48 protein-coding genes, 1 rRNA gene and 1 pseudogene are annotated in these 53689 nt (G+C 45.9%); 12 read left to right on the top strand and 38 right to left on the bottom strand.

Going from position 1 to position 53689, the window contains the following annotated elements:
- The 8 genes from ATB78_RS25725 to dusA form a co-directional block, all read right to left on the bottom strand.
- Positions 1–465 (bottom strand): 16S ribosomal RNA (locus tag ATB78_RS25725); the annotation flags it as partial.
- 592 nt (positions 466–1057) lie between these two features.
- Complete coding sequence (locus ATB78_RS25730) at positions 1058–1837, bottom strand: phosphoadenylyl-sulfate reductase (protein ID WP_039988243.1); 780 nt, start codon at positions 1835–1837, stop codon at positions 1058–1060.
- Positions 1830–3566, bottom strand: a complete 1737-nt coding sequence (gene cysI / locus ATB78_RS25735) for an assimilatory sulfite reductase (NADPH) hemoprotein subunit (protein ID WP_045418913.1) — start codon at positions 3564–3566, stop codon at positions 1830–1832. The genes ATB78_RS25730 and cysI overlap by 8 nt, the downstream gene beginning before the upstream one ends.
- Positions 3566–5440 carry an assimilatory sulfite reductase (NADPH) flavoprotein subunit gene (locus ATB78_RS25740; protein WP_155647868.1) on the bottom strand — a complete coding sequence of 625 codons (1875 nt, stop codon included), beginning with the start codon at positions 5438–5440 and terminating at the stop codon, positions 3566–3568. Before ATB78_RS25740 ends, cysI begins: the two co-directional genes overlap by 1 nt.
- 116 nt (positions 5441–5556) lie before the next feature.
- Positions 5557–5787, bottom strand: a complete 231-nt coding sequence (locus tag ATB78_RS25745; RefSeq protein ID WP_005438465.1) for a hypothetical protein — start codon at positions 5785–5787, stop codon at positions 5557–5559.
- 150 nt (positions 5788–5937) lie between these two features.
- Positions 5938–6603 carry a TIGR04219 family outer membrane beta-barrel protein gene (locus ATB78_RS25750; protein WP_045482528.1) on the bottom strand — a complete coding sequence of 222 codons (666 nt, stop codon included), beginning with the start codon at positions 6601–6603 and terminating at the stop codon, positions 5938–5940.
- Between the two features lie 100 nt (positions 6604–6703).
- A complete protein-coding gene (gene pspG / locus ATB78_RS25755; RefSeq protein ID WP_061010971.1) occupies positions 6704–6919 on the bottom strand; it encodes an envelope stress response protein PspG in 216 nt (71 codons plus the stop codon).
- A gap of 163 nt (positions 6920–7082) precedes the next feature.
- Positions 7083–8063 carry a tRNA dihydrouridine(20/20a) synthase DusA gene (gene dusA / locus ATB78_RS25760; protein WP_032802564.1) on the bottom strand — a complete coding sequence of 327 codons (981 nt, stop codon included), beginning with the start codon at positions 8061–8063 and terminating at the stop codon, positions 7083–7085.
- Positions 8064–8349: 286 nt separating this feature from the next.
- Here dusA and zur point away from each other — a divergent pair, with 286 nt between their 5' ends.
- A complete protein-coding gene (zur, locus tag ATB78_RS25765; protein ID WP_005438461.1) occupies positions 8350–8814 on the top strand; it encodes a zinc uptake transcriptional repressor Zur in 465 nt (154 codons plus the stop codon).
- 9 nt (positions 8815–8823) lie between these two features.
- The gene (locus ATB78_RS25770; protein ID WP_005381269.1) at positions 8824–9285 is read left to right on the top strand and encodes a chemotaxis protein CheX; all 462 of its coding nucleotides are present in this window, start codon (positions 8824–8826) and stop codon (positions 9283–9285) included.
- Positions 9286–9385: 100 nt separating this feature from the next.
- Here the strand turns inward: ATB78_RS25770 and pgi are convergent, their stop codons facing one another.
- The gene (gene pgi / locus ATB78_RS25775; protein ID WP_061010972.1) at positions 9386–11038 is read right to left on the bottom strand and encodes a glucose-6-phosphate isomerase; all 1653 of its coding nucleotides are present in this window, start codon (positions 11036–11038) and stop codon (positions 9386–9388) included.
- A gap of 306 nt (positions 11039–11344) precedes the next feature.
- Between pgi and ATB78_RS25780 the strand changes: the two genes are divergently transcribed.
- Positions 11345–11764 carry a secondary thiamine-phosphate synthase enzyme YjbQ gene (locus tag ATB78_RS25780; protein WP_061010973.1) on the top strand — a complete coding sequence of 140 codons (420 nt, stop codon included), beginning with the start codon at positions 11345–11347 and terminating at the stop codon, positions 11762–11764.
- Positions 11765–11817: 53 nt separating this feature from the next.
- On the opposite strand, the gene ATB78_RS25785 is transcribed toward ATB78_RS25780, so the two are convergent.
- From ATB78_RS25785 to ATB78_RS25795, 3 genes are read right to left on the bottom strand one after another with little or no spacing between them, the layout of a single operon-like run.
- Positions 11818–13014, bottom strand: coding sequence for a BamA/TamA family outer membrane protein (locus ATB78_RS25785; RefSeq protein ID WP_009705528.1), 1197 nt, complete (start codon positions 13012–13014; stop codon positions 11818–11820).
- Between the two features lie 3 nt (positions 13015–13017).
- Positions 13018–14094, bottom strand: coding sequence for an alanine racemase (gene alr, locus ATB78_RS25790; protein ID WP_086027735.1), 1077 nt, complete (start codon positions 14092–14094; stop codon positions 13018–13020).
- A gap of 13 nt (positions 14095–14107) precedes the next feature.
- Positions 14108–15508 carry a replicative DNA helicase gene (locus tag ATB78_RS25795; RefSeq protein WP_020196769.1) on the bottom strand — a complete coding sequence of 467 codons (1401 nt, stop codon included), beginning with the start codon at positions 15506–15508 and terminating at the stop codon, positions 14108–14110.
- A 320-nt stretch (positions 15509–15828) separates the two neighbouring features.
- On the opposite strand from ATB78_RS25795, the gene ATB78_RS25800 reads away from it, so the two are divergent.
- A complete protein-coding gene (locus ATB78_RS25800; RefSeq protein ID WP_005438452.1) occupies positions 15829–16593 on the top strand; it encodes a DUF481 domain-containing protein in 765 nt (254 codons plus the stop codon).
- Between the two features lie 78 nt (positions 16594–16671).
- Here ATB78_RS25800 and rplI read toward each other — a convergent pair whose 3' ends face one another.
- The 14 genes from rplI to pilM all read right to left on the bottom strand — a co-directional run bounded on the left by rplI (position 16672) and on the right by pilM (position 27852).
- Positions 16672–17124: a 50S ribosomal protein L9 gene (gene rplI, locus ATB78_RS25805; protein ID WP_005438451.1), complete on the bottom strand. Its 453-nt coding sequence runs from the start codon at positions 17122–17124 to the stop codon at positions 16672–16674.
- A 33-nt stretch (positions 17125–17157) separates the two neighbouring features.
- Positions 17158–17385, bottom strand: coding sequence for a 30S ribosomal protein S18 (rpsR, locus tag ATB78_RS25810; RefSeq protein WP_000090472.1), 228 nt, complete (start codon positions 17383–17385; stop codon positions 17158–17160).
- Between the two features lie 16 nt (positions 17386–17401).
- Positions 17402–17704 (bottom strand): primosomal replication protein N, encoded by a 303-nt coding sequence (gene priB, locus ATB78_RS25815; RefSeq protein WP_061010974.1) that lies wholly within the window; start codon positions 17702–17704, stop codon positions 17402–17404.
- Positions 17705–17712: 8 nt separating this feature from the next.
- Positions 17713–18102, bottom strand: a complete 390-nt coding sequence (rpsF, locus tag ATB78_RS25820; RefSeq protein WP_005438446.1) for a 30S ribosomal protein S6 — start codon at positions 18100–18102, stop codon at positions 17713–17715.
- Positions 18103–18331: 229 nt separating this feature from the next.
- Positions 18332–19003 (bottom strand): ribulose-phosphate 3-epimerase, encoded by a 672-nt coding sequence (gene rpe, locus ATB78_RS25825; RefSeq protein ID WP_005438444.1) that lies wholly within the window; start codon positions 19001–19003, stop codon positions 18332–18334.
- A gap of 100 nt (positions 19004–19103) precedes the next feature.
- Entirely contained in the window at positions 19104–19943 is an 840-nt protein-coding gene (locus ATB78_RS25830) for a Dam family site-specific DNA-(adenine-N6)-methyltransferase (protein WP_009705524.1), read from the bottom strand.
- Positions 19944–20012: 69 nt separating this feature from the next.
- Positions 20013–21506 carry an AAA family ATPase gene (locus ATB78_RS25835; protein WP_061010975.1) on the bottom strand — a complete coding sequence of 498 codons (1494 nt, stop codon included), beginning with the start codon at positions 21504–21506 and terminating at the stop codon, positions 20013–20015.
- Between the two features lie 53 nt (positions 21507–21559).
- Positions 21560–22660: a 3-dehydroquinate synthase gene (gene aroB / locus ATB78_RS25840; protein ID WP_005438436.1), complete on the bottom strand. Its 1101-nt coding sequence runs from the start codon at positions 22658–22660 to the stop codon at positions 21560–21562.
- Positions 22661–22691: 31 nt separating this feature from the next.
- Positions 22692–23210, bottom strand: a complete 519-nt coding sequence (gene aroK / locus ATB78_RS25845; RefSeq protein ID WP_005438434.1) for a shikimate kinase AroK — start codon at positions 23208–23210, stop codon at positions 22692–22694.
- 189 nt (positions 23211–23399) lie between these two features.
- Complete coding sequence (locus ATB78_RS25850) at positions 23400–25148, bottom strand: type IV pilus secretin PilQ family protein (RefSeq protein WP_061010976.1); 1749 nt, start codon at positions 25146–25148, stop codon at positions 23400–23402.
- A gap of 34 nt (positions 25149–25182) precedes the next feature.
- Entirely contained in the window at positions 25183–25698 is a 516-nt protein-coding gene (locus ATB78_RS25855) for a pilus assembly protein PilP (RefSeq protein ID WP_061010977.1), read from the bottom strand.
- Complete coding sequence (pilO, locus tag ATB78_RS25860; RefSeq protein ID WP_009705519.1) at positions 25688–26281, bottom strand: type 4a pilus biogenesis protein PilO; 594 nt, start codon at positions 26279–26281, stop codon at positions 25688–25690. Before pilO ends, ATB78_RS25855 begins: the two co-directional genes overlap by 11 nt.
- The gene (locus ATB78_RS25865) at positions 26274–26852 is read right to left on the bottom strand and encodes a PilN domain-containing protein (RefSeq protein WP_005438427.1); all 579 of its coding nucleotides are present in this window, start codon (positions 26850–26852) and stop codon (positions 26274–26276) included. The genes pilO and ATB78_RS25865 overlap by 8 nt, the downstream gene beginning before the upstream one ends.
- The gene (gene pilM / locus ATB78_RS25870) at positions 26836–27852 is read right to left on the bottom strand and encodes a type IV pilus assembly protein PilM (protein WP_033005807.1); all 1017 of its coding nucleotides are present in this window, start codon (positions 27850–27852) and stop codon (positions 26836–26838) included. The genes ATB78_RS25865 and pilM overlap by 17 nt, the downstream gene beginning before the upstream one ends.
- Before the next feature lie 178 nt (positions 27853–28030).
- Between pilM and ATB78_RS25875 the strand changes: the two genes are divergently transcribed.
- Positions 28031–30601 carry a PBP1A family penicillin-binding protein gene (locus ATB78_RS25875; RefSeq protein WP_061010978.1) on the top strand — a complete coding sequence of 857 codons (2571 nt, stop codon included), beginning with the start codon at positions 28031–28033 and terminating at the stop codon, positions 30599–30601.
- Between the two features lie 66 nt (positions 30602–30667).
- Here the strand turns inward: ATB78_RS25875 and oxyR are convergent, their stop codons facing one another.
- Positions 30668–31576 (bottom strand): DNA-binding transcriptional regulator OxyR, encoded by a 909-nt coding sequence (gene oxyR / locus ATB78_RS25880; RefSeq protein WP_033005806.1) that lies wholly within the window; start codon positions 31574–31576, stop codon positions 30668–30670.
- A gap of 175 nt (positions 31577–31751) precedes the next feature.
- On the opposite strand from oxyR, the gene ATB78_RS25885 reads away from it, so the two are divergent.
- The 3 genes from ATB78_RS25885 (at position 31752) to ATB78_RS25895 (ending at position 34846) form a co-directional block, all read left to right on the top strand.
- A complete protein-coding gene (locus ATB78_RS25885; protein ID WP_005438421.1) occupies positions 31752–32480 on the top strand; it encodes a redoxin family protein in 729 nt (242 codons plus the stop codon).
- A 227-nt stretch (positions 32481–32707) separates the two neighbouring features.
- Complete coding sequence (locus tag ATB78_RS25890) at positions 32708–34180, top strand: dihydrolipoyl dehydrogenase (RefSeq protein WP_061010979.1); 1473 nt, start codon at positions 32708–32710, stop codon at positions 34178–34180.
- Between the two features lie 384 nt (positions 34181–34564).
- A complete protein-coding gene (locus tag ATB78_RS25895) occupies positions 34565–34846 on the top strand; it encodes a DUF3624 domain-containing protein (protein ID WP_027726698.1) in 282 nt (93 codons plus the stop codon).
- A gap of 154 nt (positions 34847–35000) precedes the next feature.
- Here ATB78_RS25895 and argH read toward each other — a convergent pair whose 3' ends face one another.
- The 4 genes from argH to argC all read right to left on the bottom strand — a co-directional run bounded on the left by argH (position 35001) and on the right by argC (position 40248).
- Positions 35001–36875, bottom strand: a complete 1875-nt coding sequence (gene argH / locus ATB78_RS25900) for an argininosuccinate lyase (protein ID WP_005438408.1) — start codon at positions 36873–36875, stop codon at positions 35001–35003.
- Positions 36876–37125: 250 nt separating this feature from the next.
- Entirely contained in the window at positions 37126–38340 is a 1215-nt protein-coding gene (locus tag ATB78_RS25905) for an argininosuccinate synthase (RefSeq protein ID WP_009705512.1), read from the bottom strand.
- A gap of 90 nt (positions 38341–38430) precedes the next feature.
- Positions 38431–39222, bottom strand: a complete 792-nt coding sequence (argB, locus tag ATB78_RS25910) for an acetylglutamate kinase (RefSeq protein WP_009697558.1) — start codon at positions 39220–39222, stop codon at positions 38431–38433.
- Between the two features lie 21 nt (positions 39223–39243).
- Positions 39244–40248, bottom strand: a complete 1005-nt coding sequence (gene argC, locus ATB78_RS25915) for an N-acetyl-gamma-glutamyl-phosphate reductase (protein ID WP_061010980.1) — start codon at positions 40246–40248, stop codon at positions 39244–39246.
- Positions 40249–40392: 144 nt separating this feature from the next.
- Here argC and argE point away from each other — a divergent pair, with 144 nt between their 5' ends.
- The 3 genes from argE (at position 40393) to ATB78_RS25930 (ending at position 45421) form a co-directional block, all read left to right on the top strand.
- Positions 40393–41529 carry an acetylornithine deacetylase gene (gene argE / locus ATB78_RS25920; RefSeq protein WP_039842516.1) on the top strand — a complete coding sequence of 379 codons (1137 nt, stop codon included), beginning with the start codon at positions 40393–40395 and terminating at the stop codon, positions 41527–41529.
- A gap of 279 nt (positions 41530–41808) precedes the next feature.
- A complete protein-coding gene (gene ppc, locus ATB78_RS25925; protein WP_009705509.1) occupies positions 41809–44442 on the top strand; it encodes a phosphoenolpyruvate carboxylase in 2634 nt (877 codons plus the stop codon).
- Between the two features lie 439 nt (positions 44443–44881).
- Positions 44882–45421: a PadR family transcriptional regulator gene (locus tag ATB78_RS25930; protein ID WP_009705507.1), complete on the top strand. Its 540-nt coding sequence runs from the start codon at positions 44882–44884 to the stop codon at positions 45419–45421.
- 70 nt (positions 45422–45491) lie between these two features.
- On the opposite strand, the gene metF is transcribed toward ATB78_RS25930, so the two are convergent.
- The 3 genes from metF to ATB78_RS25945 form a co-directional block, all read right to left on the bottom strand.
- The gene (gene metF, locus ATB78_RS25935; RefSeq protein ID WP_061010981.1) at positions 45492–46394 is read right to left on the bottom strand and encodes a methylenetetrahydrofolate reductase; all 903 of its coding nucleotides are present in this window, start codon (positions 46392–46394) and stop codon (positions 45492–45494) included.
- Between the two features lie 271 nt (positions 46395–46665).
- Positions 46666–49074 (bottom strand): bifunctional aspartate kinase/homoserine dehydrogenase II, encoded by a 2409-nt coding sequence (locus tag ATB78_RS25940; protein ID WP_061010982.1) that lies wholly within the window; start codon positions 49072–49074, stop codon positions 46666–46668.
- Positions 49075–49091: 17 nt separating this feature from the next.
- A complete protein-coding gene (locus ATB78_RS25945; protein WP_061010983.1) occupies positions 49092–50252 on the bottom strand; it encodes an O-succinylhomoserine (thiol)-lyase in 1161 nt (386 codons plus the stop codon).
- 229 nt (positions 50253–50481) lie between these two features.
- Here ATB78_RS25945 and metJ point away from each other — a divergent pair, with 229 nt between their 5' ends.
- Positions 50482–50802, top strand: a complete 321-nt coding sequence (gene metJ / locus ATB78_RS25950) for a met regulon transcriptional regulator MetJ (RefSeq protein WP_005432736.1) — start codon at positions 50482–50484, stop codon at positions 50800–50802.
- 111 nt (positions 50803–50913) lie between these two features.
- Here the strand turns inward: metJ and ATB78_RS25955 are convergent, their stop codons facing one another.
- The 4 genes and pseudogenes from ATB78_RS25955 to ATB78_RS25970 all read right to left on the bottom strand — a co-directional run.
- Positions 50914–52191 (bottom strand): malic enzyme-like NAD(P)-binding protein, encoded by a 1278-nt coding sequence (locus ATB78_RS25955; protein ID WP_005451474.1) that lies wholly within the window; start codon positions 52189–52191, stop codon positions 50914–50916.
- A 207-nt stretch (positions 52192–52398) separates the two neighbouring features.
- Positions 52399–52875, bottom strand: a complete 477-nt coding sequence (bfr, locus tag ATB78_RS25960) for a bacterioferritin (protein WP_005438394.1) — start codon at positions 52873–52875, stop codon at positions 52399–52401.
- Positions 52876–52949: 74 nt separating this feature from the next.
- Complete coding sequence (locus ATB78_RS25965; protein ID WP_005451472.1) at positions 52950–53138, bottom strand: bacterioferritin-associated ferredoxin; 189 nt, start codon at positions 53136–53138, stop codon at positions 52950–52952.
- Positions 53139–53474: 336 nt separating this feature from the next.
- Positions 53475–53689 (bottom strand): annotated as a pseudogene (locus ATB78_RS25970) (elongation factor Tu); the annotation flags it as partial.

Genomic DNA, 53689 nt, shown 5'->3' on the forward strand with positions numbered 1-53689 from the left:
ACCTTCCTCACGACTGAAAGTGCTTTACAACCCGAAGGCCTTCTTCACACACGCGGCATGGCTGCATCAGGCTTGCGCCCATTGTGCAATATTCCCCACTGCTGCCTCCCGTAGGAGTCTGGACCGTGTCTCAGTTCCAGTGTGGCTGATCATCCTCTCAGACCAGCTAGGGATCGTCGCCTTGGTGAGCCATTACCTCACCAACTAGCTAATCCCACCTAGGCATATCCTGACGCGAGAGGCCCGAAGGTCCCCCTCTTTGGCCCGTAGGCATTATGCGGTATTAGCCATCGTTTCCAATGGTTATCCCCCACATCAGGGCAATTTCCTAGGCATTACTCACCCGTCCGCCGCTCGACGCCGTTATCGTTCCCCGAAGGTTCAGATAACTCGTTTCCGCTCGACTTGCATGTGTTAGGCCTGCCGCCAGCGTTCAATCTGAGCCATGATCAAACTCTTCAATTTAAGATTTTGTTCGGCTCAATGAATACTGAACATTACATAAGTAATGTTTGAATTGACTGTGCTGAATCTTTCGACTCAATGGTCACTTCGTTTCATTGAAACCTAATTTGATACCGCTTTCCGTTAAGAAAGAAACATCTAATTGGATTATCATCAACGAGTGCCCACACAGATTGATAGGTTCTTATTTTTAAAGAGCTACTCTTCTTTGTGATTCACATCACTTCGGAAGAGGCGGCCATTCTAGCGAGATAATTTTCTGTGTCAAACACTTTTTCAAATTATTTCGTTTTTCTTTCTGACCTTGTCGACTTCGCTTTGAAGCCTTGTGAGCTCTGCCCTGTCGACAAGGAGGCATTATAGAGATCGCGCTCACATTGGCAAGCGTTATTTTGCAAAAATTGCAAAAATAATGGTTAAGCGACGACTTTTCGATCAAAGCCTTATTTATCCAACTTTACCCATAGATAGCAAACAACTTATCCACAGAGTTATCCTTTTCACCCTCGTTTTTAGCCTCCATAAACAAAGAAAGCTGCTTTGCAGCAGCTTTCTTTATCAGACCTGAACACGGCTTTTACGAGCTTAACAACTAAATGCCAGAACCATCTTGTTCACTATCGTCATCTTCATGTAATCCACATTCACGTTTTAAGCCGAAGAAGCGCGTTTCTTCTTCTGACATTCCCGGTTCCCACTTTCTCGTTGTGTGCGTATCGCCTACTGAGAGGTAACCTTGCTCCCACAACGGGTGATAACTCAAGCCATGTTCTTCTAAATAGTAGTGGACATCTTTATTCGTCCAGTCGATCACTGGTAGGAATTTAAATACGCCATTTTGGATCGATAAGATTGGTAGACCAGCACGAGACTGACTTTGCTCTCGACGCAGCCCTGAGAACCAAGTTCCAACGTTTTGCTCTCGCAGAGCTCGTCGCATTGGTTCAACCTTATTTATCTTGTTGTATTTTTCAATTCCCTCGACGCCTTGTTCCCAAAGTTTTCCGTAACGCGCTTCTTGCCAATGGGCACTTTCTTTTGCTCGGTACACTTTAAGGTTGAGGTTCAGTTGCGCTTTCAGCTGGTCGATAAATTGATAAGTCTCTGCAAATAGATAACCGGTGTCCGTTAGGATGATAGGGATATCCGGTTTTTGTTGTGTCACAAGATGGAGCATCACTGCAGCTTGGATACCGAAACTGGATGAGACAGCGAACTCCCCTTCCAAATTATCCAATGCCCACTTTACTCTCTCTTGTGCCGAAAGCTGTTCGAGCTCGACATTGATTTGAGCAAGACGGAGGATTTGCTCCGTCTTAGTTAATGTCAGTAACTCTGCTAGCTCCGGTTTGGACGCTACAGAATCAAGCATGGAAGTCCCTCTTTGATACGAACACTTCTTGGATAATGCCAGCTCGAATCGTGAAGTCGCCAAATGCTTCGCCTTCTTCACGTTCAGCAGCCCAACGAGCCACCAGCTGATCAATTTCTTCTAAGATTTGTTTATCCGTAATGTTCTCTTTATACATCTTCGGTACTCGAGTACCGCCGCGGTTACCACCTAGGTGTAAGTTGTATCGACCTGGTGCTTTACCAACTAAGCCGATTTCTGCCAGCATTGCTCGACCACAACCATTTGGACACCCTGTTACTCGTAGGATGATATTGTCTTCTTCAGGGATACCATGCTTTTCTAGAATACCTTCTACATCGGTTACGAACTGAGGAAGGAAGCGCTCTGCTTCTGCCATTGCTAATGGACATGTTGGGAACGCCACACACGCCATCGAGTTCTTACGTTGTTCACTTACGCCGTCATCCATCAAACCATGTTCACGAGCAATCTTCTCGATCTTCGCTTTTTGGCTTTTTGGTACACCAGCAACAATCAGGTTTTGGTTTGCTGTCATACGGAAATCGCCTTTATGGATTTTGGCAATTTCAGCAACACCCGTCTTAAGTGGCTTACCTGGGAAATCTAATAGACGGCCGTTTTCGATGAAGAGTGCTAGGTGATGCTTACCATCGATACCTTCAACCCAACCGATACGGTCACCACGTTCCGTGAATTCGTAAGGGCGGCTTTGCTCAAATTTAACACCGGCACGTTTTTCTACTTCCGCTTTAAACACATCACTACCGACACGATCTAATGTGTATTTGGTTTTTGCATTCTTACGGTTAGAACGGTTACCCCAATCACGTTGAGTTGTTACTACAGCAGCAGCAACATCAAGTGTTTTCTCTAGTGGGATAAAGCCAAAGTCATCCGCTCTACGTGGATAAGTTGACGTATCGCCATGCGTCATCGCTAGACCACCACCAACAAGCACGTTAAAACCAACCAGCTTGCCGTTATCTGCAATCGCTACGAAGTTAAGATCGTTAGCGTGTACGTCTACGTCATTTTGCGGTGGAATAACCACTGTGGTTTTAAACTTACGTGGTAGATAGTTCTTACCTAGAATTGGTTCGTCTTCTTCCGTGCTTTCTACTTTTTCACCGTCCAACCAAATCTCTGCATAAGCACGTGTCTTCGGTAGTAGATGCTCACTGATCTTCTTCGCCCATTCGTAAGCTTCTTGGTGTAGCTCCGACTCCACTGGGTTAGTGGTACACAACACGTTACGGTTAACATCACCCGCGGTTGCAATCGAATCAATACCAATGCTGTTTAGCGTTTGGTGCATCAACTTGATATTTGGTTTTAGCACGCCATGGAACTGGAACGTTTGACGAGTAGTAAGACGAATACTTCCATATAAAGAGTGTTCAGTTGCAAACTTGTCGATCGCTAGCCATTGCTTTGGTGTAATGATGCCACCCGGCATACGCGCACGAAGCATGACGTTGTGCAGCGGCTCCAACTTTTGTTTAGCACGCTCGTTACGGATATCGCGGTCATCTTGCTGGTACATTCCGTGAAAACGAATCAATTGGAAGTTGTCTGCAGTAAAGCCACCAGTAATACGGTCTTGCAGATCTTGTTCAATCGTTCCACGCAGTAAATTACTTTCTCTTTTAAGGCGCTCATTATCCGAGAGTGGACCAAGCACCTCACCTAATACTTCTTGGCTGTTTGATTGTTGATTCGCGCTCATTAGTACACATCCCTTTGGTAACGTTTCGCTTTACGTAGATCGTTGATAAATGCTTCGGCTTCTTCACGAGATAGCTTGCCTTGTTGCTCGGCTACAAATACCAGCGCATCGTGAACATCTTTTGCCATACGAGTGGCATCACCACATACATAGATGTAGGCACCATCTTGAATCCATTGCCACACTTGTTCAGCGTTTTCTAGGATGCGATGTTGAACATAAACCTTCTCTGCTTGGTCGCGACTAAACGCAACATCAAGGCGAGTCAGCAAACCTGACTTGAGGTACTTCTGCCATTCAACTTGGTAAAGGAAATCTTGAGTAAAGGTACGGTCACCAAAGAACAACCAGTTCTTACCTTCCGCGTCGCGGTTATCACGCTCTTGAATAAAGCTACGGAAAGGCGCAATACCGGTACCAGGACCAACCATGATGATTGGTGTGTTGTCATCTTGTGGCAGTTTGAAGTTATTGTTGTGCTCAACAAACACCTTCACTTCACCGCCTTCTTCTAGACGTTGAGAGAGGAAACTTGATGCTCCGCCATAGCGCTTTTCATCACCTTTGTCGTATTCAACCAAGCCTACGGTTAGATGAACTTCTTCATCGACTTCCGTTTGACTCGAAGCGATAGAATATAGACGAGGTGTCAATCGACGAAGCAAACCAACCAATTCTTCTGCACTTAGCTTGGTCTTCTTCTCTGCAAGTACATCCACAACTTGCGTATTTGCAGCGTACTCACGAAGCTTGTCTTTATCTTCCACTAGCTTTTGTAGTTTCTTACTACCAGATAACTCTGCGAATTTAGTGACAAACTGAGGGTTTGATGCGGTGATTTCGTACTTGCTAACCAATGCACTGTGAATAGAGAGGCTTTCGCCATCCACTTCAACACTTTCTACACCAGAGAGACCAGCCTTAGCTAAGATAGCGTTGGCTAATTCTGAACTATTGTCGAACCAAACACCTAGCGCATCACCTGGCTGATAGGTCAAACCCGACTCTTCGAGATCAATCTCTACATGGCGAACGTCTTTACCTGAATCACGGCCCGTGATTTTCTGGCTAGTCAGTAATGTTGCGGTATATGGGTTTTGCTTGTTATAAGCAGAATGTCCTGGAGCGGCTTGACCAACAGGTAGTTGAACGACTTCTGCTTCATTACCTGAAGAAAGGGCTTCTTTTACTTGTTCAAGCGCTTGCTTACGCCATTCTGCAGCCGGCGCTTCATAATCCACATCACAATCAATGCGATCGATGAAGGCAGTTGCGCCTAACTTAGACAAATAAGTATCGAAGTCTTTGCCCGTTTGGCAGAAGAACTCATAACTAGAATCGCCCAGTGCAATCACGGCGTATTGTAGATTTGGTAACTTGGGTGCTTTTTTAGATTGAAGGAACTCATGCAATTCAATGGCATTATCTGGCGCTTCGCCCTCACCATTGGTCGACGCCACGATGATCACGTGAGTCTCTTTTGCTAAGTTCTTGCCTTTGTAATCGCTAGCATCAAACAGTTCTACAGCAATGCCTTCTGCTTTGGCTTCTTGCTCTAGTGCTTCAGCAACGCCTTTCGCATTACCGGTTTGAGAAGCAAAAATGATACTTAGCTTGCCTGCTGGTTTTGCAGCAACAGAAGCAGCCGCCTGTGCGATTGGCGTTGCAGCCGCTGCACTTGGTTGGTTTTGAGCTAAACCCCAGAAGTAACCGCTGACCCATGCAAGTTGCTGTGAAGACAACTCTGAGACAGTTTGCTGGAGTGAGTTAAATTGCTGGTCATTAAGCGGGCTTGCGATTGGTGAATTACCACCTTGCCCATTATTATCTTCCGACACTTTCTTGTGAGAATATTCATTCTGTTGAAAAGACATTGTCACGACATCCCTATTCATTGCGTGACGATAGATTAACCACTCTCTCTAATAACAAGAAAGAATAGAAGAGAATGTTTTATAACTTTTTGGAAGTAAGCAAGCCGAGCTAAGACTCACCGATCTTCAATACGCACCTGCTGAAAGCCGACGGCCATTGCCGATTTGGATGCCGTATCAAGATCATCATAATGGCACTCTTCACCATGACTGTCAGTTAGACAGACAAACCCACCGCGTGCATGGCGAAACTCAACAACCCACCCACCTTCTTGAATTGAAGGTTCGATGATGGCTTCTACTAGCTGGTTGTCACGAAATAGATGTCGTAATTCATTTATTGTCATCGCAATCCCTGCTCCAACTTTTATACATTGCTCCAAGATAAGCATGGTCGAAGTCTGATACTTGGGCGAGAAATTCGATTTAATATAATTAAGTGATATAAAAAAACGCCGCTTATAAAGCGACGTTTTAAGAGATTCAGAGAAATGTGTTTAGAAGGAGTACTGAGCGCCAACGAAGAAACCGTCCGCAAAAATGAACTCTTTACCTAGGCTCGATAGAAACTCTTCTGACTCCAAGTCGATCACTCGGTAACCACCACGGAATGTCAATTCAGACCCTTGGAAAGGAATACGGTACTGAACACCAGCCATTAGGTCAGTACTCTTAATGCCCTTGTTATCACCAAAGTTCATCTCACCAATCACATCAAAGTTTGTATTTGGCACGGTGATTTCTGCATAGCCATACCAAGCCCAAATCAGCTCATCAAAATCTTCTGTACGAGCATTGGTACCTGCGTCTACGTATTTTGTGTCACTCAAATTACTAAAGGTCAGACCCGCATCAAAGTGCATTAAGTCGTGTTCAAGAATTTGGTAGTAAAGAGTGAGGTCTAGTTTGTCGAAACCCATGTAATCGGCATCAACGCTTGAGTAACGAAGACGCGCGTTTGGTACGTATTTTACGTCATGTTCAATCGCTGCGTAGAAAGTACCCGTTGTATCGCTATCTCTTCTTACTTCATTCACTTTGGTATCCGCAACCCAAACTTCTGCACCAACCGTGGTTGTGAAAGAAGACTCTTGTTCTGCAAAACAAGGGTAAGATGCTGCCAACGATAGTGTCGCTAAAGCGATGGTCGCTTTATATGTCATGTAATTTTTACTCCGAGATAGCTGATTTCAACATTAAGGGGCATGTGAGAAATACTAACATACTCTCACAGCCCACCATCAACTAAATCTCTACAATCCGTTACTTATAACGAGGCTGAGCGACGAAGTTTTTAAAAAACCATATGCCTAATGCAATCACTATTAGCCAAGGCAGTAGTTTTAGTACAGCTCCAACCATGCCTAATAAGAACATCACCACCAATGCAATGCCAGTCGCAGCAAATACAGTCATCATCGTAATACCAGTCACGAGCAAAGTTGCCGCAAATACTAAAATAAAGATCAGCTCCAACATAATCACTTCTCCTTTGTTTTAGTTTTACTAGAGCAGGTTCTGTACCAACTTATTAAAACAATAATAAAACCATGATCTATAAGTAAAAATAAAGCCAGAGACATTTCTGCACTCTGGCTTTTCTATTTGTAAGTTGGTAATTTTCACCAACCACTGGTGAAATTTACACGTTCAATTCTTTTGGAATCTTCGCCAGTGCGTCTTGCAGCACTTCTAGACCAGAACCCGGTTTGTGCGCGTTTTCACTGATGTGACGACGCCATTGACGAGCACCCGGCATATTTTGGAACAGACCCAGCATATGACGCGAGATATGACCAAGGTAAGCACCTTTTGCCAATTGCGCTTCAATGTACGGGTACATCTCTTCAACAATTTCGCTGCGCTTTTTGACTGGAGCATTTGAACCAAACAACTCTTGGTCAACAGATGCTAGCAAGTAAGGGCTTTGGTAAGCTTCACGACCGATCATCACGCCATCTAGATGCTGCAGATGCTCTTTCGCTTCTTCCAGTGATTTCACACCACCGTTAATCGCAATCGTTAAGTGTGAGAAATCTTTCTTCAATTGGTAAGCTCGTGGGTAATCCAATGGTGGGATCTCACGGTTCTCTTTCGGGCTTAAACCACTTAACCATGCTTTACGAGCGTGGATAGTGAACTGCTCACAGCCGCCTTTCTCAGAGACGATAGATACGAAATCCGTTAGGAACTCGTAAGAATCTTGGTCATCAATACCGATACGAGTTTTTACCGTAACAGGAATATCAACCACGTCTTTCATCGCCGCAACACAGTCCGCAACCAACTGAGGCTCTGCCATTAGGCATGCACCAAAGCGACCGTTTTGAACGCGATCCGATGGACAACCTACGTTTAGGTTGATTTCATCATAGCCACGCTCTTGAGCGAGTTTGGCACACGTAGCCAAATCCGCTGCGTTTGAACCGCCAAGCTGAAGGGCTAACGGATGCTCTTCTTCGTTATAAGCAAGGAAATCCCCTTTTCCATGAATGATCGCGCCTGTGGTCACCATTTCGGTGTACAGCAGGGTTTCTTTGGTCATTAAGCGATGGAAGTAGCGACAATGACGATCTGTCCAATCCAACATTGGTGCTACAGAGAGCCTGCAAGAATGAGTCATGATATAAACACCCGTTTTTACGTTGCCAAGGTAGAGCGCGAAGGTGCGCTCAAAAAAATTAAGTCGGGTATTGTATACCCACTGTGCAGTGGATGCGAGCCTTGTGAATTCAATCGCTGATAAGCGCATTTCGGCATTGGTGTCTCGTTCTGTGATATCTGTTGCGCGCTCTAAGGGGCACCGGCTTGCTTTAATTCATGATTTTCGGTCTGATAGTGGGTAAAATGGAGTCTTTCTAAACGAATTTCGTATAGAAATGGTTTATCATAAAGCACGTCCGATAGTTATGGTGAAAGATTTGGACCCAACAATCCTTGAACAAATTGAACAAATCTGCGCTGAGCGCGGAGTAAGATTGACGCCGCAACGCCGACGCGTTTTTGAGCTTATTTGTTCTAATCGCCGCGCCTCAAGTGCGTATGAGCTATTGGAGCAATTGAAAGAGAGTGAGCCTCAGGCTAAACCACCGACGGTATACCGAGCATTAGATTTTCTTCTAGAACAAGGCTTTATTCATCGAGTGGAATCAAACAACAGCTTTATTACTTGCTGCTCGTTCAACACTCAACAGCACTTTTTCCAACTGCTAATTTGCGATAAATGTGGCGATGTCGTTGAACTTGAAGACGAGACGCTGATATCCTTATTAGCCAATAACGCCGAGAAACATGGATTCAAACTGACGAATCAAGTTATCGAAACCCATGGCGAGTGCCAGGCATGTTCCTCGGAGACGAAAGAAGAAAGATAGAAGAACGTTATGCGCGCTGAATTTGTAAACCCGTTTTTAGCTTCGTTAATGAATGTGCTAAAAACCATGGCTTCGCTTGAACTGAAGCCACAAAAACCGCGAATCAAGAAAGATGAGATCGCACGAGGTGACGTTTCTGGCCTTATCGGTATGGTTGGTCCACAAACTCGTGGTTCAATGTCGATTACCTTTGATGAAGCGTTAGCACTAGAAATCATGCAGAACATGCTTGGTGAACGTCCAAATGGACTGAACGAAGAAGTGACAGACATGGTTGGTGAGATCACGAACATGGTGACAGGCGGTGCGAAGCGCATTCTAGCGGAAAGTGGATTTGATTTTGATATGGCAACACCGGTTGTGGTATCAGGTCGAGGCCACACCATTCGCCACAAGTGTGAAGGCTCAATCATCATCATGCCTTTCTCTTCACAGTGGGGAAATGCCTTCATCGAGATTTGCTTCGAATAATAGAGAAGAAATAGGTTGGTCAATGCCAACCTATTTTGTTTCTGCCTCAGGCAATAAAAAAGGTCAGCGGTTGCTGACCTTTTCTTTTTCTATTCAAACATTAAGCTTTGAATGCTTTAAATGCATTGATTAGACCATTTGTCGAACTGTCGTGAGAACTGATTTCTGACTCATCTGCTAGCTCAGGTAGGATTTGGTTTGCTAGTTGTTTACCTAGCTCAACCCCCCACTGGTCGAAGCTGAAGATGTTCCAGATAACGCCTTGAACGAAGATTTTGTGCTCGTACATTGCGATCAAGTTACCTAGCGTGCGAGGTGTGATTTGCTTAACTAGGATAGAGTTCGTTGGGCGGTTACCTTCAAATACTTTGAACGGTACTAGAGACGCCATTTCTTCTTCGCTCTTACCTGCTTTCGCAAATTCTGCCTTCACAGTTTCTGCTGACTTACCAAATGCCAATGCTTCTGTTTGTGCAAAGAAGTTAGACATCAGTTTTTGGTGGTGGTCGCTTGCTGGGTTGTGGCTGATTGCAGGTGCAATGAAGTCACATGGGATCAGCTTAGTGCCTTGGTGAATCAGCTGGTAGAACGCGTGCTGACCGTTAGTGCCTGGTTCACCCCAGATGATAGGACCAGTTTGGTAAGTCACTGCGTTACCTTCACGGTCAACGTACTTACCGTTAGATTCCATGTTACCTTGCTGGAAGTACGCCGCGAAACGGTGCATGTACTGGTCGTAAGGTAGGATTGCTTCAGACTCAGCGCCGTGGAAGTTGTTGTACCAAATACCGATCAGAGCAAGAATCACAGGGATGTTGCTTTCTAGATCTGTCGATACGAAGTGGTTATCCATCTCGTGAGCACCGTCTAGAAGCTCGATGAAGTTGTCGTAACCTACAGACAATGCAATTGAAAGACCGATTGCTGACCATAGTGAGTAACGACCACCAACCCAGTCCCAGAACTCAAACATGTTGTCTGTGTCGATACCAAACTCAGATACTGCAGGAGCGTTAGTAGAAAGCGCTGCGAAGTGCTTAGCAACGTGTGCTTGATCGCCAGCAGTTTCTAGGAACCAATCACGAGCAGAGTGCGCGTTTGTCATGGTTTCTTGAGTCGTGAACGTCTTAGACGCGATCAAGAATAGTGTTGTCTCTGGATCTACTTTCTTCAGCGTCTCAACGATGTGAGTACCATCAACGTTAGAAACGAAGTGCAGGTTTAGGTGGTTTTTGTATGGTGCTAGAGCTTCAGTCACCATGTAAGGACCAAGGTCAGAACCGCCGATACCGATGTTTACGATGTCTGTGATTGCTTTACCTGTGTAACCTTTCCACTCACCGCCAATTACGCGATCAGTGAATGATTTGATTTTCTCAAGAACTGCGTTTACCGCAGGCATTACGTCTTCGCCGCCAACGATTACTGGCTTGTTAGAACGGTTACGCAGTGCAGTGTGAAGAACAGCGCGATCTTCTGTTTTGTTGATCGCTTCACCACTGAACATCGCTTCAATTGCTGACTTAAGCTCAGTCTCGTTAGCAAGAGCGAAAAGGTGCTTCAGAGTGTCCTCGTTGATTAGGTTCTTTGAGTAATCGACTAGGATGTCTGAGCCGAAGCGTGCTGAGTATTTGTCGAAACGCGCAGCGTCTTGAGCAAATAGCTCTTTCAGATCCATATCTTGTGCAGATTCGAAATGCGCAGTTAGCGCTTTCCAAGCTTGTGTTTGCGTTGGATTGATATTTTTCAACATGGTCTTTATCCCGATGTTACAGTAGGTTCCATTCCTTACAGTCTAGCGAAAACTGCGGAATCCCCGATTTAGCAAATAGAATATAAATAAGATGTTAGGGCGAATTGCCACAAAACAAGTCTTTGTAATTTTTTTTCAGCCATCAATTATGACGGAGTGCCTTTACACTCACATTGAGTTAGGTCACGTTCCCTGTTTCGAATTTAAACAATTCATTTATGATGCTGAGAATCATATCATTTCGTAATGACAGGCTCTAATTGGATTAGGATAGACGCCAAATCAAATTTTTCCAAAGGAACGCATATGTGGGCACAAAAAACACTGCAATTAAAAGCGCGTAAACGCGGTTTCCATCTGGTCACTGATGAAATTGAACAACAATTACCACAAATCCAATCGCTTTCAGTAGGTTTGTTACATTTGTTTATTCAACATACGTCCGCTAGCCTGACCTTAAATGAAAACGCAGACCCAACAGTACGTATGGACATGGAAGCCCACTTTAATAAGTTTGTGCCTGAACGAGCGCCTTACTACCAGCACACTTATGAAGGCGATGATGATATGCCAGCCCATATTAAAGCGTCTTTACTTGGCAGTAGTGTGACGATTCCTATCCAAAACGGTCAGTTAGCTTTAGGTACATGGCAGGGTATTTACTTAGGTGAGCACCGAGATTACGGTGGAAGTCGACGCATCATCGCCATCATCAACGGCGAATAAATCAGATAAAACAAAGGCTAACTCACAAGGTTAGCCTTTGTTTTTATATCGATTTAGAACGGTTGGTTGATCATGACTCGGAAGGTGCCTTCATCTGCGCCTTTGGCCATTTCAGCACGAACCACAATCCCCTCGACTTGGAAGCGCACTGCGCCACCAACGTTCCACTTCATGTCTTCATGCAACGTTTTTAGATCGTAGTCATCCGCCACTCGCCCGACTTCAACAAACGCGACCCATTGCCACCACGGCAGATCGTAGTAGTTGATGAGAGGGATATCATCGAGCGGCTGCCAGTCTGGTAGTACCCGATATTCTGCAGAATAGTGAATCGCACTGCGGCCGTGGTAGCGACCCGCGGTATAACCACGTAGACGATACAAACCACCTAAGCGAACTTGCTCTTGCTCTGGTGGACGAGCGCACATTAAACCATCGCATTTGTTCCATGTCGGTGTATCCGCCGTGTAGAAATCAAACGCGAGCACTTGCTGATCGAACCAATCACCAAGTGGCCCCAACGAGTAATACTGACTGTTTTGGAATTCCCACTTCAGCCACAAGTCTTCCGACTGTAAGCTTTCAGCTCCTGTGGTTAGGTCAAACGAGGTATGGGAGCCTCGCGTGGTATTACGCACACTGTCGCGGTTGTCCCAATCAAATGTCAGGCTAAACCCGGTCGCCTCTTCTTTCTTGTCGTTGTAGATATCCAACTCACGAGAAGAATAGAACGGGGTAAAGATAATTGAGCTGACACCAGAATCGACTGGAGAAGCAAAACTCACATCTCTCACGGGTTGGAACGCACCAAGCAGTCCGTGTTCACGAACATTACCCCAGGGAAGCAGGTACTTGAACTCCAGTTTGTAGTTCTCTTCGTCGCCATTGGTTACGGTTTTATCTTCCGTTGAAGAGTTATTCGAACCTTGGTCACCTAAGTAATAAGGGTTGTCGTTAAAGCGCGCTTGATACATCTGCGTGCTAAACAAAAGGTTTGGCGACAAAGCGTAGTTAAAAGCAGAAAGGAAACCGACGTAACTGTCTTTTTCAGAATACAACCCCATACCAAACAGAGCAGCTTGGGGTTGGCCAACACCTTTAGCAACGCCCGCTAAGCCTATGGTGCTGCCCATGGTCTCCGTACTGAAATAGAAAGGAACAAACGCTGAATCTTTCTCTTTGGCAATCAACTGCGGAGATAAAAAAAGGCTGGCAGAAAATGCCAGCACAGAGAATAGTCTTGTCTTCATGAGTTACTTCGAATATTCCATTTCGACACGAGAAGTTAATTTGGTCACCAGTTCATAAGCAATGGTGCCTATGTGGCTAGCTACCTCTTCTACTGGTAAATCTTTACCCCATAGAATGGCTTCATCGCTTACTTTATCCGTTGCATCAGGACCTAAATCAACCGTCAGCATATCCATAGAAACGCGACCCGCGATTGGTACTTTGCGCCCATTAACAAACACTGGCGTGCCGTTTGGCGCTGTACGTGGATAGCCATCGCCGTAACCAACAGCAATTACGCCCACTTTAGTGTCGCGTTCACTTGTCCACATGCCGCCATAGCCAACACTTTCGCCCTTCTTCACTTCACGAACGGCGATCAAGTGTGACTTCAGTGTCATCACTGGTTTGTAACCCATGTCTTGCGCAGTTTTATCATCAAATGGTGATACGCCATACATGATGATGCCTGGACGAACCCAGTCTAACTGGCTTTGCGGCCAAGCAAGCAGACCTGCTGATGCCGCTAGAGAGCGCTCACCCTGACAGCCAGCCGTTAGCGACATAAACAAATCGATTTGCTCTGTGGTGATGCTGTTATCCAGCTCATCAGCGCAACCAAAGTGGCTCATGTAACGCAGCGGTTTCGCCACATTCGGGCACTCTTTCAGACGTGTGATGAACTCATCGTACTGCTCTGGACGCACGCCAAGTCGATGCATACCGCTGTCGATTTTAAGCCAAACCACAACTGGCGTTTCGAGATCGGCTTGTTCTAATGCCGCGAGTTGCTCTTCACAATGGACAACGGTTTGAATGTTATTGGTCACCAATACTGGCAAATCGCCTGGTGAGTAAAAACCTTCTAGTAAAAGAATCGGCTTTACCACGCCACAAGCGCGTAGCTGAAGTGCTTCTTCAATGCGGGCAACGCCAAAGGCATCAGCATGCGTAGCGTGTTTAGCCACATGACGAAGACCATGACCGTAGCCATTTGCCTTCACCACCGCCATCACTTTGCTTTCTGGCGCCTGTTCTTTTACGCGTTGTAAATTGTGCTGCAGTGCTGACAAGTCAATACATGCCATCGCAGCTTTCATGTAGCTCATTGCATTACTCATCATCGATATCAAATGCAGGACCCGCGTAGTTATCGAAACGCGAGTGTTGGCCTTGGAAGGTTAAGCGAACCGAACCGATAGGGCCGTTACGTTGCTTACCAAGAATAATTTCTGCCGTGCCTTTGTATGGGCTATCAGGGTTGTAAACCTCGTCACGGTAAATAAACATGATCAAGTCGGCATCCTGCTCGATAGAGCCCGATTCACGCAAGTCCGAGTTAACTGGGCGCTTATCGGCACGTTGCTCTAGGGAACGGTTTAGCTGCGATAGTGCTACCACAGGAACGTTCAATTCTTTCGCCAGAGCTTTCAGAGAGCGCGAAATTTCCGCAATCTCCAAAGTACGGTTATCAGAGAGAGCAGGAACACGCATTAGCTGAAGGTAGTCGACCATGATCATCGACAGACCACCGTGTTCACGCGCTACACGACGAGCACGGGAACGTACTTCGGTTGGCGTTAGGCCTGAACTATCATCGATGTACATGTTTTTCTTCTGCATTAGGATACCCATGGTAGAAGAAATACGAGCCCAATCTTCATCATCAAGCTGACCAGTACGGATCTTGGTTTGGTCAACGCGAGATAGGGACGCAAGCATACGCATCATCAACTGTTCGGCAGGCATCTCTAGCGAGAAGATAAGTACCGGTTTGTCTTGGTCCATCGCCGCGTTTTCACACAAGTTCATCGCAAAAGTGGTTTTACCCATCGATGGACGTGCCGCAACGATAACCAAATCAGAACCTTGTAGACCCGCCGTTTTTTTGTTGAGGTCGTTGAAGCCAGTGTTCACACCTGTCACACCATCTTGAGGTGTTTTGTATAGCATCTCGATACGCTCTAGCGTTTTTTCGAGAATGTTATCGACGTTTTGTGGGCCTTCGTTTTCGCTAGTACGAGATTCTGCAATGGCGAAAACTTTACTCTCCGCCATATCAATTAAGTCTTCTGAGCTTCGACCTTGTGGATCATAACCAGCGTCCGCAATTTCATTTGCAACACCGATCAGGCCGCGCACGATTGCACGCTCCGCTACGATGTCCGCGTAAGCGTTGATGTTCGCTGCACTTGGTGTGTTTTTCGCAAGATCCGCAAGGTACGCAAAGCCACCCACGTCTTCCAATTGTTCGTGACGCTCTAGGTGCTCAGACAAGGTGATCAAGTCGAGAGGCTTACCCTGTTCAAGAATGGTTTTAACGCCTTCGAAAATGAGACGATGAGGACGGCTATAGAAATCACTGCTCACAACACGCTCAGCGACCGTGTCCCAACGTTCATTGTCCAGTAAGAGACCACCAATTACTGATTGCTCGGCTTCTAGCGAGTGAGGTGGCACTTTGATTGCGTCGACCTGACTGTCTGAAGGTTTGCGATTTCTGTTTTCCGCCATGACTTTGCTCGATAACTACTAATGACCCGAGATTATAACCTTAAACTTAGCCAAGATGCTTCCCTGAAGCGACAATTACTTGTTAAGAATTCAACAAGTGAATGGCTAAGAATTCGCTTTTTATGGTGCGAAATTACTCGATTGCGGTAGAATCTCCCCAATTCATGCTGAAACAGACAGTTAATTAAGTTTGATGCGCAAATGAGAACGCCCACCACGCTTCTCCGGCTTAGGTCTAATAAAAATTAACCTATCATTGACCGAATAAAACATCTGTATCAGTATCATGCCCCTCCTTTTTAATTACGTTCGAGGTATTTGTGTCCCGATACTGGTTACTTGGCTTTAGCTTACTTTGCACGGGAGCATCGTACGCTGAAGAATCAGTACAGCCAGAGCAAGAAATTGAAGTGCCCGACCCTCTACAAACTGAGGTCGAGTTCGGCTATCAAGCTCACACAGGTAACACGGACTCTCGTTCCCTGAATGCTCGTCTGAGTGCTGAATACACTTCTGGTCGTCACCGTTCTTACGGCGAATGGAAGTACTACAACCTATATAAAGATGGGGAAGAAGATAAACGCTCTTCTACCTATACTGCGCAAAGCGACTACAAGTTAGGTCCAAAGACTTACTTGTACGGAAGCTTTAAAGGGGTTGATTCACGCTACAGTGCTTACTTTAAAGATTACACATTTTCTGGCGGTTTGGGTTACCAGTTCGCTTATACAGAAAAGTTTACTTTGGAAGCGGAGATCGGCCCTGGTTTTCGTTACCAAGAACCAAACTTAGATGAGATTGATGACGACGACATTGTCTTTCCAGACATCGTTCAGGAAGGGATCTTGCGTAGTAACATCAATACTACTTGGCAAGCTTTAGATAACTTAAGTCTCTCTGCCGATATCACTTTAGTAGCAGGTAAAAGCAACACTCGTGTTGATAGTGATCTGAGTGTGACCAACGACATTACCGAAGACATTGCTCTTAAATTAGCGCACTCTCGCCAATATCACGATAAAGTGCCAGAGGGCTTGAGCAAGGCGGATAGTGTGTTTTCCGTCAACCTTTTGTTTGCCTTCTAACTCCCGCTTTTCAGATTATTCAGACATAAAAAAAGCACCTCCTAAGAGGTGCTTTTTACTATTTCGCTTGGTACTGAATTACTCTGCAGCAACAACTTGTACGTTCACAGTAGCGAAAACTTCTGAGTGAAGTTGAACGCTGATCTCGAACTCACCAGTGTTACGTAGAGCACCTTCAGGAAGGCGAACTTCGCTCTTAGCAACTTCAACGCCTGCAGCTGTGATAGCGTCAGCGATGTCACGAGTACCGATAGAACCGAATAGTTTACCTTCGTCACCAGCTTTAGAAGCGATAACAACGGCTTCTAGAGCGTTAACTTTCTCAGCACGTGCTTCAGCAGCTGTTAGTTGCTCAGCAACTTTAGCTTCTAGTTCAGCGCGACGAGCTTCGAACATTTCAACGTTGCCTTTAGTTGCCATAACTGCTTTACCTTGAGGGATAAGGAAGTTACGAGCGTAGCCAGACTTAACGTTTACTGTATCGCCAAGACCACCTAGGTTACCGATTTTATCAAGTAGAATAACTTGCATTGTTTAATCCTCTTTCTTAATAAAACGAACCGATTACTGATGCTTGTCAGTGTACGGTAGTAGAGCTAGGTAGCGAGAACGCTTGATAGCGCGAGCTAGTTGACGCTGGTACTTAGCGCTTGTACCAGTGATACGGCTAGGTACGATTTTACCAGCTTCAGTGATGTAGTTTTTAAGAGTTGCTACGTCTTTGTAATCAATCTCTTGTACGCCTTCTGCAGTGAAACGGCAGAATTTACGACGACGGAAGAAACGAGCCATGGGCTATCTCCTGATCTTAAATTTGAGTAATGTTGTCGGCGTGTAACACTAATTTCCCAACGCCATTTCGGCCGGTCTGATAAGCGACAAAACCGCCTATCTTAATGTTACTGCCTTGTACTAAATTCTGAGTTAATGCTTGTGACCCAAGCCCACTAACTACTACCGGCATTCGACAATAAACTTGTCGTGGTAGATTAGCTTCGATAACAGTAGAGCGATGCTCTAGCCAAAATCGACAGTGTTCAATGCCACCAGGGCTTTTACTACGAATGGGCGGCTTGGCAATGGTGCCACTCAGCTCCATTCGATTGGTCATAAGAAATATTACTCAGCAGCTGCTTCTGGCTTAGCTTCAGCACGCTCTTCGCGACGAGGAGCACGCTCTGCACGCTCTTCTTTCTGCTTAAGCATGATAGATTGCTCAGTGATAGCCGCTTTAGTACGCATGATCATGTTACGTAGAACTGCATCGTTGAAACGGAAAGCAGTTTCTAGTTCGTCGATCACTTCTTGGCCAGCTTCAACGTTCATTAGAACGTAGTGAGCTTTGTGAAGCTTGTTGATTGGGTAAGCCAGTTGACGACGGCCCCAGTCTTCTAGACGGTGGATTTTACCGCCAGCTTCAGTGATTGAACCAGTGTAACGCTCGATCATGCCAGCAACTTGCTCGCTTTGATCAGGGTGCACCATGAATACGATTTCGTAATGACGCATTGGTTGCTCCTTACGGATTATTAGCTTCCACGATTGGCTCGGTCGTCCAGAGGAAGCAAGGAACTAAAGAAAAATGACCGAGAATTAAGGAAGACGGATAGTACAGAAAGGAAGCAAAATAGGCAAGTGATTATTTACGTCGCGCTGGCGATATTTTCTTCGCTCTGGCCCTACCTACGACAAAGGCTGCCAACAAGGTGGCAGCCTTTTAAGATTAGGGCTTCAATACTTATTTTGCTTTTGCTAGCTCGTCACGCATTTGGTCGATCACTTGCTTGTAATCTGGGTGACCGAAAATCGCTGAACCCGCTACAAACATGTCTGCACCTGCTTCTGCGATTTCACGAATATTATCCACTTTCACACCACCATCAATTTCTAGGCGAATGTCACGGCCAGACTCGTCGATCATCTTGCGTACCGCACGCAGTTTATCTAGCGTGTGAGGGATAAATGATTGACCACCAAAGCCAGGGTTAACTGACATTAGAAGAATTAGGTCAACTTTGTCCATGATGAATTCAAGATGCGACAACGGCGTTGCTGGGTTAAGTACCACACCCGCTTTACAGCCGTGCTCTTTAATCAACTGTAGTGTGCGGTCAACGTGCTCTGATGCTTCCACATGGAAGGTAATCATCGATGCACCTGCTTTCGCGAAGTCAGGGATGATGCGATCTACAGGTTTCACCATTAGGTGAACATCGATTGGAGCGGTAATGCCGTAGTCACGAAGCGCTTTACAGATTGGCGCACCAAAAGTCAGGTTTGGTACGTAGTGGTTATCCATCACATCGAAATGCACCACATCCGCGCCCGCTGCGAGTACTTTTTCTACGTCTTCACCTAGACGAGCAAAATCAGCCGATAAAATGGATGGAGCAATAAGAAAATCTTTCATACCTGACCTCAATAGTGGCGAGCAAACAACAAACAATGTTGCGCGCAATTCTACCGAAGCCAGTCAGGATATCCACTATTTAGACACAATAGTGTGAGAATTATGAGTCTGACTTATCCGTGTCAGAAGCACGGAAGAGAGCAAGCAGTTCATCGACTTTATTGCGTCCGCTACCATTGCGACTGATGGTTCGCTTCACTTTGACCACATTCAATTCCGCACCGTGATATAGACGACGCGTCAATGTGGTGTCGTGATTTGAAATCAGAACGGGAATGCCGCGCTCGGTCGCCGCTTTCTCCGCGATGTCAGCCAGTGCAGCTTGGTCATCAAGCGTGAAGCCGTTACCTGCGTAAGAAGTAAAGTTAGCCGTATTCGACAATGGTGCGTACGGAGGATCACAGTAGACCACGCTTCCCTTGCGCGCTCGACGGAAAGTCTCTGGGTAGCCTTCACATACGAAGGTCGCCTTCTTCGCTTTCTCAGCAAAGAATTCCAATTCAGCTTCTGGGAAGTAAGGCTTTTTATATGAACCAAACGGTACGTTGAAACCGCCCTTCTTGTTATAACGACACAAGCCATTAAAACCGAAACGGTTCATATATAAGAACGCCAATGAACGGTACATCACGTCGTCAGTTTTATTAAACTCAGCGCGAATGCTCAAATAAGCTTCTTTGCGGTTATTCTCTGCCACAAACCAACGCTTCGCTTCGGAGATGTAATCCTCAGGGCGCTCTTTGAGTAGGTTGTAGAGATTAATCAGGTCGGGGTTGATATCCGCCAGCAAGTAGTGGTCATAGTCGGTATTAAGAAATACCGAGCCAGCACCAACAAAAGGTTCAACTAGCTTTCGAGCCGGTGGCAAATGACGTTGGATGTCTTCAACCAGACCGTATTTTCCTCCTGCCCACTTAAGAAAGGCTCGTTGCTTTTTCATCTACTGCTCTATCTATCGACCAAAAATTAAGGCTGCGGAATGTAACATATTTTTCAACGAAGCTCAGGATTATTTCACGCGATCAATTTCACGATGTACCTGACCCAAGGATTTTGCCCACGGACTCACCGATTTAAGCGCATCTGGCAGGCTCTCTACCGCGTCTCGAGCGAGCTGGATAGTCGGGTAATCTTGGTAAGTGATGATGTACCATTCTGTTCCGCTGCGCACGGTCGGGTAAATTCTCACTTTTCCATTTAGGTCGTACTCGTCAAGGAAGGTTTGCACATCTTCCATTGCCGTCATCGCTCCTAATTGCAAAGTATAAGCGCGTGGTGATAACGCTTTTAACTCTTCACGAGCAAAAGAGAACTTCACGATAGGCTTCGTTGAATTTGCTTGTGTTGCCTTAGGTTGTTCGCCCGTTTGCACGACGTTAATCAATGAGGAGTTAGAACTGCTCTGCGCTTGAGGCACTGATTCTTCCACAACTTGTTTGATTTCATCGGTATTGGCTTCTTCAGGTTTGCCTTCAAGTAAAGCATCCACCACATCCGACTCAATCACAACGCGCTGCTGTTTATCTTCTGTGCCAACACTTGCAACTTCCTCTGTCACGGCCGGCGGCAATGAATCTGAATCGTCCGTTGCACCAGCAAGCTCTGTCGTATCAGACGCGTCACTGATTGTGGAATCTGCGCCGCTGGTTTGAACTTCGGGCTCGGTTAGGGTTGGGATGGCAGTTTGCTCAATCGTACCTGTAATTTGCTGTGCTTTGTCGTCTGGGCTTGGCTGATTGTACATCCACCAATAACCACCAGCGGCCAACAATAACAGCACCAAAACAACCAATGCGATATTAAGGGGTGAGCCTACAATTGAGCGGATAATGATCCTTTTTTCCACTTTCATCTCTCCTAACGCCATGATGTCTCCCGGAATCGGGTCGACTTTCTTAAATGCATCTCGAACGCGTTTTTCAGATTCATCGTCAACATATCGAATCACCAAAGATTCAAAGAAACGACGCGCTTCGACTTCTGACAACATCTCAATATCAAGTTCAACCGGTTTGAGCTCTTGCCCGTAACTAATACGCGACAATACCGATTCCAAACGCCCACTTTGAGTGAACAACAAGATGTTGATTTTCCATTTTGGATTCGCTTGTGCAGCTAGCACTAGCATCCATAATTCTGAAACTAGGGTTTCACTCAGCAAATGAGCGTCATCAACCACAATGGCAATGTCACACACTTCATCACCCAAGATACGTTCTAAGCTATCAAGCAATGTATCTTGTTGATTGAATAAGGCATCGGAAACTATCTGGCTCAAGATGAGCATACGACGTTGCACATCATCTTGATTGGAATGACAAAGTAACAAACATTGGTTTTTGTTACTGGCACCGAGCTCAAGGTATCGCTGTGCCATCCAAGATTTTCCATATCCGGATTGGCCATTTACGGCGATCAAATTAGAACCAAAGTTGGTTAATAAGCTTAATCTGTCTAGTAACTCGGTTTGTGAATCCAATTCAAGAACGTGAGCAAAACTCATCTAAATAACCTTAATACACTACAAGAATGACGCCCTAAGGCGCCATTACAAGGTTAAATGTCACGACCAAAGTCGATAGCTTGTTTGATGATATCTTGCGGTGTATCCGCAATGACTTCGGCGCTACCAATTCCGGTAGGCAATACTAAGCGCAGCTGACCAGATAAGACTTTCTTATCACGCATCATGTGCGTCATAAAGTCATCAAAACTCATCGACTCTGGCGTATGCACTGGCAGTTTAGCGCGACGCATAATAGTAATAATGCGATCCAGCTGCTCTTGCGAAATCAATCCGCGTAAGTGCGAAGCTTTCGCCGCCATCACTGTGCCAGATGACACCGCTTCACCGTGAAGCCAATTGCCATAACCTAGCTCAGCCTCAATCGCATGACCGAAGGTATGACCCAGATTCAACAGCGCTCGTATGCCTGACTCTTTTTCATCAAGAGCCACAACTTCTGCTTTGATTTCACAGCAACGCGCGATGGCATAAGTCAGTGCTTCTTCATCCAGTGCGTACAGTCGGTCGAGATTCTCTTCCAGCCAATCAAAGAAATCTGCATCATAAATAATGCCGTATTTGATCACTTCAGCAATGCCCGCAGCGAACTCGCGTTCAGGAAGCGTTGATAAGCAGTTGGTATCAATGATAACGGCTTTAGGTTGGTAGAAAGCACCAATCATGTTTTTGCCTAGTGGGTGGTTAACTGCGGTTTTACCACCAACAGATGAATCCACTTGAGACAACAATGTGGTTGGGATCTGGATGAAATCCACACCACGTTGGTAACATGCAGACGCGAACCCAACGAGATCGCCAATAACACCGCCACCTAACGCAATAATCACTACATCACGTGCGTAACTCCCCTCTAGCAGGAAGTTCATGACTTGATTAAACGTGTCTAGGCTTTTGTATTGCTCACCATCAGGCAATTCAAGTAATGAGGCATCACAACCGAGCTGTTCAAGCTGACCAAGTATTTTTTCCGCATACAGTGGAGCAACCGTGACATTACTAATCACGACAACTTTCTGATTTGCGTTTTTGTTTGAAAGAATTTGAGAAAGGTACGCCGGGTCTTCAAATAACCCGGCGCCAATTGAGATTGGGTAGCTACGCTCTGCTAGATTGACCGTAATCCGTTCCATCGGTGTGCTCCAATTTGAAAAAGATAAATGCTTATCTCTCTTCTAGCATTTTTACGATCTGGTTGGCTACCACTTTTGCACTCTGATCGTCAGTACGAACCGTGTAATCCGCTACTTCTTCGTATAGAGGGTTACGTTCGCCTGCCAAACTTTCCAATACTTCACGAGGGTTGTCAGTTTGAAGTAGAGGACGCTTCTTGTCGCGGTTAGTGCGAGCAAGTTGCTTTTCAATAGTCGTTTCTAGGTAAACAACAACACCACGTGCAGAAAGGCGATTGCGGTTTTCTTTACTCTTCACAGAACCACCGCCGGTTGCTAGCACGATGCCTTGCTCTTGAGTCAGGTCTTCAAGTACTGCTTCTTCGCGTTTGCGGAAGCCGTCTTCACCTTCTACATCAAAAACCCAAGAGATGTCTGCACCAGTGCGTTCTTCAATCACTGTATCAGAGTCCACGAACTCCATATGCAGCTGCTGTGCTAGATGTCTACCAATTGTACTTTTGCCGGCGCCCATTGGGCCAACAAGGAAAATATTACGTTTCTCAGCCATATTTAGCGGTAATTTACAACGTTAATTCAATAAGATCGCCACAAGAAAACACAGCCAAACTGCTGTTTCACAAGGCTTGTGGCACCAATTCCTCACAGATAATTCGTGATAAGACCCGAAATTATCCAAGCATGGTGCCACTAATGCAACTTTATTTTTGATCTAATCGATTTTTTACTCACTGAGCGCCTACTGAATCACAACTTTAGGCGTGACAAAAATCAACAGCTCACTTTTGCCGACATTTTCATAACTTCGACGAAAAAGTGCCCCTAACAGCGGTAAATCACCTAATAAAGGCACCTTATCGACGGAGTTTGTGATGCTATGTTGAAAAATACCACCCAACACAACCGTTTCACCGTTATTGACTAAAACTTGTGTGCCAATGCGTTGAGTATCGATCGCGACTGCTTCACCTGTGCCTGTTTTTACAACTTGACCCGGTCTGTCTTGCGTAACGCTCAAATCCAACACTAAACGATTGTCAGGGGTAATCTGTGGTGTCACTTTTAAGCTCAATACGGCTTTTTTGAACGTGACAGACGTTGCGCCACTGGAAGAAGACTCAAGGTACGGGATTTCGGTACCTTGCTCGATATAAGCAGGCTTCTTGTTAGTGGTAATCAATCGCGGGCTAGAAATGATCTCTGCCTTGGATTCTTGTTGCAGCGCAGAAAGCTCTAAATCAAGCAGTGTGTCTGAGCCTAATTTCGCAACTTGGAAGGCAAGACTGGTCGCATTCGGACTGGTTGCAGCCAAGTTCACGTTTAGGAAGTCATCAATACCAACACTGCTGCCTCCTTCATCACCTTCGCCATCACCGCCGCCATCGTACAGGCCAATTGTCGCAAGGTTATTCTCAACCGACCCACCGACAGTGTGGCTGCCGTTAATAGAGGTGAAGCCCCAGCGCACACCAAGTTCGTCCATATTACCTTCATTGATGGTGACGATTCGCGCTTCAATCTGAACTTGTTTGACCGGAATATCCAAAGACTCAATGATCTCTCGGATAACCTCAATGTTCTCTGGTAGTTCTCTAATTAAGAGTGAGTTCGTCCGCTCATCAATGGTCATGCTGCCACGTTCTGAGAGCATACTGATATTCCCCTCGCCATTAATCATCTCGGCAATGTCCGAAGCTTTAGCGAAATTAACTTTGATGATCTCAGAAGAAAGCTCACCCATCTCCTGCTCAAGTTTCTGTTTCTCTAATTGTTGCTTTTCACGCAAATCCAGTTCGTCTTTCGGCGCCACCAAAATCACGTTGCCATCAACACGCTTATCCAAGCCTTTTACTTGAAGAATGATATCGAGCACTTGCTGCCAAGGTACACCATCAAGACGCAAAGTTAAGTTGCCTTCAACGGAGTCAGATACCACTAAGTTAAATTGGTTGTAGTCGGCGATGAGTTGCAATACGTTTCGCACTGGGATGTCTTGGAAGTTAATTGAAATCAGCTTCCCTTCTTTTTCTAGAATGCTCTTATCCGGTGCTTTTTCATTGGCTTTTATCTTACCGACTTTGATCTCTAGGTAACGCCCAGTCAGACGGTAATCGTGAGTGTATTCCTCATCAATATAAGCAACTAAACGTGTGGTTGAGGTATCTCGGAATATTTCAATACTCTCGACGACCGTAGAAAAGTCTTTTACATCCAGAAGGTAAAGCTGGTCGTCTTTTACAGATGTGTTGAGTAAGTCGATACTCAAGCCTTCCTGTACGCGCTTGATATCAACGATTGCAGCAGGGGACGCAAGTTCTACAACAATCACGGCATCTTTGTCTTTGTTTGTACGAAAGTCGATGGTCTTTAGCGAGTTAGACTTTACTTCCTGTGCTGCTACAAAAGGGGCTAAAAGTAAAAAGAACCACAAAGAGAAGATCCCTGCTAGCTTCCTTGGTGTCAGTGTTAATCCTTGTCTCATTTTCATCATTACTCAATATCAAAAATAAATGCTGCTATGCCTATCTCAAAGCCAACTTAACTTTGCGCTTTTGCCAACACCCTAAACCGTCGGGTAAGGTTTCATTAATTAATAAATAGTTGTGGGATACGTGAGTCACCTTGCCATTGTTACGACCAAGGTACTGACCCGGCTTCACCTTATAAACGGTGCCATTTGGTGCTTGGACCAAACCAGAAACATTGCTCCCCATCCCCATAACACCTTTTAAGCGCAGTTTATTGAGAGGAAAGCGTTCTAACTTACCTACCCGCTTTCTTGATGGCGGTTGCCAACAATCTTGTCTGGCTAAAGGTTGAGTGGCGATGGTGGCTTCTTTAGGAAGCTCGAAAGGCGCACGTAGAATCTCGGGCTTATAACCGATGACAACATAGTCTTCAGCGGGCTGTAATTTGGCGACGTCACGGCGCGCTTGGTTTTCTACGCCGCGAATAAAGTCTGTCAGTGATTCATCGTTGGCTTGGCAACCCGCTAGCACCCCTGCAATACAAACCATCAGCAAAGATTTATTTCGCATCTTTCTTTTCCTCTGGTTTGAACTGGTAGGTATTCGCTTTTACACGGAAGTGCAAAGTTTCACTCTCTTGACTCACTCGTTGCCAAGTCACGTCTTTAAACGTGATGATGCGCGGCAATGTGGCGATGGCTTGAGAGAAACGGCCGATATCATGAAAGTCTCCAGTGAGTTCAATATTCAGCGGCAGACGATAAAGAAAGTGCTCTGATTGTTTCTCCCCCCAGTCAATGCGGGTAAATGTCAGTTTGTTATCGATGCCTAGTTCATTCACCGAAGCCAGCATGGTGGCTAGCTCTTTTTGCGCAGGCAGTTGTTGCAGCAGCAGTTCGTAGCGTGTGGTGAGCTCATCGAGTTGTGATTGCAGTTGAGGCAAAGCCGCCACTTTATTGGCCTTGATTCTCAGCGCAACTTTTAAGGTTTGCTCTTCTTGAATCAAATTGTCCAAACGCGCTTGCTCTGGCTTTAAATAGAACCAGTAACCGAAACCTTGAATCAACAACACGAGCATTAAGAGAACCACTAACTGCGGCACCAATGGCCATTCAGCGATTTCATCCATTTCAAGGTCTTGCCAATTAACCATGCTGTTTACCTCCTTCTTTTATAGAGGCACCTTTAAACATGAAGGAGACTTTGAACGTCTGAAACTCTTTACCGAAACGGGCTTTACCATGGACAATGGAGTGCATCTCGACATCTAACAATTTTGCCGAACGCTCCATGTTGTCGAGCATTGTCGCGAGACGCGGCGTACTGTCTGAAATTCCTGAGATCTCGATTTCGTAGTCATTCATCTTAATCTTGTCGACATACACGCCTTCAGGAATCACTGATGGCATCAAGTTCATGAACTCAGTGGTTTTATTGCGCCCGTTTTGTAATCCTTCAACGATCTTTAAGCGTTCTAAGATCTTGCCGTGCTCTTGCTCAGCAATCTTCATTGCTTCAATTCGCTTATCAAGCTGAGATATATAGTGAGCTAAATAGTCTAGGCGCTGTTGTTGCTGGTCTTGTTGGTATTGGTAGTACTTACCGATGCCCCACTGCACGCCCAGCGCAGCAATCGCACCAAGAACAATCAAACCAATAAAACGTCGACGATGTTCTTCACGTTGATTTTCGCGCCAAGCGAGGAGGTTAATGTGATGCAGCATCGTCACCTCCCAACCACTGAATACCGCGTACCGCTAAACCTGCGGCTGCCGTGAAGTGCTGCCAATCTGCAGCTCGGCGTTTACGTTTAGAGACTTTCATTTCAAACAAACTAAGAGGATTGAGCAGTTCACACTCCAGCGCCAATTGACTTGATAGCTCCTCAGCTAACATTGGCGTAGCCGCCCCCTCACCGGAAAGCCAAATACCTTTGATATCTTGGCTACCATTGAATGAGGTGTAGAGCTGCATCTGACGCTTAACACGTTCAACCATTTGTCGATTGAATTCTTCAGTTGCGGTTTGGATATCGTCACTGAGTGGATCGTGTTGAGACAAATCGTTTGTTGTGCGAGTACCGCAAGGAAACTCCTTATGGAATAGCTCACCTTGCTCGGTAAACATAGTGAAAGAGCTACTCATCGCACCAATGTCTAACAAGCAATGCTTATTCTTTTCTGGAAAACGTTCTGCGGTTAGCTTCCATATATGACCAAGACTTTGTGAGTGCACATCCACCAGCACGGTTTTTAGGCCAGACTTCGTTAATGTATCGACTCGGCTTTCCACCACCTCTCTGCGTGTTGCAAACACTTGGTAGCTCTCTGTGCCGCCCATCTGCTCATCCGTATCAACCTTTACAAAATCGAGGCTGAGCTCTTCAACCGGAAAGGGAGACTGATGCGCAAAGGCTTGCATCACCGCAAATTCCTTTTCGCTTTCTTCTAGGTTCTGCTCTATTTGTAGCTTTTTGCTGATCACAGCATTGTCTGGAACCGAAATTGCGACCTTTCTAGCTCGAATTGGGAGCTCTTTTCTCATCTCTTTAAGGGTCTTTACAATTTCTTGATGATTTATGGTGTTATTTTCAGCGACAATACGTTCCTTAAGTATTATTTCTTTGTAACCCAATAAAGCGTAACTGTTGCCATTGGGTTTAAGTACCACGGCTTTGAGGCTGTTATGGCCAATATCTATGCCCGTAACTAATAGCTTATCCATCTCTACTCTCGCTCCGAAATTCCTGCGTGTGGTTGTAAATAGCACCCAGAGAATTTTCTTCGTGCAAAGGTTGTTATTAGCATCCAAATAAGAGTTAATATCTCTTATGTGCTAAATTTTTGACCTAAGAGTACAAGGGTTTGCCGTTACACAGCCTCAACCAATCAGGGATTCTCCGGTGAAGTTCATAAAGCGTTTATTATTTTTAACATTGATTTGCATAATTCTTGGAGTCACCACAATTTTTGGCTTCTATCAATACGTGAAGCCTGAATTGCCAGATGTTGCAACTCTAAAAGATGTTGAATTACAAACACCTATGCAGGTATTTAGTCAAGACGGGAAACTGATCGCACAGTTTGGTGAGAAACGCCGAATTCCTGTTACCTACGACGAAATTCCACAAGATTTGATTCACGCGCTGATTGCGACCGAAGATAGCCGCTTTTACGAGCACCCTGGTATCGACCCAATCGGTATTACTCGTGCCGCTGTCGTCGTGGCCCTATCCGGTTCTGCCAAGCAAGGTGCGAGTACCATCACTCAGCAGCTAGCACGTAACTTCTTCCTCTCCAACGAGAAGAAGATCATGCGTAAAATCAAAGAGATCTTTATTGCGATCCACATTGAGCAGCTTTTGACTAAGCAAGAGATCATGGAGCTTTACGTTAACAAGATCTTCCTTGGTTACCGCTCATACGGTTTCGGTGCGGCCGCTCAGGTTTACTTTGGTAAGAGCCTGAACGAACTGACGCTAAGTGAGATCGCAACGCTTGCTGGTATGCCAAAAGCACCATCAACCATGAACCCACTCTATTCACTAGAGCGTGCAACGAACCGTCGTAACGTCGTTCTGATGCGTATGCTCGATGAGAAATACATCACTCAAGAGCAATATGACGAAGCGCGTGCTGAACCTATTGTTGCTCGTTACCACAGTGCTGAAATCGAGCTTTCTGCGCCATACGTGGCTGAACTAGCACGTTCATGGGCAGTGAAAGAGTACGGCACAGAAAAAGCGTACACCTCTGGTTTGAACATCTACATGACGGTAGATTCAAAGCTGCAAGACGCAGCAAACAAGGCAGCGATCAATAACATCCTTGCTTACGATGAGCGTCACGGTTACCGAGGTGCAGAAAAAGTACTTTGGAAAGAAGGTGAAAGCGCTTGGGATACTGAGCAAATTGAAAAGCACCTGAAGAAGCAGCCAACTTACGGCCAACTTTACCCAGCAGTCGTGACTAAAGTTGACGACAAAACTGCGCAAGTTTGGGTAAAGAACAACGATGAGCAAACCATCGCTTGGGCAGGCATGAACTGGGCTCGTAAATACCTAACGGATGAACGTCAAGGTGCGGTGCCTAAGTCAGCAAAACAGATTTTAGAATCAGGCCAACAAGTATGGGTTCGTGAAATCAGCACAACCGATAAAGAAGGCAACACCGTTAACAGCTGGAAGCTAAGCCAAGTACCAAGTGCCAACACTGCATTTGTGGCAATGAACCCAGAAAACGGTGCAGTACTTTCTCTGGTTGGTGGTTTCAACTTTGTTCACAGCAAGTTTAACCGTGCGACCATGTCTGTGCGTCAGGTAGGTTCAAGTATCAAACCTTTCATCTACTCTGCAGCACTAAACAAAGGTTTAACGCTTGCTTCGCTTGTTAACGATGCGCCAATCAACAAGTGGGATGCTGGTTCTGGTCCAGCATGGCGTCCGAAGAACTCGCCACCGCCTTACATCGGCCCTCCCCGCCTACGTATCGGTCTTGCACAATCTAAGAACGTTATGGCGGTTCGTACGCTACGTGAAGTTGGCTTAGACGAAACCCGCGAATACCTAACTCGCTTTGGCTTTGATATTGACCAAGTGCCACGCTCAGAAACTATCGCGCTTGGTGCTGGTAGCTTAACGCCAATGAAAGTGGCGCAAGGCTACTCGGTGTTTGCGAATGGCGGTTACTATGTAGAACCGTTCTACATTGACCATGTTGAAGACTCGTTCGGTGAAGTGTTGTTTAAGGCAAACCCGAAAGTCATCTGCCAACAAGATTGTCCTCAAATGGAAACACACGTTCCTGCAGAAGATAAGTTTGCTGCTGAATTTGGCGAGCAAGACGTCGCGACAGAGAACATCGCTCCAGACAACGCACTTGAAAACGACACACCGCAATACGCGAAGCAAGTTATCTCAGCGCAAAACGCATTCCTGATGCGTGAAATGATGTACAGCAACATCTGGGGTGGCGGTAGCTGGCGTGATGGTACAGGCTGGAATGGTACTGGCTGGCGTGCACAAAAGCTTGAGCGTCGTGACATTGGTGGTAAAACCGGTACAACCAACGATTCGAAAGACACTTGGTACAACGGTTACGGCCCTGGCATCGTTGCGATTGCATGGGTTGGCTTCGATGATCACTCTCGTACACTAGGCCGCACAACCGTAAACAGCAACCTAGGTAAAGGCCAGATCTCTGGTGCAGAATCTGGTGCTAAAACGGCTGAGCCTGCATGGATTGACTTCATGCGCGTTGCTCTTGAAGGTACTCCACAACAAGGCAAGAACATCCCAGGTGACATCGTACGTGTTCGTATCGACCGTGATAGCGGCCTACTGACACACAAAGTCGATGGTTCATCGATGTTTGAATATTTCGAGAAGGGAACTGAACCTACGGAGTACGTAGGTAACAGCCTTGAAGATAGCATCTACTCAGGTGGTGGCAGCGGTTCAGAAGAACTGTTCTAACCTCATCATTGAGAGACTAAAAAGGGAGCCATTGAGCTCCCTTTTGTTTATTTGGCTTTTAGGCTATCAAGCAGCGATAGAGTCTTCTCTCGCCTCAAGTACACCTTTGATCATTGCGGCCAATGTTTCAAAGCGAGTACGCAATGGTGAACCCGGACGATAAACCAGTACGATACTGCGAGAAGGCGTTGGGTTAATTGCAGGAACGTAACACACGCCGTCTTTTTTCTTCTCATGAGGTACGGACAACTGAGGTAACAAAGTAATACCCGCGCCCGCTGCCACCATGTTGCGCAGCGTTTCTAAGCTCGTTGCTTTAAAACGTTCATCATCTTTCGCACCTGCCGCAAAACAGAATCCAAGTGCTTGGTCTCGTAAGCAGTGACCATCACCCAGAGCCAAAACTGTTCGGCCATTAAGATCCAACATATCGATATGATCTAGCCCAGCCCACTCATGGTCACAAGGAACCGCCACGCTCAATGGTTCGTTGTAGACTTCAATCTCTTTAAATGGAGCCGTCTCATCCACTGAAGCTAATACTAGGCAATCCAGTTTGCCCTCTTCTAACTGACGAACCAACTGATGGGTCTGTGCCTCATGCAGAAACAGTTCCAATTCAGGAAACTCTTCTTTTAGTCGAGGAACGATTTTAGGTAAGAGATAAGGACCAACAGTCGGAATAAAGCCGATGTGCATCGGGCCAGTCATAGCACCACTTTGACCACTCGCCATATCTTTAAAGGTTTTCACTTCACTTAAGATACGTTTTGCTTGCTCCACCAATTGCAAACCTGAATCGGTAAACAAAACACGACGACTGCTGCGCTCCAGCAATGCCGTACCTAATTCGTCTTCTAGTTTACGAATTTGGCCACTTAAAGTCGGTTGGCTGACAAAACAGGCTTCAGCTGCTTTTCGAAAATGCTTGTGCTCCGCAAGCGCCACCAAGTACTCAAAATCTCGGATATTCATAACGTACGATTCGCTTCTTGTTTGGCGATAGAAATAATCTATCAAAACCATAGCATTAAACGATTAGAGCTATCAAAGTTTTTTTTCAATAATGAGCTCAACAAAACGAAACTGAGCGCCAAATAACGCTAAGCTCGAAAACGAATTATTTCATAAATTTAAAAAGGAAATCATCATGTTTGCATCAAAAGAAGGTCAAGCTGTACCACAAGTTACTTTTCCGACTCGTAAAGGTGACGCATGGGTGAACGTAACCACGGAAGAACTGTTTAAAGACAGAACGGTTATCGTATTCAGCTTACCAGGTGCGTTTACTCCGACGTGTTCATCAAGCCACCTACCGCGTTACAACGAATTGTTCTCCGTATTTAAAGAACACGGTGTGGATGAAATTCTATGTGTATCAGTTAACGATACGTTTGTAATGAACGCATGGAAAGCTGACCAAGAAGCAGAAAACATTACCTTCATCCCAGATGGTAACGGTGAGTTCACAGACGGTATGGGCATGCTAGTGGACAAAAACGACATCGGCTTTGGCAAGCGTTCATGGCGTTACAGCATGCTAGTGAAAAACGGCGTGGTTGAGAAAATGTTCATTGAACCAAACGAGCCAGGCGACCCGTTCAAAGTTTCAGATGCAGACACAATGATGAACTACGTAGCACCTGAGTACAAAACTCAAGAATCTATCACTGTGTTCACCAAACCAGGTTGTCCTTTCTGCATGAAGGCGAAACAAAATCTGATTGACCACGGTCTTCAATATGAAGAAGTGATTCTGGGTAAAGACGCAACAACAGTAAGTCTACGTGCAATCTCTGGTCGCACAACGGTACCTCAAGTATTTATCGGTGGTAAACACATCGGTGGTAGCGAAGAGCTAGAAGCGTACCTAGGTTAATAGTTTGCCTAATGGGCTTGGGTTGGCAATCTCGCTGTCCAAAACTCAGCCCTAGGTCTCCCGGAGCATCCCTCGCCCGGGAGACCATCCCTTTCAATCACTTCCTATGCTTAGTCTTGATAACTGGTCGTCTTCACCGTTCGACCAGTTATCAAGAGTAATGAACTCAAATTCACTCATCCAGACTTAGTCACTTCAACTACGTTTGGGAAAAACGAGAATCCATTATGAAACAGTTAAATGTCGACGTAGCAATTATTGGTGGTGGTACAGCAGGTCTTGGCGCATACCGCGCAGCAAAAGTACACACAGACAGTGTTGTGATGATTGAAGGAGGCCCTTACGGCACGACATGTGCTCGTGTCGGATGCATGCCATCGAAGCTATTAATCGCCGCAGCAGAAAGCGTACATCAAATCGAGAAAGCACCGGGCTTTGGTGTACACCCACAAGGCGAGATTTACATTAACGGTCGTGAAGTAATGGATCGAGTAAAGCGTGAGCGTGACCGCTTTGTAGGCTTTGTGTTGGAAGGCGTTGATGAGATCCCTGCTGAAGATAAAGTGTCGGGTTACGCTAAGTTTACCAACGACAACACATTAATCGTTGATGACCACACTCAAATCACAGCTAAGCGTATTGTGATCGCAACAGGTTCTCGTCCTGCTTACCCAGCGGTATGGAATGAACTCGGCGACCGCTTAGTGATTAACGATGATATGTTCGATTGGGATGACTTGCCAGAATCCGTTGCCGTATTTGGCCCTGGTGTGATTGGTCTTGAATTGGGTCAAGCGCTGCACCGTTTGGGTGTAAATGTGAAGCTATTTGGTCTTGGTGGTCAAGTAGGACCATTGACCGATCCTGAAGTGATGGCGTACGCCGATAAAGCCTTCAAAGAAGAGTTTTACCTTGATGCCGATGTAAAAGTTGAAAGCATGAAGCGCATTACTTCGCCAGAAAATGACGGTGAAGATAAAGTCGAAATCCAATTCATCAACCACTATGGTGAACTAGAAACCTTTATTGTCGATTACGTATTAGCAGCAACAGGTCGCCGTCCAAATGTGGATAAGCTCGCGATTGAAAACACCAATGTGGTATTAGATGAGCGCGGCGTACCAACGGCCGATCACTATACATTGCAAACTTCAGTAGAGAGCATCTTCATCGCAGGTGATGCAAGTAACCAAATTCCATTGCTGCACGAAGCGGCAGACCAAGGTCGTATTGCTGGTGACAACGCAGGCCGTTTCCCAGATATTCGTGCGGGTCTACGTCGCTCACCAATCTCTGCTGTTTTCTCAGACCCGCAGATTGCGATGGTAGGTGAAACCTATAAGCAGTTGGAAGCTCGTCTAGGTACTTGCGGCTGCTTTGCAACTGGTCAAGTATCGTTTGAAAATCAAGGGCGTTCACGCGTGATGCTTCGAAACAAAGGCATTCTGCACGTCTACGGAGAACAAGGTACAGGTCGCTTCTTGGGTGCAGAAATGATGGGGCCAAACGCCGAGCACTTAGCCCACCTACTTGCTTGGGCGCATCAGAATAAAATGACGGTTTCTGACATGTTGGATATGCCGTTTTATCACCCTGTTATTGAAGAAGGCGTTCGTACTGCGCTACGTGACCTGAATGCGAAACTTCACTTAGGTCCAGAGACGATTAAGCACTGCCTAGATTGCGGGCCTGGTTGCTAATACTCACTCTCTTTAGCTCTCACAAAAACAAAAGCCTCGTCATAGACGAGGCTTTCTCATTCCAACTCTATCAGTTCAAAACTGAGCAAAGTGGTTGTTTAAGCAGTCATCATTGCGTAACGGCTAACAAGCACAATGGCAGTAAAACCAATTGTGAAGAAACCACCAGCAAGGCCTAGTGCTACTTTAAGTTCTGTCGACATTATAATTTTTCCTATTGTCAGGCTGACAGCGCACCATACACCAATTACGTACTACACATTTTTAACCAAGTTAATTTTCCATTTTTGGTTCGATAGACACGACATAGAATCCTGACAAAGAGAAACTCAAACATGAGTTAGCCGTTATAATCAGGGACAAATAGATAGTGTGGATAGAACAATGGCTTGTCGAAGTTGCCAAGAGCACTGGTTTTGGAAAAAGATCGGACGTTGCCAACGATGCATGGATCAACTGACGGTACTTTCTGTTTTGTGTTGGATCGTGTGGTGGTTTGCGTTTAAAGATGATCCGCAAAGTATTGAATCGATCGCGCTGATCTTTGCCGGATTTGCATTTAACGGCTTACTGTTTTTGCACCTATGGATGCGCTTTGTGGTTTTGCCGTGGCAGCGCCGTCGTGGAAAAGAAAGTAAGGATGATCATCACTCAGATGACAGATAGAAAAAAGCCCCAAAACCAATACCGGTCTTGGGGCTCTCTTAGATTCTTCTAAGAAAAAGCAGTGGTACTTTAATAGACCGGGCTTCCTCTCAAAGGTTCCAAGTTTTTTTCCAATTTTTTTAGTATTTTCTTAAATACTAATAGAATCATCAACCTAGGCCACGTTACTTTTCTGGATCAATTGTTCGAACAAGTTGATCTCTAGTGCAACTTCGTCACACGCATGCTGACGCGGACACTGATCGCAATCTTTCAGTACTTTCTCAGGCAACAATGACTTCGACGTTGGTAAGAAGCTCTGCTTCATAAAGAATTCTGGCGTACGTGTCAGCACAAAGACTTTCTTGATGGCCATTTGGCGCGCTTTCTCAACCAGATAGTTCACAATTGCACTGCCCTGCCCTTGGCCTTGCCAACCAGCTTCAATACCGAGAGAGCGAATCTCTGCTAGCCCTGAGTCATAGACATACAAAGATGCACAACCGGTTACCTCTCCGTGATGCTCAGCAACCGCGAAGGAGCCAATATCACGTACCAACTCATTGCGTGAGCGTGGTAAGTTTTCACCCATGTTTGCCCAGTATGCCACCATGCCTTCTAGTGTTTCGATGTCAGTTAAACGAGCAGGGCGAACGTTAACTGCTGATGTATCGCGTTGAGACAGACGCTTGTCTGCTTGGTCAACAGCGTAAGCCACTTGTTGAGGAGACACACCACCTAGTGCACAACGTTTCTCAAGACACGAGTCGATGGTTAAGATGTCATACACATCCGCTTCAATCACTTCAGAGAAAGCTTTCAGCTCATCAATCGACAGCTCTTCTAGTGCACATCCTTTGGCAATCGCACCAACGACGGCAACGCCAACGATATGGTGCGCTTCACGGAATGGGATACCTTTCGCTACTAGGTAATCAGCAAGCTCAGTCGAGTTTGCGTAACCTTGCTTCGCGGCTTCTAACGTACGCTCACCATTAACCTTGATGCCATCAAAACACAGTGCTGCCATTTCCATGCAGTCGTTCCATGTATCAAGTGCATCGAACAGGCCTTCTTTGTCTTCCTGCATGTCTTTGTTGTAAGCCAGTGGCAGCGCTTTCACTGTCATCATCATGCCAGCAAGTGCACCATATACACGGCCTGTCTTACCACGAATAAGCTCTAGGGCATCTGGGTTTTTCTTCTGTGGCATCAGAGAAGAACCTGACGTCACCGTATCGGCTAATTCAATAAAGTTAGATTCACCCGAGTTGTAGAAGATCATGTCTTCTGCCAAACGAGATAGGTGCAACATCGAGATAGACGCCACAGACATCAATTCCATCACATGGTCACGGTCAGAAACCGAGTCCAAAGAGTTACGCGTTGCACGGTGGAAACCAAGGTTATGAGCCAACTCTTCACGATCGATTGGATAAGCGGTACCAGCAAGCGCACCCGATCCAAGCGGACAAGTATCCAAACGCTTAAGGGCATCACTCAAACGTGAGTAATCACGTTCAAACATTTCCACGTAAGCCAAACACCAGTGCGCAAACGTCACAGGTTGAGCACGTTGCAAGTGAGTGTAACCAGGAAGAACGGTGCCTTGATGTTGCTTGGCAACACCAACCATCTGAGTTTGAAGGCGATCAAGCGCAATTAACAATTGCTGACCTTGCTGGCGACACCAAAGTTTAAGGTCGGTTGCCACTTGGTCATTACGAGAACGCCCCGTGTGTAGCTTTTTACCTAGGTCACCGACCTTGTTGATCAGTTGCTGCTCGACCCAAGAGTGGATATCTTCAGCGTCTGAGCGCAAGATTTGATGTGGGTCTTCCATCACTTCCAGTTTGAGCTCATTCAGTGCCAGCTCTAGCTTTTGTTGTTCTTCTGCAGATAACACGTCAACAGAAAGCAATGCTTTAGACCACGCAATTGAGCCTACGATGTCTTGCTCAGCCAATCGGTAATCGAAACGCAATGAATCGTTGAAGTCTTTAAATCTGGTGTCTGCCGCTTGGGTAAATCTTCCGCCCCATAATGCCATTGCGTTTCTCCTGATGACTATTGCTTACGCTAACGTGTTCTTCATTAAGTGTTGACCAAATCGGTGGTCATTTGCTCACTTTTTCTCATGTCTCAACGTTACGATAATCACGGATAAAAATAAAGTAGAAATTCAATATTTTTACATATTTATTCATGACTATTTTATCTTTATGCCAATGTGGTCAGCAAAAACGAAAAAGACCTGCCAATAGTGGCAGGTCTCTTATCTTATAAGGTTTTAAATTGGCTTATTTTTTCTGGCTGTTCAGCGCACGAATACGGCTTGATAGCGAGTAGAGACGGATAAAGCCTTCAGCATGGCTTTGGTCATAAACTTCATCTTCACCAAAAGTAGCAAACTCTTCAGAGTACAAACTGTTATCCGAACGTTTTTGCGTTACCGTTGCGTGGCCTTTGTAAAGCTTCACAACCACTTCGCCATTCACGTCTTGCGCGAGCTCTTCAGAAGCCGCAAGGATAGACTTACATAGCGGCGTGAACCAACGACCATCATAAACAAGGTGCGATGCTTTCAGACCAAGCTCCTCACGGAATTCAAATGACGCTTTGTCCAGCACCAGTTGCTCTACAGCACGCAGCGCTTCCATCATGATGGTGCCACCCGGAGTTTCGTAGCAACCACGAGACTTCATACCCACTAGACGGTTTTCGACAATATCGATACGACCAACACCGTGCTTCGCACCTTTTTCGTTTAGGTAAACCAACGCGTTGTATGGTGTCATCGCTTCACCGTCTACCTCAACAACTTCACCTTTCGCTACTTTCAGCGTCACAGTTTCCGCTTCATTCGGTGCTTGCTCTGGATCTACCGTCCAAGCCCAACAATCTTCATTTGGCGCATTCCATGTATCTTCTAGAACGCCACCTTCAGTAGAAATGTGCCATGCGTTCGCATCACGCGAGTAGATCTTAGTAAGAGAAGCCGTACAAGGGATATTGCGCTCTGCTAGGTAATCCAGACATTCTTCACGGCTCACGAGATCCCACTCACGCCAAGGCGCAATAACATGCAGATCTGGTGCTAGCGCTGCAAATGCACCTTCAAAACGTACTTGGTCGTTACCTTTACCGGTACAGCCATGACACAGAGCGTCTGCGCCCACTTTACGTGCGACTTCAACCTGCGCTTTGGCAATGATTGGACGCGCCATTGACGTACCTAGTAGGTATTTACCTTCGTAGTAAGCGCCCGTTTTTAGTGTCGGGTAAATGTAGTCCGCGACCATTTCTTCTTTCAGGTCAGCGATGTAGCACTCAGAAGCACCTGAAGCTTTTGCTTTCGCTTCAATACCTTCTAGTTCTTCGGCACCTTGACCAACATCGGCAACGAAAGCCACCACTTCACAGTCGTAGTTCTCTTTTAACCACGGGATGATTACTGAAGTATCTAGACCGCCTGAGTATGCGACTACCACTTTATTTACGTTCACTTTGCTCATGTTTTTTCTCCAAACTTAACTGGCGCTGCTCTCGGCGGTCAGTGCCAACCACTTCCTAATGTTGAATTCTTTAACTGTTTTGCTTCTGCTTTATTGCGGCAGAAACTGCGTTCCAATACTTTCACCCGCGAATAGCTGGTTCAGTTTCTCTGGGTAACGCCATGTCGCGACTTCGATAGGACGACCAAGATCATTGGCGGCCTCCAAAGCGGCTTTAACTTTGACGATCATGCCGTCGGTGATCACTTGCCCTTTGATCAATGCATCGGCTTCTTGCTCAGATAGCGTTTTGATCAAATGCCCTTTGCCATCGAGTACACCGCTCACATCAGACAGAAGCACTAACTCCGCATCCAATGCTCCGGCCACAGCAACCGCAGCTTGGTCAGCATTCACATTCATCATCTGACCTTTTTCAGTCAGACCAATTGAGCTGATGATCGGCAGTGCACCTGCGTTTAGCACCGCTTGTAATAGGGTTGAATCACCCGGTGATGCTTTGCCTACAGCGCCTAGCTCTGGGTCAAGTTCTTCAACATGACATAACCCACCATCAGCGAGACTAAGACCTACAGCGTTTAGACCATCCGCAATCGCTTGACCTTGAAGCAATTTGTTTGCTGTGCCTGCAAGCGCGCCTGCAATCACAGGAATTTGCTCATAAGGCGTCACGCGAAGACCGTTTTTCTTTACGGTTTCAAGCTGAAGCTTTGCCATCAACTCATCAACTAGGTAGCCACCGCCATGAACGATGGCGATTTGTCGCTGTGCCGACTTTTGGTAAGCCGCAATGGCGCCAAACAGTTGGCTTAAGGTTTGAGTGCAAGATAGAGCTGCACCACCGAGCTTAATGACTAAAGGAGCTTGATTGGTTTGCGTCATCGCATTTCCCTCTTTCAACGACTACAGCAACGCTGTCAGTTCTGGGTAACCGTAATGAATATTGAGACATTGCATCGCTTGACTCGATGCACCTTTAAGTAGGTTGTCGATCGCCGAAATCACAATGATGTGTTCGCCTTGTACCTTCCATCCGATATCACAGAAAGGGGTATTTTCGACATCCTGAATACGTGGAATACCATCACCTTTAAGACGAACCGCAGGCTTGCCTTGGTAAGCTTGTTCAAACGCTTTCACCACCTGTGCTTCCGTCACGCCTTGCGACAGTTTCATGGTGATCGTGGCAAGAATGCCGCGTTTGAAGTTGCCTAGATGCGGAGTAAATATCACATCGCAACCTAAATGCTGAGCAACCTCTGGTTGGTGACGATGGTTAAAGACACCGTAAGGTTGCAAGCTCACTTCGCAGAAGCTGTTAACCATGGAAGCTTTCCGCCCTGCACCTGATACACCACTGGTTGCGTTAATCACAGGCCATTGGTTGGTATCCAGTAATGCGTGTTCTAATAAAGGTTTGATTGCAAGCTGTGAAGCGGTTGGGTAGCAACCTGCCACTGCAATCAAAGGAGTGGTTTTTATTGATTCTTGGTTCCACTCTGCTAAGCCGTATGCTGCTTTATCTAGCCAGTTGTTATATTGATGTTCGAAGCCATAAAAGGTGTTGTAGAAGCCTTCGCTTTTCACACGAAATGCACCCGATAAATCGAATACCTGACATCCCGCCTCTAGGAAAATTGGGGCTAGGTCGTGACTCACTTCATGGGCCGTTGCCAGAAAGACCACTTCTGACGCTTGAGCAACCTGCTCAGGGTCAGTCAGCGGCGAAACTGGCATATCAATCACACCCGCTAACTTGCCGTGCAATTGAGCAATATTCTTTCCTGCATCTACGCTATTGGCGGAAACGTATAAACCTGATAGCTTGAGTTCAGGGTGTTTGTTGACCATTAAAGCCAACTCTGCGCCGGTGTAGCCGCTGGCTCCGATAATCGTGGTTTTTAGCATTACATGACATCCATATACTTAAGGCTCAAAGTGATTATTCATATTTAATTTTTGCTTTATTTTGATTTTTTATTCAATAAATATGATTTAATATGTGTTTTACATTTTTGTGCTCTGTCTGTCAACAGGAGAATTGAAGAATCCATGCAATTACCAAGTTTTCTAGAGGTCTATGAAGGACTGATCAGTACCTCTTCGATAAGCTCAACCGATCCAAGTTGGGATCAAGGCAATGCCAAAGTGATCGAGAAGCTGGCATCTTGGTTTAAAGATCTTGGCTTTAGTGTTGAAGTGATCGAAGTGGAACCAGGCAAACACAATATGATCGCACGTATGGGTGACGGTGAAGGCGGCTTACTTCTCGCAGGCCACAGTGATACCGTGCCATTTGATGAAGGGCGCTGGAGTTTTGATCCACATAAGCTGACCGAGAAAGACAACCGCTTTTACGGTTTAGGTACGGCGGATATGAAAGGCTTCTTTGCCTTTATTTATGAAGCGGTAAAGAAAGTCGACTGGAGTAAGCAGACCAAGCCGCTTTATGTGTTGGCGACCTGTGATGAAGAAACCACTATGCTAGGTGCGCGTCATTTCACTGAGAACGCGCCGTTTAAACCGGATTACTGCATCATTGGTGAACCTACTAGCCTAGTGCCTATTCGTGGTCACAAAGGACATGTGGCAAATGCTATTCGCGTAACGGGTAAATCTGGTCACTCATCGGATCCAGCACTTGGTGTCAACGCCATTGAAATCATGCATGAGGTCATGTTTGCCATGATGCAACTGCGTGACAAGCTAGTGAAAGAGTACCACCATCCGGGTTTTGCCATTCCGAGCCCTACCCTAAACCTTGGTCATATTCATGGCGGTGACAGTGCAAACCGTATTTGCGGTTGTTGTGAACTGCATTATGACGTGCGTCCTCTTCCTGGTATTAGCCTTGATGGTTTAGAGAACATGCTGCGCGGAGCCTTGAAAGAAGTCGAAGCGAAATGGCCAGGGCGATTAGAAATTATTCCCCTGCACGAGCCAATTCCGGGTTACGAATGTCAACACGATCACCCATTTATCGGTGGTGTTGAAGAGATCTGCCAAACCAGTTCAGAAACCGTTAACTACTGTACTGAAGCACCATTTCTTCAACAGTTGTGCCCAACCTTAGTTCTTGGTCCTGGCTCTATTGACCAAGCCCACCAACCAGATGAATTCCTCTCTTTCGACTTTATTGACCCAACTATCGATGTGCTGTCACGTGCGATGGTGAAATATTGTTGTTAGTCGCATTCTGTACTTTCCTGACAATGCAGCTCGATTGGGCTGCATTTTGTTATCTACGCCACTCATCTTCTAGCACGCTATATCCTTCTTTTAGTGAGCGATTTTGTAATTAATTTTCACTTCAAGCGGTATAAGCTGACCTAATTTTGCTCTAAATCAGGAGAGCAGTGGAATAATTGCAAACTTACTCTGCTTTATTTGACTAGAACTGGTGGTTTTCGCTAGATTGGAGTCTTAACAAGGACAATGGATGTAGTTTTTTTACGAGGCAGGATGACAATGAACGAGAAATACGCCGCACTCAAAAGTAATGTGCGCATGTTGGGCCACCTTCTGGGTAACACAATTCGTGATGCTCATGGCGAAGAAATCTTCGAGAAAGTGGAAACCATTCGTAAATTATCCAAATCGGCTCAAGCTGGGAATAATGCTGACAGAGACAGCTTAATAGAAGAAATTAAAAGCCTACCAGATGAGCAATTAACGCCCGTGACCCGTGCGTTCAACCAATTTCTAAACCTGACCAATATTGCTGAGCAATACCACACCATTTCACGCCATTGTGAAGAGCACATCTGCGAGCCTGACGCAATTAACTCGCTGTTCTCAAAGCTAGTGCAAAATGATGTGAGCAAGCTAGACACGGCACAAGCGGTTCGCGACCTGAACATTGAATTGGTTCTAACTGCGCACCCAACCGAAATCACTCGTCGCACCATGATCAACAAACTGGTGAAGATCAACGAGTGCCTATCTAAGCTAGAGCTGAGCGATCTCTCTTTCAAAGAGCGTAAAAAAACTGAACGTCGCCTTGAGCAACTTATCGTTCAAAGCTGGCACTCTGACGTTATCCGTCAGCAGCGCCCAACGCCTCTTGATGAAGCCAAGTGGGGCTTTGCGGTTGTAGAGAACTCACTATGGGAAGCAGTACCTGACTTCCTACGTGAAATGAACGACCGTCTAAAATCATACCTTGGCGAAGGTCTACCAATTGATGCCCGCCCTGTGCACTTCTCATCTTGGATGGGTGGTGACCGTGACGGTAACCCATTTGTAACCCACAGCGTGACTCGTGAAGTACTGCTTCTGTCTCGCTGGAAAGCGGCAGACCTATACCTCAATGACATCAACGAACTGATCAGCGAACTGTCGATGACAGTGTGCAACGACAAAGTTCGTGAGCTTGCCGGTGATGATCAGCACGAACCATACCGTGCGATCCTAAAACAGCTTCGTTCACTATTGAACGAAACGAAAGACATTCTAGACGCGAAAGTTCATGGCCAGAAACTGGCAGTCAAAGCGCCACTGCAAAAAGTAGAGCAGCTTTGGGAACCACTCTACGCGTGTTACCAATCACTAAACGAATGTGGCATGGGCGTGATTGCTAACGGCTCACTGCTGGATACACTACGCCGTGTTAAAGCATTCGGTATTCACCTAGTTCGTCTCGATATCCGTCAAGAAAGTACTCGTCATGCCGACGTTCTATCTGAACTGACTCGTTACCTAGGTATTGGTGACTACGAGCAGTGGAGCGAGCAAGATAAGGTAGCTTTCCTAACTAACGAACTTGCATCTAAACGCCCTCTTCTACCTCGTGACTGGGAACCATCAGAGCCAGTTAAAGAGGTTTTGGATACCTGTAAGATTGTTGCAGCACAACCTCGTGAAGCATTCGGTGCTTACGTTATCTCAATGGCGCGTACCGCTTCTGATGTACTTGCCGTACACCTACTGCTACAGGAAGCAGGCTGTCCTTACCGCATGGACGTATGTCCTCTGTTCGAAACGCTAGACGATTTGAACAACGCGGAAGCGGTAATCAAACAGCTGATGGGCATCGACCTATACCGCGGCTTTATCCAAAACCACCAAATGGTGATGATCGGCTACTCTGATTCTGCAAAAGATGCGGGCGTAATGTCAGCAGGCTGGGCTCAATACCACGCGATGGATTCACTGGTTAAGGTTGCAGAAGAAGAAGGCGTAGAACTTACACTGTTCCACGGTCGTGGCGGTACGATTGGTCGTGGTGGTGCGCCTGCTCATGCAGCACTACTGTCTCAACCACCTAAGAGTCTGAAAGGCGGCCTGCGCGTAACAGAGCAAGGTGAGATGATCCGCTTTAAACTAGGTCTACCTGATGTTGCCGTTAACAGTTTCAACCTGTACGCGAGTGCAATCCTTGAAGCGAACCTACTGCCACCACCAGAGCCTAAACAAGAGTGGCGCGACCTAATGGACGTGCTGTCTGAAGTGAGCTGTGAAGCCTACCGTAGCGTCGTTCGTGGCGAGCCGGACTTCGTACCTTACTTCCGCCAAGCAACACCTGAGCTTGAGCTAGGTAAACTGCCTCTAGGCTCTCGCCCTGCAAAGCGTAATCCAAACGGTGGCGTAGAAAGCTTGCGTGCGATTCCATGGATCTTCTCTTGGAGCCAAAACCGCTTGGTTCTACCTGCATGGCTAGGTGCTGGTGAAGCAATTCAATACTCGGTAGACAAAGGTCATCAGGCGCTACTGGAAGAGATGTGTCGTGAATGGCCATTCTTCTCAACTCGCCTAGGCATGCTTGAGATGGTGTACACCAAGTGCAACATGGAAATCTCTCGTTACTATGATCAACGCCTAGTTGAGACGCCACTTCAGCCATTGGGTGACCGACTGCGTGAACAGCTTCAACGTGATATTAAGTCCGTACTGAACGTAGAGAACAACGAGAACCTGATGCAAAGCGACCCTTGGGGCCAAGAATCAATCCGCCTACGTAACATCTACGTAGAGCCATTGAACATGCTTCAAGCGGAGTTGCTATACCGTACTCGTCAAACAGAAGAAGCTTCTGCAAATCTAGAAGAAGCATTGATGGTGACAATTGCTGGTATTGCCGCTGGTATGCGTAACACAGGTTAACTTAGCTACGCTAAAAGCATTAAAAGGCTGAGCTCTTGCTCAGCCTTTATTACTAATCACCAATCACTTCTACTATTTGAGCAATACGCAACCAGCTCATTAATCCAAAAAGAAAACAAAAAGTCTCTTAAAAACAAAATAAATCACTACACAAAAACACTATTGAGTATTTTATTAGTTTTTTTGGGTAATTTTGTCCTACTATTCCACTTCATGCTTATTATTTATATACTACTTGCCTGCTGGAAGCTCACAAGTCCAATCAAATAAGCTCCAGCTCGATGGAAACATCCATCACTCTAGGTGATAAACGGCTTTAAGGTGACAGGACCAACATTGTTGGTGCTATTTACACATAAAAAACTCAAGCGCCAATAAGAGCGCAACTGAAAGTGTAGATAGCTTGTTTACAAGTTTATTGACCATTTGGATTGAAGACATGTCATTACCACACGTAATTTTAACTGTACTTAGCACTCGCGACGCTACCGGTTACGACATCACTAAAGAATTCTCAGCTAGCATCGGTTACTTCTGGAAAGCAAGCCACCAACAAGTTTATCGTGAACTTAATAAAATGGCTGAGAAAGAACTGGTTACTTGCGTATTAGAACCTCAAGAAGGCAAACCAGACCGTAAGGTATACTCAATCACTGACGCTGGTCGTAGCGCTCTGGGCGAGTGGTTTGATCAACCAACTGCACACCCAACAGTACGTGATGAGTTCTCTGCAAAGCTAATGGCTTGTGCAGTGCAACCAGCGACGCCGTTCCGCGATCAACTTTCTGAGCTTGTAGAAGAGTCTCGCAAACTGGTTTCTCACTACAAAGAGATTGAAGCAGCGTACTACGCAACGCCATCAACACTAGACAAACAAGCGCGTCTTGAGCGTCTAACACTTCGTCGCAACTTAATGCTACGTGAAGCGTGGATTAACTGGGCAGAAGAAGTGCTAACAGAACTTGAAGTGATCGGCTAATTCGTCACTTTAAATGAAACGAAAAAGGCTTGCCGATGGGCAAGCCTTTTGTTTATTTAGGAAAAGCGTATTAAGCGCTTACTGCAACTTGTGGACGAACACCTAGAGTGTGGCAAAGTGCATAAGTCATCTCTGCACGGTTCAATGTGTAGAAGTGAAAATCTTTTACACCTTCACGGCTTAATACACGAACCATATCAATCGCTTGGCTTGCACCCACGAGCTGACGCGTCACTGGGTCATCATCTAGGCCTTCAAACTGCTTACTCATCCAGCCTGGTACTTTCACATTGTTCTGCGCCGCAAAGCGAGAGGCTTGTTTGAAGTTAGAAACTGGCAAAATACCTGGGACAATTTCAACATCAATTCCTGCCGCGACACAGCGGTCACGGAAGCGTAGGTAAGACTCCACATCGAAGAAGAATTGGGTAATTGCACGGTTTGCACCTGCATCTACCTTACGCTTTAGGTTAAGCAGATCTGATTGAGCGCTTTTCGCTTCTGGGTGAACTTCTGGGAAAGCGGCTACTGAAATATCGAAATCATGGCGCGCTTTAAGCAACTCTACCAAGTCCGAAGCGTACATATCTGGCGCACCGCCACCTGGTGGAATGTCACCACGTAGGGCAACAATGTTCTTGATACCGTTATTCCAATAGTCATCTGCAATGTTGATGAGTTCATCACGAGATGCATCGATACAAGTTAAGTGAGGCGCAGCCACAAGACCTGTCGCCGCTTTGATTTCTTTAATGATGGAATGGGTTCTATCACGTTCACCTGAGTTGGCACCGTACGTAACAGATACAAATTTTGGTTGAAGGGTTTTAAGGCGGTGTACTGAGTTCCACAGTGTTTCTTCCATCTTCTCACTGCTTGGTGGAAAAAACTCAAATGAGACGTTGATATTGTCTGATAGTTCAGCGATATTCTGGTTTAAGGCATCGATGTGCCCTGCATGCGTGTATCCCATCTTACTCTCCCTGTGGCAACTCCACCACGAAATCAAAATTCCTTAAATCGCCGTTTAGACGTCTATATGTCTACAGAATGTATTGAATGCGATTTAATGTCAACCTTGTGATTATGAATTTTTCTCAAGTTCATGATGAGGATAGTTCAAGTTCCTGTATGACCAATCCTTAGCCAAAACGACCAATCCAGTATGGCATTATCCAAATAATAAAAAACCCCGGAGACAGTCCGAGGTTTTGTTGTCGTTCGCAAAAATGCTTCAGCGAGATTTAGAACAAGCCCGCTAGGCGGTTAAGGTCCGATTGAATCGCACCAGCCGTTACTTCGCGCCCCGCACCAGGGCCGCGAATCACCAAAGGGTTGTCTTTGTACCACTTACTCTCAATGGCAAAGATGTTGTCGCACGGCAACAAGTTCGCTAATGCGTGTTCACGTGACAACGCTTCTACACCCACCGTTGCTTTACCATTGCGTTCTAGGCGTGCGACGTAACGTAGCACCTGGTCGTTTCTCTGCGCCTTGGTCAAACGCTCTTGAAGAATCTCGCTGAGAATATCACCTTGGTCGAAGAAAGCATCAATGCTCAAATCACGTAATTCCTCAGGAACGAGTGACTCAACCTTCACGCTCTCAGGTTCAATATTTAAACCAGACTCACGAGCTAAGATAACCAGCTTGCGCATCACGTCAGAGCCATCTAAATCGGAGCGAGGATCAGGCTCAGTCAAACCTTGTTGCCATGCCAAGTCGACAAGCTCCGCAAAAGGTACCGAACCGTCAAACTGTTGGAATAGCCACGATAACGTACCCGAGAAAATGCCTGATAGTGCAACAATATCGTCGCCACTTTCACGTAAATCTCGAACCGTATGGTTTATCGGTAGCCCAGCCCCCACTGTCGCGTTGTAAAGCCAATGACGACCGATCTTCGCAAAAGCATCTTGCACTTGATGGTAGTATTGGCTGTCTGCTGCCCCCGCCACTTTGTTTGCAGAGATCAAGTGAATACCTTGCTGTGCGATGTCAACATAACGGGCAGCGAGCTCCTTGCTTGCCGTAACATCAAGCACGACCGCTTCATCGTAATTTTGCAGAGCGCCCAGTTTATTGAGCCAGTGACCGTCATTCTCAATGCTTTCATCATCGAAGCGCTGGGCAACCGTTGCTGCATTAATGCCGTTTTCATCGAACCAGTAAGTCTGGCTGTCTACAACGGCCACTAAATCAAAGCTCATGCCGTGGCGTTTTTCGAGCTCTTCTTTTTGCTCAGAAAACAACGATAACCAACTTGAACCAATGTTACCTTTACCACACAAGGCCACCGCTACGCGCTTCTGCGCTTGAAACAGCTGGCTATGAATACGTTGAACTAACTCTTCGACTTCTGCACGGCGTAGTACAGCGACCAAGCTCAAGCCAGATTCCGTCTCTGAGATAAACTCAACAGGCGCATGCTTAAGTTGCTGGTAAAAACCAAAGCAGTGGTTTGCGTTTTTCGTCACACCAGCGCCAACGGCAGCTAGCAATGAATACCCTTCTTTCAGTTTGATTTCCGCTTCAACGGCAAGCTCTTGTAGATAAGTTAATGCGCCGCCAGCAATCTCTGCCGTGTACGCCAAACGCAAGGTTTGCTGATCCTCTTGCGCTTCAAATGCTAGTGGCTCCAATTGAGCGCGCTTTAACGCTTGCAGCACTTCTTTCTGTGCTCGCTCAAAATCATGGCCATGCACAAATGAAAGTTGCACCATTAGTACTTCATCAAGGGAAGTAATGATCTTCGCACCACGACCCGAGGCTAATACACGTTCAATACGCGTTGAGCCAGATTCTGGTTGATAGCTGCACTTTAGGTTCAAATCCATCGCACTTTGAGCAACAGGCTGAAGCGTACGGCTGTGCAGTACTGGGGCTGCTAAACGAGCAAGTTCACTCGCCTCATCTAAACGCAGCAGAGGTAACAGGCATGCATCCGACACCAAACGCGGGTCTGCGCTATACACACCAGCGACATCACTCCAGATTGTCACGGTATTTACTTCCGCCAACGCACCAATCACAGTGGCTGAGTAATCTGAACCATTGCGACCTAACAGAACGGTTTCACCCGCATTATTCTGCGCCATGAAACCCGTAATGATGACGCGCTTATGGTTATGTTGAGTTAACGCTTCTTTAATAAGAGCATAAGAACGAGCACGATCGACTTCTGGCTGCGTACCTGCTTCTGCGCGCAAAAAGGCACGTGAGTCTTGAGCGACTGCTGGCAAGTCTTGCTGAGATAATAATGCGGCTAGCAATCGGGAAGACCAGACTTCACCATGCCCAAGTACTGCGGCTTTTTGTGCTTCTGTTAGCGGAGCTGTCAACTCAGCTAAGGTACTGAATTCATCTTGAAGTGAAGCAAGCACCTGCGCTTGGGCTTCTCCTTCTAACAAAGCTTCAACTAACTCTGTCTGGAACTGACGTAAGTTTTGCAGCGCTTCGTGTGCGATGCGGCCGTCTTTGTCCAACCCTTCCAAAAATTCAATCAAGCGGTTAGTGGTTTTGCCTGCTGCGGACACCACCACTAAATCATTTTCTGATGAATACTCTTTAAGGATCCCCACGACGCGTTGGTAACACTCTGGGTTTGCTAAGCTGCTACCACCAAATTTATGCAGCTGACGTTGTACACTCATGACCTTTTCTCTCCCAATTACTGTGCTGCTTTCGCGAACGCTTGCTCAAGATCAGCAATCAGATCTTGCGCATCTTCTAAGCCAACTGATAAACGCAGTAACTGTTGAGAAACGCCTGCTTCAGCCAGAGCTTCTTCACCCATCGCACGATGCGTCATTGAAGCAGGGTGACAAATCAAGCTTTCTACACCACCTAGCGACTCAGCAAGGGAGAACAGGTCAAGCTCTTTAACAAACACTTTTAATTGCTCAAACGAACCGGTAAATTCAAAGCTCAGCATAGAGCCAAAGCCTGATTGTTGTTTTTTCGCGATGTCATGACCCGGATGCTCTGGCAGACTCGGATGATAAATCTTCGCTACCAAAGATTGTGTTTGCAGATACGCCAACACTTGCTGAGAACTTTCTTCATGGACTCGCATTCGCGCACCCAGCGTGCGAATTCCACGGAGCGTCATATAACTGTCGAATGGCGTACCCGTAGCGCCAATGCAGTTACCCCACCATGCTAATTCTTCAGCATGCTCTTCGCTCTTGGTGATCACCACACCACCAATCACGTCAGAGTGACCATTAATGTATTTCGTCGTTGAGTGGATAACAAAATCCGCACCAAGCTCCAAAGGCTTTTGGTACACAGGTGTCAAAAAGGTATTGTCCACTGCGACTAAAGCGCCGACTTGTTTTGCTTTCTCACACACAGCCGCAATATCAACAACGCGTACGAGCGGGTTTGATGGTGTCTCTAACAAGATAAGCTTTGGCTTTTTCGCAATCGCCGCATCCAACGCTTGCTGATCCGATTGGTCAACAAACTGCACTTTAAAGTCGCCTTTGTTAGCACGAGTATTGAACAAACGGTAAGTACCGCCGTAGCAATCATGCGGCGCGACAATTAAGTCATCAGGTCCAAGAAACGCCGATACCCAAAGGTTCAATGCAGAAGTCCCGCAGTTAGTGACAACCGCGCCTTTGCCTGATTCAAGCTCATACAGTGCTTTTTCTAACAAGCCTCGGTTTGGGTTACCAGAACGGGTGTAATCGTATTGTGGAACTTCGCCAAACGCAGGGAAGCCGTAGTTAGTAGAAAGGTAGATTGGTGGTACAACAGCGTGATATTGACTGTCTGACTCGATACCAGTGCGTACAGCAATGGTCGCAGGCTTACGGGTGCTCATGGGTGTATCCTTTCACGGGTGGTGACATCTAAATGGGAATGCGCTATATCTAGCTTGTATTGCTCAATTGATTAACACTCTTCCCTAACTATTAACCTCACTTTACTTGTCTAAAAATGAGACGTCAACACTTCTAGACGTCTATATGTCTTTGCTTATGGCAGTAAATGCAGCTAAAATCAGCACCTATATTTATTTCTCTAACTTATTACATTAATGAAGGTGCGCAATGGCTGACTGGAATGGCGAATACATTAGCCCGTATGCTGAGCACGGTAAAAAAAGCGAACAAGTAAAAAAAATTACCGTCTCTATCCCGCTAAAAGTTTTAAAAGTGCTGACTGATGAGCGAACTCGCCGCCAGATCAACAACTTACGCCATGCGACTAACAGTGAACTACTATGTGAAGCGTTCCTACATGCTTACACAGGTCAACCACTGCCAACAGATGAAGACCTTCGTAAAGACCGTCCAGATGATATTCCGACGGAAGCGAAAGCACTGATGACAGCAATGGGCATCGAATTCGAAGCGTTTGACGAAGAATAATTGCTTACAAATTCGTCAAGATGAGAACCTGCACCGGGGGCAGTTTCAAACCAAACGAAAAAGGGACGCACTGGCGTCCCTTTTGTTTATCTGAAGCGTCTACTCTACTAATTACTCAGCCATGTAGTTTTCAGGCATTTCAATACGCGCCACACCTGAATCAACTGCAGCTTGTGCTACTGCTTTTGCTACGCGTGGTAATAGACGTGGGTCCATTGGCTTTGGAATGATGTAGTCAGAGCCAAACTCTAGCTTGTCTACACCTGCCGCCTTCAATACAGCTTCTGGAACTGGCTCTTTTGCCAATTCACGAATCGCATCAACTGCCGCTAGCTTCATTTCATCATTAATCTCGCTTGCACGTACATCTAACGCACCACGGAAAATGAATGGGAAGCAAAGTACGTTGTTTACTTGGTTCGGGTAGTCGCTACGACCAGTACCCATGATCAAATCGTCACGCACTTCGTGAGCCAATTCTGGTTTGATTTCTGGGTCTGGGTTTGAACATGCGAACACCACTGGTTTATCTGCCATTAGCTTCAATGCTTCTGCAGGTAGTAAGTTTGGACCCGATACACCCAAGAACAGATCCGCACCTTCAATAACATCTTCTAACGTGCGCTTGTCAGTGTTGTTTGCGAATAGTTGTTTGTATTCGTTTAGGTCGTCACGACGTGTATGGATCACCCCTTTACGATCCAGCATGTAGATCTTCTCGCGCATTGCGCCACATTTGATCAACAGCTCCATACATGCCACAGCCGCAGCACCCGCACCAAGACAAACGATGGTTGATTCTTCTAACTTCTTACCTTGCAGCTCGATTGCATTCAACATACCTGCTGCCGTTACGATCGCTGTACCGTGTTGATCGTCGTGGAATACTGGTACGTCACAACGTTCAATCAGACGCTTTTCAATCTCAAAACAATCTGGTGCTTTGATATCTTCTAAGTTAATACCACCGAATGTATCAGCAATGTTTGCTACTGTGTCGACAAATTCGTCGATCGTGCGGTGTTTTACTTCGATATCAATTGAGTCTAAACCAGCAAAGCGTTTGAACAATAGCGCTTTACCTTCCATTACTGGTTTAGAAGCTAGTGGGCCAAGGTTACCAAGACCAAGAATAGCCGTGCCGTTAGAAATAACCGCAACCATGTTGCCCTTCGCTGTGTACTTATACACGTTGTCAGCGTTTTGTGCGATTTCACGTACAGGCTCTGCAACACCAGGGCTGTATGCAAGAGCAAGATCATTTGCAGTTTCAGCAGGCTTAGTCAACTCTACTGCAATTTTTCCTGGAGTTGGGTATGCATGGTAATCCAATGCTTGTTGGCGGCGTTCTTCTTCTGGGGTGACTTCTTGGCGATTGTCTTCAGACATGGATCGTTTCTCTTTTGTTATTTTTTCGGTAAGGGGGAATAAATTCTAAAGGATAGAAGTCAATCTTCATAGGCTAGATTGCGAGCGATATCCTTAAAAAGGCCGATAATAAAAGAGATTAGACCAGATATTAGTGATGAGCACCTAGTTTACAGGTCAGGTGCTCTTTGAATCACTTCGTTCAGATGAGAAAACAGCGTTATCTTCTCACTCTTCGTCAACGTACTGTGCTTGCAGATAATTCTCTATGCCGGACATTTCGATCAAGCCAAGTTGTGTCTCAAGCCAATCAACATGCTCTTCTTCATCCTCTAAGATCTCTTGGAAAAGATCTCGAGATACGTAATCACGAACGTCTTCAGCATAAGCAATCGCATCTTTTAAATCGGGAATCGCGGCCATCTCGAGCTTTAAGTCGCACTCAAGCATTTCTTTGGTATCTTCTCCAATCATTAGCTTACCGAGATCCTGTAAGTTAGGTAGCCCTTCTAAAAACAAGATACGTTCGATCAGATGATCAGCGTGCTTCATTTCATCAATCGATTCGTGGTACTCCTTGTCAGCAAGATGCTTTAAGCCCCAGTCTTTATACATTCGAGCATGAAGGAAATATTGATTGATAGCGACGAGCTCGTTGCCGAGCACTTTATTGAGATGTTGGATTATGATTGGATCGCCTTTCATGACAAAGCCCTCCTCTTTGGCTTCATTTAAATGTAGAAGCAAATGAGAAGGTGTCAAAAAGCCCTAACTAATAATTAGCTAGCTTGTTTCAGTGTTAAGTATTCCGTTTCAGCTAAAATTTCTTTTGCTTGCTTGATGCACTTGCCACATTGGCTACCTAGAGCAGTACATCGTTTGATTCCTTTAATGTCGGTTACGCCTTCATCTATCGCCAACTTCCTAATTTTCTTGTCAGAGACACCATGGCAAAGACAAACGTACATATTCAAAACCTTTAAATTTTACTTTGGTATGAAATATAAACAAGAATCGTTCTTGTTACCAGTTGTATTAAGGCGAATTACAGAACGTTTTGTTATAACGGTCTGGACCGTTTTGGCAGTTTTCAGTGACTTAGCAGATAGCTAAAAAGAAGAGAAAATCGAGTAGAACTAAGATCATGTTTTTAAGGAACAAAAAGCATGATTAAGAATGACGGGCTTATAACCATATTGAAAAGAGGAATAGCAGGTATAAAAAAGGGAAGCCTTAGCTTCCCTTTTTCTAGCGCTTTCTTCAAAAAGAAGAAGAGTGCAAGATTACGATTAATTCAGTAAGAATTAGTCGAAGATCTTAGCAACAACACCAGCACCTACAGTACGGCCACCTTCACGGATAGCGAAACGTAGACCTTCGTCCATAGCGATTGGAGCGATTAGCTCAACTTGCATTTGGATGTTGTCGCCTGGCATTACCATTTCTACGCCTTCTGGTAGAGAGATGTCACCAGTTACGTCAGTTGTACGGAAGTAGAACTGTGGACGGTAGCCTTTGA

It is taken from the genome of Vibrio sp. CUB2, assembly GCF_001557945.1.
In the GTDB taxonomy this organism is placed as follows: Bacteria; Pseudomonadota; Gammaproteobacteria; order Enterobacterales; family Vibrionaceae; genus Vibrio; species Vibrio owensii.

Bases quoted from the DNA above. Each gene is read 5' to 3' on its own strand.
- ATB78_RS25795 (WP_020196769.1), bottom strand. From the start codon at position 15,508: ATGGCGGAAAACAGAAATCGCAAACCTTCAGACAGTCAGGTCGACGCA.
- aroK (WP_005438434.1), bottom strand. From the start codon at position 23,210: ATGGCTGAGAAACGTAATATTTTCCTTGTTGGCCCAATGGGCGCCGGC.
- alr (WP_086027735.1), bottom strand. From the start codon at position 14,094: ATGAAAGCTGCGATGGCATGTATTGACTTGTCAGCACTGCAGCACAAT.
- argE (WP_039842516.1), top strand. From the start codon at position 40,393: ATGCAATTACCAAGTTTTCTAGAGGTCTATGAAGGACTGATCAGTACC.
- pgi (WP_061010972.1), bottom strand. From the start codon at position 11,038: ATGTTGAAAAATATCAATCCAACGCAAACACAAGCTTGGAAAGCGCTA.
- rplI (WP_005438451.1), bottom strand. From the start codon at position 17,124: ATGCAAGTTATTCTACTTGATAAAATCGGTAACCTAGGTGGTCTTGGC.
- ATB78_RS25780 (WP_061010973.1), top strand. From the start codon at position 11,345: ATGTGGGCACAAAAAACACTGCAATTAAAAGCGCGTAAACGCGGTTTC.
- ATB78_RS25905 (WP_009705512.1), bottom strand. From the start codon at position 38,340: ATGAGCAAAGTGAACGTAAATAAAGTGGTAGTCGCATACTCAGGCGGT.
- ATB78_RS25740 (WP_155647868.1), bottom strand. From the start codon at position 5,440: ATGTCTTTTCAACAGAATGAATATTCTCACAAGAAAGTGTCGGAAGAT.
- ATB78_RS25855 (WP_061010977.1), bottom strand. From the start codon at position 25,698: ATGCGAAATAAATCTTTGCTGATGGTTTGTATTGCAGGGGTGCTAGCG.
- ATB78_RS25930 (WP_009705507.1), top strand. From the start codon at position 44,882: ATGTCATTACCACACGTAATTTTAACTGTACTTAGCACTCGCGACGCT.
- rpsF (WP_005438446.1), bottom strand. From the start codon at position 18,102: ATGCGTCATTACGAAATCGTATTCATGGTGCACCCTGATCAAAGCGAG.
- pilO (WP_009705519.1), bottom strand. From the start codon at position 26,281: ATGGTTAATTGGCAAGACCTTGAAATGGATGAAATCGCTGAATGGCCA.
- bfr (WP_005438394.1), bottom strand. From the start codon at position 52,875: ATGAAAGGCGATCCAATCATAATCCAACATCTCAATAAAGTGCTCGGC.
- ATB78_RS25885 (WP_005438421.1), top strand. From the start codon at position 31,752: ATGTTTGCATCAAAAGAAGGTCAAGCTGTACCACAAGTTACTTTTCCG.
- cysI (WP_045418913.1), bottom strand. From the start codon at position 3,566: ATGAGCGCGAATCAACAATCAAACAGCCAAGAAGTATTAGGTGAGGTG.
- metJ (WP_005432736.1), top strand. From the start codon at position 50,482: ATGGCTGACTGGAATGGCGAATACATTAGCCCGTATGCTGAGCACGGT.
- argC (WP_061010980.1), bottom strand. From the start codon at position 40,248: ATGCTAAAAACCACGATTATCGGAGCCAGCGGCTACACCGGCGCAGAG.
- ppc (WP_009705509.1), top strand. From the start codon at position 41,809: ATGAACGAGAAATACGCCGCACTCAAAAGTAATGTGCGCATGTTGGGC.
- ATB78_RS25770 (WP_005381269.1), top strand. From the start codon at position 8,824: ATGCGCGCTGAATTTGTAAACCCGTTTTTAGCTTCGTTAATGAATGTG.
- zur (WP_005438461.1), top strand. From the start codon at position 8,350: ATGGTGAAAGATTTGGACCCAACAATCCTTGAACAAATTGAACAAATC.
- priB (WP_061010974.1), bottom strand. From the start codon at position 17,704: ATGACCAATCGAATGGAGCTGAGTGGCACCATTGCCAAGCCGCCCATT.
- ATB78_RS25945 (WP_061010983.1), bottom strand. From the start codon at position 50,252: ATGAGCACCCGTAAGCCTGCGACCATTGCTGTACGCACTGGTATCGAG.
- oxyR (WP_033005806.1), bottom strand. From the start codon at position 31,576: ATGAATATCCGAGATTTTGAGTACTTGGTGGCGCTTGCGGAGCACAAG.
- metF (WP_061010981.1), bottom strand. From the start codon at position 46,394: ATGGGATACACGCATGCAGGGCACATCGATGCCTTAAACCAGAATATC.
- ATB78_RS25750 (WP_045482528.1), bottom strand. From the start codon at position 6,603: ATGACATATAAAGCGACCATCGCTTTAGCGACACTATCGTTGGCAGCA.
- ATB78_RS25830 (WP_009705524.1), bottom strand. From the start codon at position 19,943: ATGAAAAAGCAACGAGCCTTTCTTAAGTGGGCAGGAGGAAAATACGGT.
- ATB78_RS25890 (WP_061010979.1), top strand. From the start codon at position 32,708: ATGAAACAGTTAAATGTCGACGTAGCAATTATTGGTGGTGGTACAGCA.
- ATB78_RS25940 (WP_061010982.1), bottom strand. From the start codon at position 49,074: ATGAGTGTACAACGTCAGCTGCATAAATTTGGTGGTAGCAGCTTAGCA.
- ATB78_RS25965 (WP_005451472.1), bottom strand. From the start codon at position 53,138: ATGTACGTTTGTCTTTGCCATGGTGTCTCTGACAAGAAAATTAGGAAG.
- ATB78_RS25730 (WP_039988243.1), bottom strand. From the start codon at position 1,837: ATGCTTGATTCTGTAGCGTCCAAACCGGAGCTAGCAGAGTTACTGACA.
- ATB78_RS25850 (WP_061010976.1), bottom strand. From the start codon at position 25,148: ATGAAAATGAGACAAGGATTAACACTGACACCAAGGAAGCTAGCAGGG.
- ATB78_RS25865 (WP_005438427.1), bottom strand. From the start codon at position 26,852: ATGCTGCATCACATTAACCTCCTCGCTTGGCGCGAAAATCAACGTGAA.
- ATB78_RS25785 (WP_009705528.1), bottom strand. From the start codon at position 13,014: ATGAAGACAAGACTATTCTCTGTGCTGGCATTTTCTGCCAGCCTTTTT.
- dusA (WP_032802564.1), bottom strand. From the start codon at position 8,063: ATGACTCATTCTTGCAGGCTCTCTGTAGCACCAATGTTGGATTGGACA.
- ATB78_RS25835 (WP_061010975.1), bottom strand. From the start codon at position 21,506: ATGAGTTTTGCTCACGTTCTTGAATTGGATTCACAAACCGAGTTACTA.
- ATB78_RS25895 (WP_027726698.1), top strand. From the start codon at position 34,565: ATGGCTTGTCGAAGTTGCCAAGAGCACTGGTTTTGGAAAAAGATCGGA.
- pspG (WP_061010971.1), bottom strand. From the start codon at position 6,919: ATGTTGGAGCTGATCTTTATTTTAGTATTTGCGGCAACTTTGCTCGTG.
- ATB78_RS25955 (WP_005451474.1), bottom strand. From the start codon at position 52,191: ATGTCTGAAGACAATCGCCAAGAAGTCACCCCAGAAGAAGAACGCCGC.
- rpsR (WP_000090472.1), bottom strand. From the start codon at position 17,385: ATGGCTCGTTTCTTCCGTCGTCGTAAATTCTGCCGTTTCACTGCAGAA.
- ATB78_RS25745 (WP_005438465.1), bottom strand. From the start codon at position 5,787: ATGACAATAAATGAATTACGACATCTATTTCGTGACAACCAGCTAGTA.
- aroB (WP_005438436.1), bottom strand. From the start codon at position 22,660: ATGGAACGGATTACGGTCAATCTAGCAGAGCGTAGCTACCCAATCTCA.
- rpe (WP_005438444.1), bottom strand. From the start codon at position 19,003: ATGAAAGATTTTCTTATTGCTCCATCCATTTTATCGGCTGATTTTGCT.
- argH (WP_005438408.1), bottom strand. From the start codon at position 36,875: ATGGCATTATGGGGCGGAAGATTTACCCAAGCGGCAGACACCAGATTT.
- argB (WP_009697558.1), bottom strand. From the start codon at position 39,222: ATGACGCAAACCAATCAAGCTCCTTTAGTCATTAAGCTCGGTGGTGCA.
- pilM (WP_033005807.1), bottom strand. From the start codon at position 27,852: ATGGATAAGCTATTAGTTACGGGCATAGATATTGGCCATAACAGCCTC.